Annotated in this window: 47 protein-coding genes, 1 tRNA gene and 1 pseudogene (1 of these 49 only partly in view); 22 read left to right on the top strand and 27 right to left on the bottom strand. The window is 60.3% G+C overall.

The annotated features are described in order from the left end of the window. Nucleotides 1–139: 139 nt before the first annotated feature. Nucleotides 140–2,101, bottom strand: coding sequence for a choline transporter BetT (gene betT, locus AC6CIA_RS24025; protein WP_498315619.1), 1,962 nt, complete (start codon nucleotides 2,099–2,101; stop codon nucleotides 140–142). A 367-nt stretch (nucleotides 2,102–2,468) separates the two neighbouring features. Here betT and AC6CIA_RS24020 point away from each other — a divergent pair, with 367 nt between their 5' ends. The 13 genes and pseudogenes from AC6CIA_RS24020 (at nucleotide 2,469) to AC6CIA_RS23960 (ending at nucleotide 14,851) form a co-directional block, all read left to right on the top strand. Then, a complete protein-coding gene (locus AC6CIA_RS24020; protein WP_498315617.1) occupies nucleotides 2,469–3,461 on the top strand; it encodes a D-cysteine desulfhydrase in 993 nt (330 codons plus the stop codon). A gap of 183 nt (nucleotides 3,462–3,644) precedes the next feature. Then, entirely contained in the window at nucleotides 3,645–4,439 is a 795-nt protein-coding gene (tcyJ, locus tag AC6CIA_RS24015) for a cystine ABC transporter substrate-binding protein (RefSeq protein ID WP_498315616.1), read from the top strand. After that, a complete protein-coding gene (gene tcyL / locus AC6CIA_RS24010) occupies nucleotides 4,439–5,104 on the top strand; it encodes a cystine ABC transporter permease (RefSeq protein WP_498315615.1) in 666 nt (221 codons plus the stop codon). The genes tcyJ and tcyL overlap by 1 nt, the downstream gene beginning before the upstream one ends. Before the next feature lie 3 nt (nucleotides 5,105–5,107). Beyond that, complete coding sequence (tcyN, locus tag AC6CIA_RS24005; RefSeq protein ID WP_498315614.1) at nucleotides 5,108–5,854, top strand: L-cystine ABC transporter ATP-binding protein TcyN; 747 nt, start codon at nucleotides 5,108–5,110, stop codon at nucleotides 5,852–5,854. A 312-nt stretch (nucleotides 5,855–6,166) separates the two neighbouring features. Beyond that, complete coding sequence (locus AC6CIA_RS24000) at nucleotides 6,167–6,868, top strand: hypothetical protein (protein WP_498315613.1); 702 nt, start codon at nucleotides 6,167–6,169, stop codon at nucleotides 6,866–6,868. A gap of 309 nt (nucleotides 6,869–7,177) precedes the next feature. After that, nucleotides 7,178–8,419: an SfnB family sulfur acquisition oxidoreductase gene (locus tag AC6CIA_RS23995; RefSeq protein WP_498315612.1), complete on the top strand. Its 1,242-nt coding sequence runs from the start codon at nucleotides 7,178–7,180 to the stop codon at nucleotides 8,417–8,419. A 24-nt stretch (nucleotides 8,420–8,443) separates the two neighbouring features. Then, nucleotides 8,444–9,637, top strand: a complete 1,194-nt coding sequence (locus AC6CIA_RS23990; RefSeq protein WP_498315611.1) for an SfnB family sulfur acquisition oxidoreductase — start codon at nucleotides 8,444–8,446, stop codon at nucleotides 9,635–9,637. Further along, nucleotides 9,637–11,007, top strand: a complete 1,371-nt coding sequence (locus tag AC6CIA_RS23985) for an LLM class flavin-dependent oxidoreductase (protein ID WP_498315610.1) — start codon at nucleotides 9,637–9,639, stop codon at nucleotides 11,005–11,007. The genes AC6CIA_RS23990 and AC6CIA_RS23985 overlap by 1 nt, the downstream gene beginning before the upstream one ends. A gap of 13 nt (nucleotides 11,008–11,020) precedes the next feature. Next, nucleotides 11,021–11,830, top strand: a complete 810-nt coding sequence (locus AC6CIA_RS23980; RefSeq protein ID WP_498315618.1) for a MetQ/NlpA family ABC transporter substrate-binding protein — start codon at nucleotides 11,021–11,023, stop codon at nucleotides 11,828–11,830. Between the two features lie 2 nt (nucleotides 11,831–11,832). Then, nucleotides 11,833–12,948, top strand: a complete 1,116-nt coding sequence (locus tag AC6CIA_RS23975; RefSeq protein ID WP_339529294.1) for a methionine ABC transporter ATP-binding protein — start codon at nucleotides 11,833–11,835, stop codon at nucleotides 12,946–12,948. Then, a complete protein-coding gene (locus AC6CIA_RS23970) occupies nucleotides 12,938–13,582 on the top strand; it encodes a methionine ABC transporter permease (protein WP_498315609.1) in 645 nt (214 codons plus the stop codon). Before AC6CIA_RS23975 ends, AC6CIA_RS23970 begins: the two co-directional genes overlap by 11 nt. Nucleotides 13,583–13,765: 183 nt before the next feature. Beyond that, nucleotides 13,766–13,963, top strand: a pseudogene (locus AC6CIA_RS23965) (ABC transporter permease); the annotation flags it as partial. Nucleotides 13,964–14,215: 252 nt separating this feature from the next. Beyond that, nucleotides 14,216–14,851, top strand: a complete 636-nt coding sequence (locus AC6CIA_RS23960; protein ID WP_498315608.1) for a class I SAM-dependent methyltransferase — start codon at nucleotides 14,216–14,218, stop codon at nucleotides 14,849–14,851. An 18-nt stretch (nucleotides 14,852–14,869) separates the two neighbouring features. On the opposite strand, the gene AC6CIA_RS23955 is transcribed toward AC6CIA_RS23960, so the two are convergent. From AC6CIA_RS23955 to AC6CIA_RS23945, 3 genes are read right to left on the bottom strand one after another with little or no spacing between them, the layout of a single operon-like run. Then, nucleotides 14,870–17,920 (bottom strand): efflux RND transporter permease subunit, encoded by a 3,051-nt coding sequence (locus AC6CIA_RS23955; RefSeq protein ID WP_498315607.1) that lies wholly within the window; start codon nucleotides 17,918–17,920, stop codon nucleotides 14,870–14,872. Then, nucleotides 17,917–18,987, bottom strand: a complete 1,071-nt coding sequence (locus tag AC6CIA_RS23950) for an efflux RND transporter periplasmic adaptor subunit (protein WP_498315606.1) — start codon at nucleotides 18,985–18,987, stop codon at nucleotides 17,917–17,919. The genes AC6CIA_RS23955 and AC6CIA_RS23950 overlap by 4 nt, the downstream gene beginning before the upstream one ends. After that, nucleotides 18,984–20,093 (bottom strand): efflux RND transporter periplasmic adaptor subunit, encoded by a 1,110-nt coding sequence (locus AC6CIA_RS23945; protein ID WP_498315605.1) that lies wholly within the window; start codon nucleotides 20,091–20,093, stop codon nucleotides 18,984–18,986. The genes AC6CIA_RS23950 and AC6CIA_RS23945 overlap by 4 nt, the downstream gene beginning before the upstream one ends. Nucleotides 20,094–20,215: 122 nt before the next feature. Between AC6CIA_RS23945 and AC6CIA_RS23940 the strand changes: the two genes are divergently transcribed. Beyond that, nucleotides 20,216–21,376: an AAA family ATPase gene (locus AC6CIA_RS23940; protein ID WP_498315604.1), complete on the top strand. Its 1,161-nt coding sequence runs from the start codon at nucleotides 20,216–20,218 to the stop codon at nucleotides 21,374–21,376. Nucleotides 21,377–21,474: 98 nt separating this feature from the next. Here AC6CIA_RS23940 and AC6CIA_RS23935 read toward each other — a convergent pair whose 3' ends face one another. The 4 genes from AC6CIA_RS23935 to AC6CIA_RS23920 all read right to left on the bottom strand — a co-directional run bounded on the left by AC6CIA_RS23935 (nucleotide 21,475) and on the right by AC6CIA_RS23920 (nucleotide 25,961). Beyond that, nucleotides 21,475–22,257 (bottom strand): MetQ/NlpA family ABC transporter substrate-binding protein, encoded by a 783-nt coding sequence (locus tag AC6CIA_RS23935; RefSeq protein ID WP_498315603.1) that lies wholly within the window; start codon nucleotides 22,255–22,257, stop codon nucleotides 21,475–21,477. Nucleotides 22,258–22,407: 150 nt separating this feature from the next. Then, on the bottom strand, nucleotides 22,408–23,334 hold the full coding sequence (locus AC6CIA_RS23930) for a sigma 54-interacting transcriptional regulator (RefSeq protein WP_498315602.1): 927 nt from the start codon (nucleotides 23,332–23,334) through the stop codon (nucleotides 22,408–22,410). Between the two features lie 43 nt (nucleotides 23,335–23,377). Beyond that, nucleotides 23,378–23,959 (bottom strand): alpha/beta hydrolase, encoded by a 582-nt coding sequence (locus AC6CIA_RS23925; protein ID WP_498315601.1) that lies wholly within the window; start codon nucleotides 23,957–23,959, stop codon nucleotides 23,378–23,380. Between the two features lie 1,150 nt (nucleotides 23,960–25,109). Beyond that, a complete protein-coding gene (locus tag AC6CIA_RS23920) occupies nucleotides 25,110–25,961 on the bottom strand; it encodes a LysR family transcriptional regulator (RefSeq protein ID WP_498315600.1) in 852 nt (283 codons plus the stop codon). Between the two features lie 240 nt (nucleotides 25,962–26,201). Here AC6CIA_RS23920 and AC6CIA_RS23915 point away from each other — a divergent pair, with 240 nt between their 5' ends. Next, on the top strand, nucleotides 26,202–27,386 hold the full coding sequence (locus AC6CIA_RS23915; RefSeq protein WP_498315599.1) for a CynX/NimT family MFS transporter: 1,185 nt from the start codon (nucleotides 26,202–26,204) through the stop codon (nucleotides 27,384–27,386). A gap of 7 nt (nucleotides 27,387–27,393) precedes the next feature. Here the strand turns inward: AC6CIA_RS23915 and AC6CIA_RS23910 are convergent, their stop codons facing one another. Next, on the bottom strand, nucleotides 27,394–28,476 hold the full coding sequence (locus tag AC6CIA_RS23910) for a fatty acid desaturase (RefSeq protein WP_498315598.1): 1,083 nt from the start codon (nucleotides 28,474–28,476) through the stop codon (nucleotides 27,394–27,396). 101 nt (nucleotides 28,477–28,577) lie between these two features. On the opposite strand from AC6CIA_RS23910, the gene AC6CIA_RS23905 reads away from it, so the two are divergent. Beyond that, a complete protein-coding gene (locus AC6CIA_RS23905; RefSeq protein WP_339529281.1) occupies nucleotides 28,578–29,582 on the top strand; it encodes an AraC family transcriptional regulator in 1,005 nt (334 codons plus the stop codon). Between the two features lie 15 nt (nucleotides 29,583–29,597). Here AC6CIA_RS23905 and AC6CIA_RS23900 read toward each other — a convergent pair whose 3' ends face one another. Both AC6CIA_RS23900 and AC6CIA_RS23895 read right to left on the bottom strand, forming a co-directional pair. Further along, nucleotides 29,598–29,963 (bottom strand): response regulator transcription factor, encoded by a 366-nt coding sequence (locus AC6CIA_RS23900; protein ID WP_498315597.1) that lies wholly within the window; start codon nucleotides 29,961–29,963, stop codon nucleotides 29,598–29,600. A gap of 36 nt (nucleotides 29,964–29,999) precedes the next feature. Next, the gene (locus AC6CIA_RS23895; RefSeq protein ID WP_498315596.1) at nucleotides 30,000–30,731 is read right to left on the bottom strand and encodes a Crp/Fnr family transcriptional regulator; all 732 of its coding nucleotides are present in this window, start codon (nucleotides 30,729–30,731) and stop codon (nucleotides 30,000–30,002) included. A gap of 83 nt (nucleotides 30,732–30,814) precedes the next feature. Here AC6CIA_RS23895 and AC6CIA_RS23890 point away from each other — a divergent pair, with 83 nt between their 5' ends. Further along, a complete protein-coding gene (locus tag AC6CIA_RS23890) occupies nucleotides 30,815–31,327 on the top strand; it encodes an Mpo1 family 2-hydroxy fatty acid dioxygenase (RefSeq protein WP_498315595.1) in 513 nt (170 codons plus the stop codon). 381 nt (nucleotides 31,328–31,708) lie between these two features. Here AC6CIA_RS23890 and AC6CIA_RS23885 read toward each other — a convergent pair whose 3' ends face one another. The 6 genes from AC6CIA_RS23885 to dibA form a co-directional block, all read right to left on the bottom strand. Continuing rightward, complete coding sequence (locus AC6CIA_RS23885) at nucleotides 31,709–32,689, bottom strand: sulfate/molybdate ABC transporter ATP-binding protein (protein WP_498315594.1); 981 nt, start codon at nucleotides 32,687–32,689, stop codon at nucleotides 31,709–31,711. Nucleotides 32,690–32,692: 3 nt separating this feature from the next. After that, the gene (gene cysW, locus AC6CIA_RS23880; protein WP_084381920.1) at nucleotides 32,693–33,565 is read right to left on the bottom strand and encodes a sulfate ABC transporter permease subunit CysW; all 873 of its coding nucleotides are present in this window, start codon (nucleotides 33,563–33,565) and stop codon (nucleotides 32,693–32,695) included. Nucleotides 33,566–33,578: 13 nt separating this feature from the next. After that, nucleotides 33,579–34,397: a sulfate ABC transporter permease subunit CysT gene (gene cysT, locus AC6CIA_RS23875; protein ID WP_339529276.1), complete on the bottom strand. Its 819-nt coding sequence runs from the start codon at nucleotides 34,395–34,397 to the stop codon at nucleotides 33,579–33,581. Between the two features lie 167 nt (nucleotides 34,398–34,564). Beyond that, complete coding sequence (locus AC6CIA_RS23870; protein WP_498315593.1) at nucleotides 34,565–35,575, bottom strand: sulfate ABC transporter substrate-binding protein; 1,011 nt, start codon at nucleotides 35,573–35,575, stop codon at nucleotides 34,565–34,567. 75 nt (nucleotides 35,576–35,650) lie between these two features. After that, nucleotides 35,651–35,833, bottom strand: a complete 183-nt coding sequence (oscA, locus tag AC6CIA_RS23865; protein ID WP_084381923.1) for a sulfur starvation response protein OscA — start codon at nucleotides 35,831–35,833, stop codon at nucleotides 35,651–35,653. Nucleotides 35,834–36,396: 563 nt separating this feature from the next. After that, nucleotides 36,397–38,307 (bottom strand): phosphodiesterase DibA, encoded by a 1,911-nt coding sequence (dibA, locus tag AC6CIA_RS23860; RefSeq protein WP_498315592.1) that lies wholly within the window; start codon nucleotides 38,305–38,307, stop codon nucleotides 36,397–36,399. A gap of 166 nt (nucleotides 38,308–38,473) precedes the next feature. Between dibA and desA the strand changes: the two genes are divergently transcribed. Both desA and AC6CIA_RS23850 read left to right on the top strand, forming a co-directional pair. Further along, nucleotides 38,474–39,652: a delta-9 fatty acid desaturase DesA gene (desA, locus tag AC6CIA_RS23855; protein WP_498315591.1), complete on the top strand. Its 1,179-nt coding sequence runs from the start codon at nucleotides 38,474–38,476 to the stop codon at nucleotides 39,650–39,652. A gap of 312 nt (nucleotides 39,653–39,964) precedes the next feature. Next, entirely contained in the window at nucleotides 39,965–40,975 is a 1,011-nt protein-coding gene (locus AC6CIA_RS23850) for a GGDEF domain-containing protein (protein WP_498315590.1), read from the top strand. A gap of 180 nt (nucleotides 40,976–41,155) precedes the next feature. On the opposite strand, the gene gabT is transcribed toward AC6CIA_RS23850, so the two are convergent. The 10 genes from gabT to AC6CIA_RS23800 form a co-directional block, all read right to left on the bottom strand. After that, nucleotides 41,156–42,436, bottom strand: a complete 1,281-nt coding sequence (gene gabT, locus AC6CIA_RS23845) for a 4-aminobutyrate--2-oxoglutarate transaminase (RefSeq protein WP_498315589.1) — start codon at nucleotides 42,434–42,436, stop codon at nucleotides 41,156–41,158. 183 nt (nucleotides 42,437–42,619) lie between these two features. Beyond that, nucleotides 42,620–44,062: an NADP-dependent succinate-semialdehyde dehydrogenase gene (gene gabD, locus AC6CIA_RS23840; RefSeq protein WP_498315588.1), complete on the bottom strand. Its 1,443-nt coding sequence runs from the start codon at nucleotides 44,060–44,062 to the stop codon at nucleotides 42,620–42,622. A gap of 293 nt (nucleotides 44,063–44,355) precedes the next feature. Next, on the bottom strand, nucleotides 44,356–44,670 hold the full coding sequence (locus AC6CIA_RS23835) for a RebB family R body protein (protein WP_084381392.1): 315 nt from the start codon (nucleotides 44,668–44,670) through the stop codon (nucleotides 44,356–44,358). A 54-nt stretch (nucleotides 44,671–44,724) separates the two neighbouring features. Then, complete coding sequence (locus AC6CIA_RS23830) at nucleotides 44,725–45,039, bottom strand: RebB family R body protein (protein ID WP_339529270.1); 315 nt, start codon at nucleotides 45,037–45,039, stop codon at nucleotides 44,725–44,727. A gap of 82 nt (nucleotides 45,040–45,121) precedes the next feature. Next, nucleotides 45,122–45,592: a hypothetical protein gene (locus AC6CIA_RS23825; protein WP_498315587.1), complete on the bottom strand. Its 471-nt coding sequence runs from the start codon at nucleotides 45,590–45,592 to the stop codon at nucleotides 45,122–45,124. Between the two features lie 28 nt (nucleotides 45,593–45,620). Beyond that, a complete protein-coding gene (locus AC6CIA_RS23820; protein ID WP_498315586.1) occupies nucleotides 45,621–46,256 on the bottom strand; it encodes a C40 family peptidase in 636 nt (211 codons plus the stop codon). Between the two features lie 82 nt (nucleotides 46,257–46,338). Beyond that, entirely contained in the window at nucleotides 46,339–46,917 is a 579-nt protein-coding gene (locus tag AC6CIA_RS23815) for a hypothetical protein (protein WP_084381396.1), read from the bottom strand. A gap of 18 nt (nucleotides 46,918–46,935) precedes the next feature. Next, a complete protein-coding gene (locus AC6CIA_RS23810) occupies nucleotides 46,936–47,163 on the bottom strand; it encodes a RebB family R body protein (RefSeq protein ID WP_084381397.1) in 228 nt (75 codons plus the stop codon). Between the two features lie 109 nt (nucleotides 47,164–47,272). Then, a complete protein-coding gene (locus AC6CIA_RS23805; RefSeq protein ID WP_498315585.1) occupies nucleotides 47,273–47,812 on the bottom strand; it encodes an RNA polymerase sigma factor in 540 nt (179 codons plus the stop codon). Nucleotides 47,813–47,899: 87 nt separating this feature from the next. Next, complete coding sequence (locus AC6CIA_RS23800) at nucleotides 47,900–48,616, bottom strand: Crp/Fnr family transcriptional regulator (protein WP_498315584.1); 717 nt, start codon at nucleotides 48,614–48,616, stop codon at nucleotides 47,900–47,902. A gap of 201 nt (nucleotides 48,617–48,817) precedes the next feature. Here AC6CIA_RS23800 and AC6CIA_RS23795 point away from each other — a divergent pair. From AC6CIA_RS23795 to AC6CIA_RS23785, 3 genes are all read left to right on the top strand, one after another. Next, a tRNA-Arg gene (locus AC6CIA_RS23795) sits at nucleotides 48,818–48,894 on the top strand. Nucleotides 48,895–50,120: 1,226 nt separating this feature from the next. Then, entirely contained in the window at nucleotides 50,121–50,591 is a 471-nt protein-coding gene (locus tag AC6CIA_RS23790; RefSeq protein ID WP_498315583.1) for a hypothetical protein, read from the top strand. Between the two features lie 98 nt (nucleotides 50,592–50,689). Continuing rightward, on the top strand, nucleotides 50,690–51,989 hold the 5' portion of the coding sequence (locus AC6CIA_RS23785) for an ATP-binding protein (RefSeq protein WP_498315582.1). 938 nt of this gene lie beyond the right edge of the window; 1,300 of the gene's 2,238 nt are visible here — the first part of the coding sequence; its start codon is at nucleotides 50,690–50,692; its stop codon lies off the right edge, out of view.

The following is a 51,989-nucleotide window of genomic DNA, read 5'->3' as shown; positions in this document are numbered from 1 at the left end:
CCGTTCGTCCAGTCAACCGGGTGGCAGGTTTTAGGGCTGCTGCGCAGCCCAACGGGGGACAAGCCCCCTCGCCACAGGAGATTTTCAGCCTTGAATGAACGGCGTTTCGGCGAGCCCCTCGCCAAAAAAACCGCCGCTTCTAGCGAACCAAATGCAGGAACTGCAAGTGCCGTTCGTACTGGTCAAGGATGTCGTTGATGATCTGCTCCTTGGTGTAGCCCACCAGGTCATAGTCCTGGCTGCCCTCGCTCAAGTGCACTTCCGCCCGGTAGTAGCGACGGTTGTTGATCTCTTTTGAGCCCATTCCGCCACGGGCGAAGGACGGCGTGAAGTAGCCGCGCATCTGCACCTGGTAGACGAACGGACGCTCCTCACCATGACCGATCTCCAGACTGACACTGTCATTGGACGGGTCAGGTTGGGTAACGACGTTAAGGCCTTTCTCGACAAACACTGCTGTCACTTCTTCAATCGCCGGACGCACCGTGGTTTCGAGGAATCGGTACACCTCATCCCGCGACGGGAAATGCACGGCCTGGCTCAGGCGCTGACGCCAGCCGCCGCGGCCACGGCGCGAAGCGGAGACCGGTGCCAACGAATGCAACTGGGCGATCTGCTTCTGGGATTCGAGGTAGAAGGCCTTGTGCAGCCCCCACATCATCAACAACAAGATCATCGAGAACGGCAGCGAGGTCAGCACCACCGCCGACTTGAGCGAGTCGATGCTGCCGGCAAACAGCAAGGCACTGGTCACCAGCGCGGTCATCGCCCCCCAGAACACCCGCAGCCACTTCGGCCCGTCTTCATCCGCATTGCCGCCCTTGGACGACAGGGTGGAAAGCACTACGGTGCCGGAATCGGCCGAGGTGACAAAGAACACGAAGCTGATAAACACCGTGACCGCAATCACAGTCTTGCTCCACGGGTAGGTTTCCAGCAGCAGGTAGAGGCTCATCGACGGATCGTCGATGGCCGATTGACCCAACGCGAGCATGCCGTGGTTGAGCACCTGGTCGATGGCACTGTTGCCGAAGATCGACATCCAGGCCAGGGTGAAACCCAGCGGGATCAACAGCACACCGAAGACGAATTCACGGATGGTCCGGCCACGGGAAATGCGCGCAATGAACAGGCCCACGAACGGCGACCAGGCGATCCACCAGGCCCAATAGAACACGGTCCAGCCACCGAGCCAATCGCTGGGCTCATTGTAGGCGTAGACGTCGAAACTCTTGGTCGGCAAGGCGCCGAGGTAATCGCCGATGTTCTGGATCAGGGTGTTGAGCAAGTGCTGGGTCGGCCCGGCGAACAATACGAACAGCAACAGCGCGCAGGCCAGCAGCATGTTGATATCGGACATCACCCGCACACCCTTGTCGACGCCTGCGACAGCGACGAGGATCGCGGCGCCCATCATCAACGTGATCAGGCCAACCTGGACCCATTGGGTGTGGGCAATGCCAAACAGGTAATCCAGGCCCGAGTTGAGGTGCAGCACCCCAAACCCCATGTCCGCGCCCAGGCCGAACACCGTGGCGATGATGCCGAAGCCATCCACCGCATAGCCGATGGGGCCATTGATGCGCTTGCCGATCAGCGGGTACAGCGCCGAACGCAACGCCAGCGGCAGGTTGTGCCGATAGGCGAAATACGCCAGGGCCATGCCGACAAACGCAAACACCCCCCAGCCGTGCAGGCCCCAGTGCAGAAACAGGATCTGCATGGCCTGGCGCGCCGCCTCGGCATTCAGCGCTTCGCCTTGGGGCGGTTGCACCAGGTGGGTCAAAGGCTCAGAGACGCAGAAGAAGAACAGCGTGATGCTGATCCCGGCGGCGAACAACATGCCGGCCCAGGACAGATAACTGAATTCGGGCTCGTCGTGGTCGGCACCGAGTTTGATCTTGCCGTAGCCAGACAACGCGGTGACCACCACGAAGACCAGATACAGGGTCATCGCCAGCATGTAGTACCAGCCGACCGTGTTGGCCGCCCAGTTTTGCGCCGCCAGCAACCAGGCGCCGGCCTGCTCCGGGATCGCGATGACCGTAAGGCCGAACAGCAGGATGAAACTTGCGGCGAAGTAAAACACCGGCGCATTCATGCGCACTAGGCCGCTGGAAGGAGTAGACGATGCACTCATGAAAAGCGCACCTCGGATGTGGCTGTAAAAAAAGGAATCAGCAAAGATAAGCCTCCTGTTGTGACCGGGCAGCGAACCACCGATTTAACTTGAACGAACGATCAAGTTAAACATGAATGGGCAGTCTGGGACTAATCTCAGGGCCGAGCGGTAGGTCATTCCTACACTAGCTCAAGGACAGGTATGACGTGCGCGGGTGACAAACGTTCAGTGGTCGATACACAGGCCCGGGGCGATCTGTGCCGCGGGTGAAGGTCCGAATTGACGGTTGCCCGCTGAAAAACGCCTGCCTATAGTCCGCTTATCTCTTAAACACCCGTGCGTAGCCATGATCAAACAACAGCTCGACCGCTTTAATCGTCTGGAACTGCTGGGCGGTGCCACCGCCCTGGAAAAACTCGAACGACTGTCGACCTGGCTGGGGCGCGATATCTACATCAAGCGCGACGACACTACGCCGCTGGCCATGGGCGGTAACAAGTTGCGCAAACTCGAATACCTCGCCGCCGACGCCCTCGCCCAAGGGGCCGACACCTTGATCACCGCCGGTGCTATCCAGTCCAACCACGTACGCCAGACGGCCGCCCTCGCCGCCAGGCTAGGCCTGGGCTGCGTTGCACTGCTGGAAAACCCCACCGGTACTGAAGACGCCAATTACCTGAGCAACGGCAATCGACTGCTGGTGGAGTTGTTCGACGCCAAGGTCGAATTGGTCGAGAACCTGGACAACGCCGACGAGCAACTCAACGCCCTGGCCGAGCGCTTGCGCAACAACGGCAAACATCCCTATCTGGTACCGATCGGCGGCTCCAACGCGCTCGGCGCCCTGGGTTACGTCCGCGCGGGCCTGGAGTTGGCCGCGCAGATCGAAAGCAGCGGCGTTCAGTTCGCCGCCGTGGTCCTGGCTTCGGGCAGCGCCGGCACCCACAGCGGCCTGGCGCTGGCATTAAGTGAGGTGCTGCCGGACTTGCCAGTGATCGGCGTCACCGTATCGCGCACCGACGAAGCCCAGCGTCCCAAAGTACAAGGCCTGGCCGAGCGCACGGCCGAGTTGTTGGGCGTGCAGGTGCCCGACGCGTTCAAGGTCATCTTGTGGGACGAGTACTTCGCCCCGCGTTATGGCGAGCCCAACGCCGGCACCCTGGCCGCCATCAAACTGCTGGCGAGCCAGGAAGGCCTGTTGCTGGACCCGGTCTATACCGGCAAGGCCATGGCCGGATTGCTCGACGGCATCGGGCGCCAGGCGTTTGACGACGGTCCGATCATCTTCCTGCACACCGGCGGAGCGCCGGCATTGTTTGCCTACGACTCAGTATTCTGATGCACCCGTCACCCACCCTAAAACCATCGCATATTCAGATAAGAAATATAAAACTGCCTTTATATTATTTTTAAGACTTTAGCCTTCGCCCTATAGTCGCGCTCCCACAGACCGCGGTTTTAGGGCAGGATACGACCACTGCGTTACCTGCTTCGCTCAACATAAAAAACACAGGGGCTTGTCATGACTATTTCTGCACTGCGTCGCACGTTACTGGTTGGCACATTGGGGCTGGCCCTCGGGGCCGGTTTGCTGGGCCAGGCGGTTGCCGGCGAGCAACTGGACAACATCAAGAAAGCCGGCGTGATCAAGGTCGGCCTGGAAGGCACCTATCCACCGTTCAGCTTCGTGGATGAAAGCGGCAAGCTCAGCGGCTTTGAGGTCGAGCTGTCCGAAGCCCTGGCCAAGGAGCTGGGCGTCAAGGTCAAGCTACAAGCCACGCCGTGGGACGGCATCCTCGCAGCGCTGGAATCCAAGCGTCTGGACGCGGTGGTCAACCAGGTAACCATCTCTGAGGAGCGCAAGAAGAAGTATGACTTCTCCCAGCCTTACACCGTTTCCGGGATCCAGGCGCTGACCCTGGAGAAAAACGTCGACAGCATCAAGACCGCCGACGATCTGGCGGGCAAGAAAGTCGGGGTCGGCCTGGGCACCAACTACGAACAATGGCTCAAGGACAACGCACCGAAAGCCATCATCAAGACCTACAACGATGACCCCACCAAATTCCAGGACCTGCGCATCGGCCGCATCGACGCCATTCTGATCGACCGCCTGGCGGCGCTGGAATACGCCAAGAAAGCCAAGGACACCGCCGCCGCCGGCGAGCCGTTCTCACGTCAGGAAGCCGGTGTGGCCTTGCGCAAGGGCGAGCCTGAATTGCTCGACGCGGTGAACAAGGCCCTCGACACACTGCGCGCCGACGGCACCTTGAAGAAGTTGTCCGAAAAATACTTCAACGCTGACGTCACTCAATAATGGAAGCAGGTTTCCAACTCGCGCTCGACTCCGCGCCCTTTCTGCTCAAGGGCGCGTACTACACAGTGATTCTTAGCCTCGGCGGGATGTTTTTCGGCTCGCTGCTGGGCTTTGGCCTGGCCTTGATGCGCCTGTCGCGCTTCAAGTTGCTGAGTTGGATCGCGCGGGTCTATGTGTCGTTCTTTCGTGGCACGCCGTTGCTGGTGCAACTGTTCCTGATCTACTACGGCTTGCCGCAAGTCGGCATCGAACTGGATCCGATACCGGCAGCGATGATCGGCTTTTCGCTGAACATGGCCGCCTACGCCTGTGAAATCCTGCGTGCCGCCATCGGTTCGATCGAGCGCGGCCAGTGGGAAGCCGCCGCCAGTATCGGCATGACCCGCGCGCAGACCCTGCGCCGGGCCATCCTGCCACAGGCCATGCGCACCGCCTTGCCGCCGTTGGGCAACAGCTTTATTTCGCTGGTCAAGGACACCGCGTTGGCCGCCACTATCCAGGTGCCCGAGCTGTTCCGCCAGGCGCAATTGGTGTCGGCCCGAACCTTCGAAATTTTCACCATGTATCTGTCCGCCGCGCTGATTTACTGGGTGCTCGCCAGCGTCCTCGCGCACTTGCAGAACCGGCTGGAAGCACGGGTCAATCGCCATGACCAGGAGTCTTGAAGCATGATCGTGGTTGAAAAACTGACCAAGCAATTCAAGGGTCAGGTGGTCCTCAACGGGATTGATCTGGAAGTGAAGGAAGGCGAAGTCGTCGCCATCATCGGCCCCAGCGGTTCCGGCAAGACCACTTTCCTGCGTTGCCTGAACTTCCTCGAAGAACCCACCAGCGGCCGGATCAAGGTCGGGGATATCGAGATCGACGGCAGCCGTCCTCTCAGCCAGCAACAAAGCCTGGTACGGCGCCTGCGCCAGCATGTGGGTTTTGTGTTCCAGAGTTTTAACCTGTTCCCCCATCGCACCGCGTTGGAGAACGTCATCGAAGGCCCGCTGGTGGTCAAAAAGATGCCCCGCGACAGCGCCGTGGCACTGGGCCGTTCATTGCTGGCCAAGGTCGGTCTCGCGGGCAAGGAAGACGCCTACCCGAGACGCCTTTCCGGTGGGCAGCAGCAACGGGTCGCGATTGCTCGCGCCCTGGCGATGGAACCGGAAGTGATTCTGTTCGACGAACCCACCTCGGCCCTCGATCCGGAGCTGGTGGGCGAAGTGCTGGCGACCATTCGCAGCCTGGCTGAAGAAAATCGCACCATGGTCATCGTTACCCACGAGATGGGGTTTGCGCGGGACGTGGCCAACCGGGTGATTTTCTTCGACAAGGGCGTGATCGTCGAGCAAGGTGAAGCCAAAGCGTTGTTTGCCAACCCCAAGGAAGAACGCACGCGGCAGTTCCTGAGCAAGTTCCTTACCCATTAAAGGCTCCATCCTCGTCCCCTGTAGGCAGCATGCGTCACTCACGCGCCTACAGGGGCCGACCTCATCCGCTGAGTAAAACGCCCCACCCACCCCGCCTTTCAAGCCCTCGCCCAGTAAGACCTTTCTGAATAATCCGAAACCCGCCGTTTAGCCTTTTGCCGCCATTGACGCTCCCTGGCCAACCCTCTTATCTAACGTCCTGAGGATTGGATCCTATTCCGGCTTTTCACAAAAATCGTGCTTGCGAACAGCTGCGCCTGACGTGCCTGCGGTTCGGAACGATTGCTGCTGGTTGCATCAAGGAGATTATTTATGACGCGCATTTCAACCCCGGCGATGCTTGCCGCACCCACCCTGCCCCAGGCCCATCGGCACGGCATCAATGCCTTTGCCGCCAGTCGCCTGCTGGTCGATATCGCGCCTTACCCGGACATGGGCCAAGGCGATCTGATCGAGTTGTTCTGGAACAACTGCTTTGCCGCCTCCAGATGCCTGCAGGCCACGGATATCGGTCTTTCCAGTCACCTGCGGGTACCGCAGAGCTTTGTCCAGAATGGCACCGCGCGCCTGCATTACCGAGTCATGCAAGTGGGTCGTGGAGCGGCGCGGTCGGCCATTACCCGGGTGCAGGTCAAGACCGATTATCCCGGTGGCCAGCCGTCAGCCCTGTGCGGCGAAGAAAACCAGAACCTGGCGCCCGTCGTCCTCCCCGACATGATCCGTCGTCACGGCGTCAACAGCCGACAGATTCGTCGTGGCGTGCCCTTGGTCATCGAGCCTTACCTGAACATGGCCGCGGGTGACGACATCACCCTGCGCTGGGGCGACTCTCGCCTGGACCTGCCGAGGATCCAGGCCCGCGATGTCGGTCATCGGGTGCACGTCTGGGTGCCGCCCACGCTGATTCAAGAGGCCGGGGCTGATCACCGGCTGGACATCACCTACTGCATTCTCGATCGGGTCGGTAACAACTCACGCTGGGCGCCCGGGCTCACCCTCATGCTGTTCAGTTAGGTTTTTGTAGGAACGAGGACGAGCGGGCTTGCCCCAATGCCACTCAGCTAAGGTTTTTGTAGGAGCCCCCCTCGTTCCTACACTGAACGCTATTTGCTTGCCCAGGCTCACCCGGTAACCCTGGATAACAGACCTTCTATGCATATTCCCAAAAGTTAGTTTATTTATAAAATAAACATCATTAAGGTATATAAACCGGACCACCGGACATTCCTGATTTCAGCGTTTCAACGAATGTGAGGTAGGTATGGTCAGCGTTATCCCGGTGTTTCAAGCCAGGGCATCCAGTGCAGCCAAGGAGCAGCATTGATGTCCAATCTGACAAAGCCTCCCTTCCAGAGTGATCTGGACATCGCCCCGCCATTGTTGCCCGCCCAGGTGCTGCGCAACGACGCCCAGGCCCTCGACGCCGCCCACGCGCTTGCCAAGGCCGCTCGCCTGCAAGCCGGGCTGCGCGACCAGCAACGCCGATTACCCTGGGCCGAAATCGAGCAGTTCACCCGCAGCGGCCTGGGCAGTATTTCCATCCCCCGCGAGTACGGCGGCCCGCAAGTGTCGTTCGTGACCCTGGCCGAAGTGTTCGCCATTATCAGCGCGGCCGACCCGGCCCTGGGGCAAATCCCGCAGAACCACTTCGGCATCCTGCACGGGCTGCAAAGCGCCGCCAGCGAAGCGCAGAAGAAGGTGCTGTTTCAACGTGTCCTGGACGGCTGGCGCATCGGCAATGCCGGCCCGGAGCGCGGAACCAAAAACACTCTGGAATTGAAAGCGCGGATCACCCGCGACGGTGACGACTTCATCCTCAACGGCCAGAAGTTCTATTCCACCGGTGCGCTGTTTGCACATTGGGTAGCGGTCAAGGCCTTGAACGATGACGGTCGGCAAGTCATGGCATTTGTACACCGTGGCAGCCACGGGCTGCGTATTGTCGATGACTGGTCGGGCTTTGGCCAACGCACCACCGCCAGCGGCACCGTGCTGCTGAACAATGTCCCGGTGGCTGCCGACCTGGTCGTGGAAAACTGGCGCCTGGGCCAGACCCCGAACATTCAGGGCGCGGTATCGCAATTGATCCAGGCCGCGATCGACCTGGGCATCGCCCGGGGGGCGCTCGACGATACCCAGCGTTTTGTACGCGAACACTCGCGACCGTGGATCGATGCCAAGGTCGAACGCGCCAGCGATGATCCCTACGTGATCGCCGACATCGGCAAACTGCACATCGAGTTGCACGCCGCGCAAGCGCTACTGCGCAAAGCCGGCCAGGTTCTGGATCACATCAGTGCCGCGCCCCTCACCGAACAGTCAGCCGCACGCGCCTCGATTGCCGTCGCGCAGGCCAAGGTGCTGAGCACCGAGGTCTCGTTGCTGGTCAGCGAAAAACTCTTCGAACTGGCCGGCAGCCGCGCCACCCTCGCCGAATTCAATTTCGATCGACACTGGCGCAACGCACGTGTCCACACCCTGCATGACCCGGTGCGCTGGAAGTATCACGCCATCGGCGCCTGGCACCTCAACGGCAAGTTGCCGGCACGGCATTCCTGGATCTGACGAACCGCCCCCCTGGAGAACAACATGACATGCTCTCAAGCCGTCGCGGTCATCACCAGCGATGAACAAGCCTTGATAGTCGCCAGCGACCTGGCTGAAGACCTGCGGCGCGACAGCGCCTTGCGCGACCGAGAACGTCGCCTGCCGCTGCCGGAGCTGGAGGTATTTTCCCGCTCCGGCCTGTGGGGCATCAGCGTGCCCAAGGCCTACGGCGGCGCGGGTGTATCGAATGTCACCCTGGCCAAGGTCATTGCGCTGATCGCTCAAGCCGATGCGTCACTGGGACAGATACCGCAAAACCATTTCTATGCCCTGGAAGTACTGCGGGTGAATGGCAGCCCGGCGCAACAGCAACGCCTGTACGCCGAAGTACTGGCCGGCCAACGCTTCGGCAACGCCCTGGCGGAACTGGGCACCCGGACCGCCCACGAGCGCATCACCCAGCTGACCCGCGACGGTGACGGATTTCGCATCAGCGGCCGCAAGTTCTACGCCACCGGCGCGCTCTACGCGCAGCGGATCCCGACCTCGGTGGTGGATGAACACGGCGTACAGCAACTGGCCTTCGTCCCGCGCGAAAGCCTGGGCCTGACGGTGATCGATGACTGGAGCGGCTTCGGCCAACGCACCACCGGCAGCGGTTCGGTAGTGTTCGACAACGTGTGGGTCGCGGCCTCTGACGTGATCCCGTTTCAAAGCGCGTTTGAACGCCCGACGCCGGTCGGCCCGCTGGCACAAATACTTCATGCGGCCATCGACACCGGTATCGCTCGCGCGGCCTTCGAGGACGCCTTGCATTTTGTGCGCACCAAGACCCGGCCCTGGATCGATGCGGGCAGCGACACGGCCAGCGAAGATCCGCTGACCCTGAAAAGCTTTGGTCACCTGAGCATCCGCCTGCACGCCAGCGAAGCCCTGCTGGAGCGTGCCGGTGAATACCTCGACCGCGCCCAGGCCGATCCCCATGCCGCATCCGTTGCCGCCGCGTCCATCGCCGTGGCCGAGGCCCGCGCCCTGAGCACCGAAATATCCCTGGCCGCCGGCAGCACCTTGTTTGAACTCGCCGGCAGCCAGGCAACCCTCGCCGAACACGGCCTGGATCGGCACTGGCGCAACGCACGGGTGCACACCCTGCACGACCCGGTGCGCTGGAAGTACCACGCGGTGGGCAATTACTACCTCAACGATGAAAACCCGCCACTGCGAGGGACGATTTGATGCGCCAGGCTGTGCCCCCCAGGAAGAAAATCCTGCTCAATGCCTTCAACATGAACTGCATCGGGCACATCAACCATGGACTGTGGACGCATCCACGCGACACCTCGACCCAGTACAAGAACCTCGAATACTGGGTCGAACTGGCGCAGTTGCTGGAGCGCGGGCTGTTCGACGGGTTGTTTATCGCCGATATCGTCGGTGTATACGACGTCTACCAGAATGCTGTCGACGTGCCGCTCAGGGAGTCAATCCAGCTGCCGGTCAACGACCCGCTGCTACTGGTCTCGGCCATGGCCGCCGCCACCCGCAACCTTGGTTTCGGCCTGACCGCCAACCTCAGCTATGAACCGCCGTATCTGTTCGCCCGGCGCATGTCGACCCTCGATCACCTGAGTCGTGGCCGGGTGGGTTGGAACATCGTCACCGGCTACCTGGACAGTGCGGCCAAGGCCATGGGTTTGCGCGAGCAAGTCGAACATGACCGACGCTATGACCAGGCCGACGAGTACCTGCAGGTGCTGTACAAACTGTGGGAAGGCAGTTGGGAGAACGACGCGGTGCTCAACGATCCGCAAGCGCGGGTCTACGCGCAGCCGAACAAAGTCCACAAGATCGAGCATCGGGGTGAGTTCTATCAGGTCGAGGGCTATCACCTCTGCGAACCGTCGCCACAACGCACGCCCGTGCTGTTCCAGGCCGGCAGCTCGGAGCGCGGCCTGCGGTTCGCCGGCCGGCATGCCGAGTGCGTGTTTATCAGTGGACAGAACAAAGCCGCAACCAAGCTTCAGGTCGACAAGGTCCGCGCCAGCGCGCTGCAAGACGGCCGCAACGCGGACGACATCAAGGTATTCATGGGCCTCAACGTGATCGTCGGCGCTACCGAAGAACTGGCCTGGGCCAAGCACGCCGAGTACCTGAGCTACGCCAGCGCCGAGGCCGGCGTGGCGCATTTCAGTGCGTCGACCGGGATTGATTTTTTCCAATACGAACTGGACGAACCCATCCAGTACGTGAAGAGCAACGCCATCCAGTCAGCCACCAAGACCCTGCAGGAAAACCACTGGACGCGCCGCAAGTTGCTTGAACAACACGCCCTTGGTGGTCGCTACATCACCCTGGTCGGCTCGCCCGAGCAGGTGGCCGACGAACTGGAATCCTGGATCAGCGAAACCGGGCTGGATGGCTTCAACCTGACGCGCATGGTGACCCCGGAAAGCTATGTGGATTTTATCGACTGGGTGATTCCCGAGTTGCAGCGGCGAGGCTCCTACAAGACCGCGTATGCAGCCGGGACTCTGCGCGAAAAAATCTTTACGCGTGATGCGCATTTACCCCAACAACACACCGGCTCCACCTACCGCCACCCTTGACTGGACATTCATGATGAAAAAAACCTCGCTCGCCCTCCCAGTCAAGGCTCTGGCCCTGACCCTAGGTCTGTACTGCCCGACGCTGTTTGCCGCCGACGCGCCGCTGAAAGTCGGCACCACCGCGGCCTTCGCGATTCCCCTGGAAGCCGCCGTCGAAGAAGCCGACAAACAAGGCTTGAAAGTCGAGCTGGTGGAGTTCACCGATTGGATCGCGCCGAATGTCAGCCTGGCCGCCGGCGATATCGATGTGAACTACTTCCAACACATTCCTTTCCTGGAAAACGCCAAGGCGGCGGCCGGCTTTGACCTGGTGCCGTTCGCACCCGGCATCATCAACAACGTCGGCCTGTACTCGAAAAAATACAAACGTTTCGCCGAACTGCCCGAGGGTGCCAGCGTGGCGATTGCCAACGACCCGATCAACAGCGGTCGCGGCTTGCAACTGCTGGCCAAGGCCGGCCTGATCAGTCTCAAGCCAGGCGTGGGCTACAAGGCTACCGAAGAGGACATCACCGCCAACCCCAGGCACCTCAAAATCCTGCAAGTGGAAGCGGTGCAACTGGTGCGGGCCTATGACGACGCCGATCTGGTGCAGGGTTACCCGGCGTATATCCGCCTGTCCAAAACCTTCGATGCCGAGTCGGCGCTGCTGTTCGATGGCATCGATCACAAGGAATACGTGATCCAGTTCGTGATCCAGCCCACCCGCAAGACCGACCCCAGGCTGATCAAGTTCGTCGACATTTATCAGCATTCGCCGGTGGTGCGCGCGGCCCTGGATAAATCCCTCGGCAAACTCTACCAAGTCGGCTGGGAAGGTTGAACATGAGTGCTGCCAACGCCCGATTGCGCGACCTCGGCACACCGCCTTGGGAGGCGCAGCAGACCGCGCTTCATCCCGAGCTGAACGGCGCCCATGTGCGCTTTATCAACCTCGGCAAAACCTATGACGGCACGGTCCATGCCCTGCAAGGCATCGACCTGGCGATCCAGCACGGTGAAGTGTTCGGCATCATCGGCCGCAGCGGCGCCGGCAAGTCATCGCTGATCCGTACCATTAACCGTCTGGAGCGACCCAGCAGTGGCCGGGTGCTGATCGATCAAGTGGATATCGGCGACTTCGATGAAGACCGCCTGGTGGCGCTGCGTCGGCGCATTGGCATGATCTTCCAGCACTTCAACCTGATGTCGGCCAAGACCGTATGGCAGAACGTCGAGTTGCCCCTCAAGGTCGCCGGCGTCCCCAAGGCGCAGCGTCAGCAAAAGGTCCGCGAGTTGCTGCAACTGGTGGGACTGCAGAACAAGCACCAGACCTATCCCGCGCAGTTGTCCGGTGGGCAAAAGCAACGCGTCGGCATCGCCCGTGCATTGGTCCACGACCCGCAGATCCTGCTGTGCGACGAAGCCACTTCGGCGCTCGACCCGCAAACCACGCAATCGATCCTCGGCTTGCTGCGTGAGATCAACCAGCGCCTGGGCCTGACCATTGTGCTGATCACCCACGAGATGGCGGTCATCCGCGAGATTTGCCACCGCGTGGTAGTTCTGGAGCACGGACGGATTGTCGAGCAAGGCCCAGTCTGGGAAGTATTTGGCAACCCCCGGCATGCAGTCAGTAAAACCCTGTTGGCACCGCTGCAACATGGCTTGCCGGAGGAGCTGCAAGGTCGCTTGCAACCCACGCCAAGCGGGGCGGATGCGGCCGTGGTGCTGCGCCTGCAGTTCACCGGCAGCAGCGAAGACGAACCGGACCTGGGTGCGTTGATCGGCGCCCTCGACGGGCGCGTACGGTTACTGCAAGGCGGGGTCGAGCGCATCCAGGGCCACGCCTTGGGGCAACTGCTGCTGGCAGTCAGCGGCTCGTCCCTGGGCGCCGAAGCACTGCGCGCCCGTGCGTTGCGTTGGGCACAACAGGTCGAGGTACTGGGTTATGTGGTTTGAGCGTTTAGTGCAGGGCCTCATCGACACCTTGTTGATGGTCGGCGTGTCGTCAGTGATCGCCCTGTGGGTGGGCGTTCCGCTGGCGGTATTGCTGGTCACCAGCGACAAGGGCGGGATCTTCCAGGCGCCCACGCTGAATCGGGCGCTGGGGGCATTCGTCAATCTGTTCCGCTCGATTCCCTTTCTGATTCTGATGGTCGCGTTGATCCCCTTCACCCGGTTGATCGTCGGTACCACCTACGGTGTGTGGGCCGCCGTGGTGCCGCTGACTATCGCCGCCACGCCGTTCTTTGCGCGGATCGCCGAGGTCAGCCTGCGGGAAGTCGACCACGGCTTGATCGAGGCCGCGCAAGCCATGGGCTGCCGACGCTGGCACATCGTCTGGCACGTGCTGCTGCCCGAAGCGCTGCCGGGGATTGTCGGCGGGTTCACCATTACCCTGGTGACCCTGATCAACTCCTCGGCGATGGCCGGCGCGATTGGCGCCGGCGGCCTGGGGGATATTGCCTACCGCTATGGTTACCAGCGTTTTGACAGCCAGGTCATGCTGAGCGTGATTGTGGTGCTGGTGATCCTGGTGGCGGCGATTCAGTTGGGCGGGGATCGGTTGACGCGGGTACTGAACAAACGCTGAAAGGCCGGAAGCACCCTTGTGGCGAGCGGGCTTGCCCCGCGTTGGGCTGCGCAGCAGCCCTCAAACCTGCCATACCGGTTTGACTGGATCAACCGGGAGGCTTTTTTGGGGCTGCTGCGCAACCCAACGGGGGACAAGCCCCCTCGCCACAGGACAAGCCTCGCCACAGGAGGGTGTTTGTGGCACGTGCTGCTGCCCGACGAGCGGCCAGGGATTGTCGGCGCGATTGGCGCCGGCGGCCTGGGGGATCTTGCCTACCGCTATGGTTACCAGCGTTTTGACAGCCAGGTCATGCTGAGCGTGATTGTGGTGCTGGTGATCCTGGTGGCGGCGATTCAGTTGGGCGGGGATCGGTTGACGCGGGTACTGAACAAACGCTGAAAGGCCGGAGGCACCTCTTGTGGCGAGCGGGCTTGCCCCGCGTTGGGCTGCGCAGCAGCCCTCAAACCTGCCATCCCGGTTTGACTGGATAAACCGGGAGGCTTTTTTGGGGCTGCTGCGCAGCCCAACGCGGGACAAGCCCCCTCGCCACAGGACAAGCCCCTAGCCACGGGACAAGCCTCGCCACAGGAGGGTGCTTGGTACGTTCGCCACAGGGTATATTCGGTTATTTCCACGCTTGGTATTGCCCGGATGACTCTGCGACCCGACGACCTCGATCGAATCACCGCCACGACGCTCGGCCATTACAACCAGGTGGCCGAGGTTTTTCGGGCCGGCACCCGTGATCACGATGTGAGCCAGAATATCGACGCGCTGTTGCGGCATATCCAGGGCTCGGCGCCTTTTACCGTGCTGGATTTCGGTTGTGGGCCGGGGCGGGATTTGCAGACCTTCACCCGTCTGGGGCATATCGCGGTGGGGCTGGACGGCTCCGAGCGTTTCGCGCAGATGGCGCGCGAAGACAGTGGCTGCGAGGTGTTGCAACAAGACTTCCTGAAGCTCGACCTGCCCGTCGAACGCTTCGATGGCATCTTCGCCAACGCGGTGCTGTTTCATATTCCCGGGCAGGAATTGCCGCGCGTTCTCAAACAGCTTTACGCGGCACTGAAACCCGGTGGCGTGTTGTTCAGTTCCAACCCCAGGGGCGAGAACCAGGAAGGCTGGAATGGGCCCCGGTATGGTGCCTACCATGACCTGCAGGCCTGGCAGGCGCTACTCACCGCCGCCGGGTTCGACGAACTGGAACACTATTATCGACCCGCCGGCTTGCCACGGGAACAGCAGCCTTGGCTGGCCAGTGTCTGGCGCAGACCAAAGACCGCATGATCCCGTGGCAGGCGTGAATCAGTCGGCGTTCCGCGGCTCCCGAATCTTGTACCAGGCCACATACAGCGCGGGCAAAAACAACAATGTCAGCAGGGTGGCGATAATGATCCCGCCGATCATCGCGTAGGCCATCGGCCCCCAGAAGACTTCCCGGGCGATGGGGATCATGCCCAGGCTGGCCGCCGCCGCGGTCAGCAGAATCGGTCGGCGGCGGTGCTCGGTGGCTTGCACCACCGCATCCCACGGCGCATAGCCATCCTGTTCGTAAGCATCGATCTGCGTCACCAGGATCACCGAGTTGCGGATGATGATGCCGATCAGCGCGAGAATCCCGAGGATCGCCACAAAGCCCATGGGCGTACCCGTGGGAATCAACGCCAGCACCACGCCGATCAGTCCCAGCGGCGCAACACTGGCCACCAGGAACATCTTCTGCACGCTGTGCAACTGGATCATCAGAAAGGTCGCCATCAAAAACAGCATCAACGGCACTACGCGGGCAATCGGACCCTGGGCCTTGCCGCTTTCTTCCACGGTGCCGCCGGTGGCGACTTCGTAGCCCACCGGCAGGCCAGCGCTGAACTTGTCGATCGCGGGCTTGAGTTGCTTGACCAGATCCGTCGGCTGCATGTCATCGCGCACGGCGGCCTTGATGGTGATGGTCGGTTTGCGATCGCGCCGCCATACCAATGGCTGTTCCAGCTCATAACCCACGGTGGCGAACGCCAGCAGCGGAATCGAGGTCCCGCTCGGGGTAACGATCTGCAAGTTCTGCAGGGTTTCCGGGGTGCCGCGCTCGGCATCTTCGGCACGCCCCACCACGTTGATCAGGTAGATATCGTCGTTGACCTGGGTCACCGCCGCACCGCTGACCACGCTGTTCAGCAACTGCGCCACGTCTTCGGAGGACAGCCCCAGCTGTCGCGCCTTGTCTTGGGCGATATCGATCCGCAGGACTTTGCCCGGCTCATTCCAGTCGTAGATGATCTCCCCCAGGTGGCTGTTGTTATCCAGCAAGGTCGCCAGCTCAATCGCGTGTCTACGCACTTGGTTGATGTCCTTGCCAGACACCCGGTACTGGATCGGGCGTCCCACCGGCGGGCCCATTTCCAGCGGCTGGACAAAACTGCCCACCCCGACGAAGTCATCCCGCAGACGCTTTTGCAGGCGCTCGATCAGCGCCCCGCGCTCTTCCAGGCCTTTGCTGACAATCACCAACTGCGCGTAGTACGGGTTCTCCAGTTGCTGATCCAGCGGCAGGTAGAAACGAATCGCGCCCTGGCCGATATAGGTGCTCCAACGGGCAATGTCCGGATCATCCTTGATGATCGCTTCAAGACGATCCACCGCCTTGCGGGTTTCATTGATCGAAGCGTTTTGCGGCAGGTTGAGATCGACGAGGATCTCCGGGCGGTCCGAAGACGGGAAAAACTGGTTCTGCACAAACTGCATGGAAAACACCGACGCCACAAACAGCAATACAGTGATGCCAATTGCCCACCAACGGTTGCGCATGGCCCACAACATCCCGCCGTTAAAGGCCCGACCAACGCGTCCCGGTTCCTCGTCGTGGGGTTTGACCTTGCTGCTGAGGATGTGCACGCCAATCACCGGCGCAAACAACACCGCCACCACCCACGACACCAGCATCGCCACGGCAATCACCGCGAACAGGGTGAAGGTGTACTCGCCCGCCGAGCTGGCGTTCAAGCCGATAGGCACGAAACCAGCCACTGTCACCAGCGTACCGGTCAACATCGGGAACGCGGTGGACGTGTAGGCGTAGGTCGCCGCCTGCTCCTTGGTTTCACCTTTTTCCAGGCGCGTGATCATCATTTCCACGGTGATCATCGCGTCGTCCACCAGCAGGCCCAAGGCGATGATCAAGGCGCCCAGCGATACCCGCTGCATGGTGATGCCGCTGTATTCCATAAACACAAATACCAGCGCCAGCACCAACGGAATGGAACACGCCACCACCAATCCGGCACGCAGGCCGAGGCTGATAAAACTCACCACCAAGACGATGATGACCGCTTCGAACAGCGCGCTGGTAAAGCCACCGACGGCTTCTTCCACCACCTCCGCCTGATCGGAGACCTTATGCACGCCGACGCCCACCGGCAGATCGGCGGTCAGGTCGTCCATGCGCTGGTGCAGCGCCTGGCCGAACTCCTGGATGTTGCCGCCCTTTTGCATGGCGATGGCCAGGCCAATCGCCTGTTTGCCATTGAAGCGAAACATCGGCCGCGCCGGATCGACATAGCCCCGCGTGATATCGGCGATATCCGCCAGGCGGTAGAAGCGGTCATTGAGCCGCAGGTTGACGTTGGCCAGGTCTTTTTCCGAAGCGAACTGCCCGGAGGTGCGCACGGAAATCCGCTCCGGCCCGGCCTCGATCACCCCGGCCGGAGTCACCGCGTTTTGCGCTTGCAGGCTCTGTACCACTTGCCGCTGGTCAATGCCCAGGGCCGCCAGTTTGCGCGTGGAGAAATTCAGGTAAATCACTTCGTCCTGCTGGCCGATCATCTCGACCTTGCCCAACCCCGGCACCGCCCGAATCTCGGCCCGCACCTGCTCCACATAGTCGCGCAGCTGGCGCATCGACAGACCGTCGGCGGTAAAGGCGTACACCGAGCCGAACACGTCACCGAACTCATCGTTGAACGCCGGTCCCTGCAACCCTTGGGGGAAGCTGCCGCGGATGTCATCGATCTTCTTGCGCACCTGGTACCAGATCCCGGGAATGTCCTTGGCGCTGGTGGTGTCGCGCAGGAACACGAACACCGTGGACTCACCGGGTCGGGTGTAGCTTTTCACGTAGTCGAGGGAGTCGAGTTCTTCGAGTTTTTTCTCGATGCGGTCGGTGACTTGCTTGAGGGTTTCCTCCTGGGTCGCGCCAGGCCAGCGCGTCTGGATCACCATGGTCTTGATGGTGAAGGAAGGATCTTCCTCGCGCCCCAGATTCATGTAGGAGAACACGCCCATCAGCAGCGCGACGAACATCAGGAACCAGACGAAGGACTGATGCTTGAGGGCCCAGTCGGATAAGTTGAAACTCCCTTTCATCGCGGGCTGTCCTCATCGATTTTGACTTTTTGCCCGGGCTTCAGGCTGTTGACGCCAGCACTGACCACGCGCTCGCCGGGCTGGACACCGCCCTCCAGCAAGACATGCTGTTCATGGCGGCTGACCAGGCTGACATCGCGGGGCTGTACGGTCTGGTTCTGCAGATCAATCACCCAGATGCGGGTCTTGCCGTCGACTTCCTGTATCGCACCGAGGGGCAACTCGATACGCGGCGCGATGGCCGAACTCAAGGTCACGCTGATCGCCGTGCCCAGGCGAAAGGCCGCAGGAGGCTCGGCCAGGGTCAGGCGGGCGCGACGGGTACGCGTGGCGCTTTGGGCCTGGGGTTCGATTTCGCGCACGATGGCGGTGGTGTTGGCCCCGGGATCCAACTGCGCGGCCACGTGAAACACCACGTCCGGCGGCAAGCGCTCGGCGAGGCCAGCGGGCAGATCAATCACCGCCTCCTTGATGTCCGGACGCGCCAGCGTCACCACTTGCTGGCCGGCGCTGACCACTTGGCCAGCCTCGGCATTCCAGGCCGTGACAATGCCGGCATGGTCGGTGTGCAATTCGGCGTAATTGAGCTGGTCCCTGGCCTGATCGACGGCGGCCTTGGCTTGATCGAGGGAGGCCTGGGTAGTTTTCAGGTCGGTCTGGGCCAGATCCAGTTGCGCCTGGGCCCCGACGCCACGGTTGAACAGCGCTTGCTGGCGCCGCGCATTGGCCTGGGCATTGATCCATTGGGCCTGGACACGGGCCAGGTCGCCCTGGGCCGCACGCAGCTGGTTCTGTTGGTCAGTGGGGTCGAGCACCGCCAGCAAGGCGCCCTTTTCCACTTCGGCGCCCACGTCCACGGCGCGCCGAGCGATACGGCCCGGCACGCGGAACCCCAGGTTGCTTTCGTAGCGCGCCTGGATGGTGCCGGCGAAACGCCCGAGGTTTTCCTGATCTTCTGACTTCACTTCAATCGAGAGCACCGGGCGCACCGGCTCCGGGGCCGGTTCTTCCTTGGAACAGGCGATCAGCGTCAGGCTGGTGGCAAGTATCAGCGTCAGGTGCTTCATGGCTGCACTCCCTTGGCCTGGGCGGGGTCCGGTGGTTGGGCGATTTCCACCTGCATGCCGGGGTGCAGCAATTGCCCACCGGCCACCACGACTTTTTCGCCGCCCTTGAGGCCGTCACTGATGATCACCTTGCCGGTCAGGTAACGGCCAACGGTGACTCTGTGCAATTGAGCCTTGCCGTCGTCGTCCACCAGCCACACGGCAGGCTTTGGCTCCTTGAGGTCCTTGGTAAGGGCCGCCCAGGGCAACTCAATGCTGCGTTTGGCCGGCCCGTTGGCCGTGGCGCTGACCACCGAGCCCAGTTGCATGCCCTTGGGCAAATCGTCCAGCGCGATCTTTACCTGCACCGTGCCGCTGTTGGCGGCCACCGCCGGGGTGACTTCGCGGACCCGGCCCAGGGTCTTGACGGTCGGGTTATCCAGCAGGCTGACGGTGATCGGCGTGTCGGCCGGCGGCTCCATCAATAACGCTTCATAGACGTTGAACACCGCGTCACGCGCACCATCGCGAGCCAGGCTGAAAATCGGCACGGTGGCCTGCACCACTTGGCCGACTTCCGCCTGGCGCGCGGTAATCACGCCCGGCGCGTCCGCGACCAAGGCGGTGTAGCTCAATTGCTCGCGAGCATTGGCCAGTTGCGCCTGGGCGGCCGCCAGCGCGCTTTGGCTGCTGCGCAATGCGGCTTGGGCCGAGTCGTACTCGCTGCGACTGGTGTAGCCCTTGGGCAAGAGTTTTTCCTGGCGCACAAAAGCGGCGGCGGTCTGTTTGACCCGCGCCTGTTCCGCCACCACTTGAGCCTGGGCGGAATTGACGTTGGTCTGCAAATCCTTGGGATCGAGCTTGGCCAGCACCTGATTGGCCGTCACGCGGTCGCCGACATCAACCATGCGCTGGACGATTTTGCCACCGACACGAAACGACAGATCGGTCTGCACACGCGCCTGAATATCCCCGGTGAGGGTCACGGCGGCGGCAAAGTCACCCAGCTGCACCGTTTGCACAAATACCCTGGAGTGCTCCTTGGGTGCAGATTTTTCCTGTCCGCAGCCGCTGAGCAATGTCAGTAGGGCAAGACCACATATCAATGTCGAGGTTAGACCGCCCATGCAGGCTCCTTTTGCGTGATGCTGACGTGCCAGTGTCTATGCGACTCTGAGCTTAGTTCAGGGTTCCTTATCCGCAGGGAGGATCCCATACTTACGCTCGTTCTCAGTCAGATACGACGCTCATGCTCAAGACTTTAGCGGTGGCCAACTACCGCTCGATCAATAAACTGGTGGTGCCACTGGATCGGCTGAACCTGATCACCGGGCCCAATGGCAGCGGTAAATCCAACCTGTATCGCGCCTTGCGCCTGCTGGCAGAGACCGCGCAGGGCGGCGTGATCAACGCCTTGGCCCGTGAAGGCGGGCTGGATTCGACCTTCTGGGCCGGGCCCGAAACCATCAGTCGCCGCATGCTCAATGGCGAAGTCGCGGTGCAGGCAACCGTGCGCCAGGGCGTCAAGCGTTTGCGCCTGGGGTTTGCCGGGGAAGATTTCAGCTACGCGATTTCCTTGGGCCTGCCAGAACCCAGCACGTCTTATTTCTGTCTCGACCCCGAGATCAAGAAAGAATGCATCTGGGCCGGCCACCTGTACCGCCCGGCGAGCCTGCTGGTGCAACGCTCCGGACCATTGGTCCGCGCCCGCGAGGGTCGCGCCTGGGATGTGCTGGCGCAACACACGCCGGACTATCACAGCCTGTTCGATCAAGTCGGCAGCCTGCGAGGCTCGCCGGAAGTATTGATGCTGCGCGAAAGCATTCGCGGCTGGCGCTTTTACGATCATTTTCGCAGCGACGCCGACGCACCGGTGCGCCTGCCGCAACTGGGAACGCGCACGCCGGTGCTGCACCACGATGGCCGCGATCTGGCGGCGGCGTTGCAGACCATCCGGGAAATCGGCGACCCCGAGGCGTTGCAGCGGGCGATCAGCGATGCGTTTCCCGGCGCCCGCTTGAATATCGAACCGTTGCAGGGCGGGCGCTTCGCCATTGAGTTTTATCAGGAAGGCTTGCTGCGCCCGTTGTCAGCGGCGGAGCTGTCGGATGGAACCTTGCGCTATTTGTTGCTGGTCGCCGCGCTGCTGACGCCACGCCCACCGACGATGATGGTGCTGAACGAACCGGAAACCAGTCTGCACCCGGACCTGCTGCCAGCGCTGGCACGCTTGATTATCCAGGCCTCACAACGCTGCCAGGTGTGGGTGGTGTCCCATGCCAGCCGCCTGATTGCCGCATTGCAGCAGGATGAGCAGTGCAATTCGATTGTGCTGGAGAAGGTGATGGGACAGACGCAGATTGTCGGGCAACGGGTGTTGGATGAGCCGGCGTGGCATTGGCCGAGCTGAATACAGAGGGCCTGGAACCGGCCGCCTACGCCAGGCCTAAAAAAACGCCGACGCTGTCTTAGCCGTCGGCGTTAAAACCTTGAAGCGGGTTTAGCGAATCAGAACGCCGGCACGACAGCGCCGTTGTACTTCTTCTCGATGAAAGCCTTGACTTCAGGGCTGGTCAGGGCCTTGGAGAGTTTCTGGATAGCCTCGCTGTCCTTGTTGTCCGGGCGGGCGACCAGGAAGTTCACGTAGGGCGAATCGGACGACTCAATGACCAATGCATCCTTGGCCGGATTCAGGCCGGCTTCCAGCGCGTAGTTGGTGTTGATCATGTCCAGGTCGACCTGGTCCAGAACCCGTGGCAACAGGGCTGATTCCAGCTCCTTGAACTTCAGGTTCTTCGGGTTGCTCACGATATCCTTGGGTGTGGACAGTGCGTTTTTCGGGTCTTTCAGGGTGATCAGGCCAGCCTTTTGCAGCAGCAACAGGGCACGGCCGCTGTTGGAACCTTCGTTGGGAATTGCCACGGTGGCGCCGTCCTCAAGGTCGTCGAGCTTGGTGACTTTCCTGGAATAACCACCGAACGGTTCAACGTGAACACCGACGACGGTGACCAGGTTGGTACCCTTGCCTTTGTTGAAGTTTTCCAGGTACGGCAGAGTCTGGAAGTAGTTGGCGTCCAGACGCTTCTCGGCCACTTGAACGTTCGGCTGCACGTAGTCGGTGAACACCTTGATTTCCAGGTCCACGCCTTCTTTGGCCAGGGTCGGCTTGATCAGCTCGAGGATTTCGGCGTGGGGCACCGGAGTGGCGGCGATGACCAGTTTTTCGTTGGCCTGGGCCAGGCCGGTGGTCAAGGCAGCCGCCAGTGCGGTGAACAACAGAAACTTTTTCATGCAGTGTCCTTAATCGAAAATCCAGGGCGTCGGTGACGACCATTTCTTATATGCGGTGCCAGCGAAGTGCTATCGCGGCATGCAACGGACAATACCGGTATTTTTTATTCCCGAACAATACCTTTTATTCACTTTGATATTCCATTTCACTCATACGGAACTCAGGTTGCCGAGCAAACGCTTCAACGCCGCACGCTCGCCTTCGCTGCCGCCGCTGAGGATCTGCCGTGCTTGCTGCTCAATCTGCGTCACGGAGGGCACGGGCAAATTCAAATGCTCCGGCAAAATCTCAGCGCCATGGCTGACCAGCAGCGCAAAGTGAATCACGTTCTCCAATTCCCGGGTGTTACCCGGCCAACTGTGCTGCTCGAGCAGCCGTTGCGCGGCATCGCTGATCAGCGGCACCGGCAACTCCAGGCGCTGGCTGTAGATGCCGAGAAAGTACTCGGCCAGGGCCGCAATGTCGCCCACGCGCTCACGCAGTGCCGGCAGTTCAAGTTGGCCTTCACCGAGGTAATGGAACAGGCGTTCGTGAAACTTTCCAGCGGCCACGGCCTGCGCCAGGTCGATACTGGTGGCGGCAACCAGGCGCACATCCACCGGGCTGGGCTGCCGGGCCCCGACCCGGGTGACTTCGTGATTTTCCAGGGCGGCCAGCAATTTGCTCTGGATCGGCAACGGCAAGTCGCCGATTTCATCCAGATACAACGTGCCGCCATTGGCTGAACCAAACCAGCCGGCGCGACTGCTGGCTGAACCGCCGTGGCTGCCGGCGGCATAGCCGAACAGTTCGGCATCGGCGTAGGTCGGGCTGATGGCGCCGCAGTTGACCGAGACAAACAAGCCACCGCGATCACTGCCGCGATGGATATGCCGCGCCAGCAATTCCTTGCCGGTGCCGGTTTCGCCGCGAATCAACACCGGCAAGGCGCGAGGGGCAAGGTTTTCGAGGTCTTCACGCAACTGACGAGAACGCGGATCGACGAACACCAGCGCCTTGGCGCGGATGCTCAAAGGGCTTTTTTCCGCGTCGGGGAAGGTCAGCAATGACTGACCATAAATTTCATGCAGACTCATGGCAAACTCCCGCCCCGCGTTCAGGACGGGGCGTTGAACAGGTTCAGGCGCGGCGCCGGGCGTGGTGCTCCAGACGATTCTGCAGGCGATAGAGGTAGGCAAAACCCTGCTCCCAGCGCCGGTGGCCGGATTTCACGTTGATATGACCGGCGCCCGCCAGGATCCCGGCTTCGGCCCCCCAGTGACGCGCCATTTCCAGGGCCCTGGGGGCGCTGACAGCGCTGTCGTTATCGGAACTGACCAGTTGACTGGGAAATGGCAATAAGCCTGTCGGAATCGGCGCAAAGTTGCGCAACGCCGGTGCGCAGGCAGGCCGCTCGACATCCGCCGGCGCCACCAGCAAGGCCCCGCGTACCAGGCGCAAAGACTGCAACGGCGCGGTCGCGGCCCAGTGGGCGACGGTGATGCAGCCCAGGCTGTGGGCAATCAGAATGACCGGCGTACTGTCGGCAGCAATCGCCTCGGCCAGGGCCGCCACCCAATCCTCGCGGCGCGGCGTCAACCAGTCGGCCTGCTCCACGCGGGCGCTGTTGGGCAAACTGTTCTGCCAGTGGCTTTGCCAATGCTCTTCTGGCGATCCTTGCCAGCCCGGCACGATCAGGTAACGAATCGACTCGCTGTGCATGGGTGTGCCCTCCTGCAGCGCTTAACAATGCGGGTCAGTATAGGGACGCCATATATATTCGTTAAGGAATAAGAAGCTATTTATTAATAACCACAAGTGATTTTCAAGGTCGTTTGAAAGGGTTTTGAAAAGCAGGCGTATTGGGATCGCGATGAAAGGCTGGCGATGAAATGGGGTACGCGGTGTCCGGGTTAAAAATGCTGTGGCGGCCGGGCGATAGGCGGCAGGCTGGAGATCCGCCCCTCACCCTAACCCTCTCCCCAAAGGGGAGAGGGGACTGATCGGGGGATTTTGGCACTCTAGGGCAACCTGGAAGAGCAGCTTTGAATCCAAAATCAAAACGATTTCTCAGGTCGCCAAGTTTCTCCGCCCACTTCAGTCAGTCCCCTCGCCCCTCTGGGGAGAGGGGACTGAGCGGGGGATTTTGGCAATCTAGGGCAACCTGGAAGAGCAGCTTTGAACCCAAAATCAAAACGGTTTCTCAGGTCGCCAAGTTTCTCCGCCCACTTCAGTCAGTCCCCTCGCCCCTCTGGAGAGAGGGGACTGAGCGGGGGATTTTGGCAATCTAGGGCAACCTGGAAGAGCAGGTTTGAATCCAAAATCAAAACGATTTCTCAGGTCGCCAATTTTCTCCGCCCACTTCAGTCAGTCCCCTCGCCCCTCTGGGGAGAGGGGACTGAGCGGGGGATTTTGGCAATCTAGGGCAACCTGGAAGAGCAGCTTTGAACCCAAAATCAAAACGGTTTCTCAGGTCGCCAAGTTTCTCCGCCCACTTCAGTCAGTCCCCTCGCCCCTCTGGAGAGAGGGGACTGAGCGGGGGATTTTGGCAATCTAGGGCAACCTGGAAGAGCAGGTTTGAATCCAAAATCAAAACGATTTCTCAGGTCGCCAATTTTCTCCGCCCACTTCGGCCAGTCCCCTCGCCTCTGGGGAGCGGGGACTGATCGGGGGATTTTGGCAATCTAGGGCAACCTGGAAGAGCAGCTTTGAATCCAAAATCAAAACGGTTTTTCAGGTCGCCAATTTTCTCGGCCCACTTCGGTCAGTCCCCTCGCCCCTCTGGGGAGAGGGTTAGGGTGAGGGGCAGGTCTCAAGCCAACCACAACCCCCCCCTCCACCTCAGATCCAGGCTGCTTCAGACGGCCACCACTCAGCGCGGGTTGGCGTCACATAAGTCCCGCAACTGCTGCTGCAACGTCTGCCCCGCCGTGCCCGGACCACTGCGTCCATACAACGCCAATCGCACGCCTTGCACCGCCGGCAATCCGCTATCCGCTTCCAGCACGGCATGCCCGGGCAGCACCACTCGCTCCGGCAACAGGCTGATACCGAGCCCGGCCGCGACTGCCGAGCACACGCTCGCGAGGCTCGCGCTGGAATAGCCGATGCGCCAGCGCCAGCCACCGACTTCAAGGTGGTGGAGCATTTCATTGCGGTACAAACCACCCACCGGAAACGCCACCAACGGCAATGGGTCACGCCCCAGCGCCGGCGAGCGGCGACTATCGACCCAGCACAACGGCTCCGGCCATGACGCCAGGCAGTCGTCGCTGCTGCCCATCTGCTTGACCAGCAACACATCGAATTCACCCGCGCGGTATTGGCGCAGCAACTCCGGCCCCAGGCCGCTGGTGACTTCCAGGCGTACCCGTGGATAGGCCACGACAAATGCCGAAAGCAACGGCATCAAGCGTTCCGCAGCAAAATCCTCCGGTACGCCAAGGCGCAACACGCCGTCGCTGCGCTGGTTGATCAGCACGTCGGCGGCTTCCTCGTGCAGCGTCAGGATCCTGCGCGCATAGGCCAGCAGGCGCTCGCCCTCGGCGGTCGCCACGACCCGCCGCTGATCGCGGTCCAGCAGTTGGCAACCCACACTGTCTTCCAGGCGGCGAATCTGCTGGCTGACGGTGGATTGGGTCAGGTGCAGGCGCTCGGCGGCGCGCGTGAAGTTGGCGCACTCGATAACGGCGATGAAACTGCGCAACAACACGGGATCGAACATACGCTTCACCATCGTGAGTGCCACTGATTGGCATGGTTATATTTAATTTCAGAATACCTGAGTGCCTGTTCATACTTCACGCCGGATCGTCGCCCGCACCTGGGTCAAATCCCGTAGCAGCTGTCGAGTCGTGGCGAGGCTGGGCTCGACAGCTACTACGACGGTTCGGCTTGCGTTTGCGCGATAGCGTTCGAGAATCGTGCTCACGAGGTACTTTATGACTGATCAAGCAGGCCCCGCATGACATTGAATAACTCATTGGCCAGCAGACTCGCCGGCTGGGGCCTGCTGGTAGCACTGGGCCTCAACCTGCGGCCCATCCTCAGTTCCATCAGCCCGTTACTGGGAGAGATTCGCCACGCCACCGGCCTGGGTTTCCAGAGCAGCGCATTGCTCACCAGCCTGCCGGTGGTGTGCATGGGCCTGGTGGCGCTGGTCGGCATTCGGGTGGAAGCACAGTTGGGCGAAAGGCGTGGGATTGCCTTGGGCCTGATGATGATTCTGCTGGCCTGCGTGGCGCGCTGGCTGCTGGATCAGGCACCGGCACTGCTGATCACGGCGTTGTTCGGCGGCGCCGGCGTGGCGCTGGTCCAGGCGCTGGTGCCGGGCATGATCAAGCGCCAGTTCCATCACCGGGTGCCGCTGGCGATGGGGGTCTACTCCGCGTCGTTGATGGGCGGCGGTGGCTTGGCGGCGCTGCTCAGTCCGCTGGTCGCCAGCCACTTTCAGCATTGGCAGGCCGGGCTCGGTATCTGGTTGCTGCCAGCGCTCGGCGCGTTGCTGCTGTGGGCGTGGCTGCCGTTGGGCGCGGCGAAAAATCATCAGCCAACGGCGCCCTTCCAAGGCCTGCGCAACCGCCGTGCGTGGTTGCTGGCGCTGTATTTCGGCTTGGTCAATTGCGGTTACATGAGCATGGTGGCGTGGCTGCCGGCTTACTACCAGCAACTGGGCTGGGAGGTGCTGCCCAGCGGTTCACTGTTGGCCTTCATGACGATTTTCCAGGTCTGCGCCGCGCTGCTGATGCCGGCGCTGGCCCAACGCGGTATCGACCGCCGCCCCTTGCTGACCATCAGCCTGCTGGCGCAGACCGTGGGCTATCTGGGCTTGTGGCTGGCGCCGCTGCAACAACCCCATCTGTGGGTGGCGCTGATCGGTTTCGGCCTGGGCGCCTGTTTTGCCCTGAGCCTGTTGCTGACCCTCGACCACCGCCGCGACCCGCGTGAAGCCGGGCAACTGGCGGCGTTCGTGCAAGGCGTGGGCTTTTTGATCAACGCCGTCTCGCCATGGATGACCGGCTGGCTGCGGGAGTTGACTGGCAGCTTCACCAGCGCCTGGCTGGTGCTGACCTTCTCGGTGCTGGCAATGCTGGTGGTAACGCGGGTGTTCAGCCCCGCGACTTACCGCAGCCTCGCCGTCCCCGGCTAGCGAGTGCTCAGCGCGTCAGGGTTTGCGCCGGGCGGATCGGGTCCAGGGATGGGTTCGCGTTGCGTTCAAAACGATTGGCCCGGGTAAAGGTGCCGAAATCATTGAAGCGTACGCCCATCTCGGCCATCACCTTATGCGCCACCCTCGCCGTCATCTGCCGAATGTAGAACGGTTCCTTGACCACGAAGTGGTGAATGCCATGGGTGCTGCCGAAGTTGAAGCAGAACGCCTGCAACGGCCATAGCCACCAAGGGTTGAGGACCTGGGTTTGCTGGATCACGTTGCCCGGTTCGACATCGCCGTAGTAGTGCATGTTGGAGCTGACAAAGTGCAGGCAGAACGTGCGCAGCACATTGGGGCCGATAATCACCACGACGGCAATATCGATCACATGCATCGTCGACAGGGTGCCGGCCGACCAGTCAATCGGTGCGCCCAGCAGGCTGGCGACACCATTGGCGGCGTGAAAGCCGAGGAACACGTACCAGGCGCCCCAATGCAGGAGTGCCAGCGGCGCATACACCAGCAGCGACCGCTTGAGAATGCTCAGCTTGTGCTTCCAGGTCGCGGCTCGCAGGATGCGGATCAGCGCCGACATGATGTTGTCGCCGACCATCAGCAACCGCGCGATGCCCCAAGGCTCGCCATTGGTGATGGCGCGTTCTTCGATGTCGGCCTCGGTGCCGGAAACCTTGTGGTGATTCAGGTGCAGGTGGCGCCGTATCCACGGATTGATGGTACTTGGGCGCGCCAGCCAGACCAGGCCCATCATCAGGTTGTGGGGCAGGCGCTGCTTGCGAAAATACATGCTGTGGATCAGGTCATGCTCCAGTTCATGGGTCAGTGACGCCAGGAACGCGTTAAGCAACAGGCACGCCCACCCTGCCATATGCCCGGTGATGTACAGCGCCGCCGAACCGAGCATGCCCGCCAAGGCAAAGGCCAGGATGCCCGCGCCCAACGCATCCTGATGCCGTAGCCACGGGTGGCACCGGCGCAAACGCATGCCTTCGGCCAGCACCACTTCACGGATATGCGCCGCACGCTGTTGCGCGTTCATCTGTCGGGGACTTGCAGAAGTACCGTCCATGCTTCCATCCTCTTGCTTATTGATGCCTGTATCCTGCCTCAAGACTTTTGGCGGGACGCTAGCCCCGCACGCCAACCTGTTGACCGCAAGCGCCAATTGCCATGCCTGAAGCCACTTCCCTCGCCAGCTGGACCCGCGCCTTGCGCAAGCAACTCGACGCCCTCGGCCTCGACAGCGCGGCGCTGTGCGCCGAAGCCGGCCTTGATCCGCAGCACATGGACGACCCCAATGCACGCTACCCGTTATCCGCCACCACGCGCCTGTGGGAACTGGCGGTGCAGGCCAGTGGCGATCCGGCCATCGGTCTGCGGGTATCGCGGTTTGTCAGCCCTACCACCTTCCATGCGCTGGGCTATGCCTTGGTGGCCAGTGGCAGCCTGCGCGAGGTGTTCGAACGCATCGTGCGCTATCACCAGGTGGTCAGCGACGCGCTGTGCCTGGAGCTGAAACATGAAGGTGAGCGCTATTGTTTTCGCTTGCTGCGTGCAGAGGGTCGTCCGGCACCGGCCTTCGAGGCCATTGATGCGTTCGTGGCGATTTATGTGCGCACCTGTCGCAACCGCCTGGGACGTGACTATGCGCCGCTGGCGGTGTACCTGCGGCGCCCGGCGCCGGCCGACCCGGAGCCCTGGCACAAGGTGTTTCGCGCCCCTGTGTTTTTCGCCGCCGAGGAGGACCGCCTGGAATTCGCCCAGGCTGATTTCGACAGTCACCTGGACGACGCCAACCCGGAATTGGCCGAGCATAACGAAACGGTGCTCAAGCGTACGTTGGCGCAACTGCAACCGCTGACCTGGGAGCGCAAAGTGCGATCGGCGATTGAGGCCCAATTGCCGGACGGCGAACCCGGCGCCGAGCGCATTGCCCAGGCCTTGCACTTGAGCCTGCGCAGCTTGCAACGGCATTTGGCCGATGAAGGGTGTCGGTTCGATGCCCTGCTCAATGAGTGTCGGGAAAACCTTGCGCTGCAGCATTTGCGTGACCCGGATTGCTCGTTGGCCGAGATCAGTCATTTGCTCGGGTTTGCAGACACCAGCAGTTTCAACCGGGCGTTCAAGCGCTGGACCGGAATGACGCCGGGGCAGTTTCGGGAGGGGTTGCGGTAGCGCTGATCAACGCAGTCAACGCCCTCGGTCACGGCGCAACAACTTCCTCACGCGCGCGACCAACGCCTTGGGTTCAAAGGGCTTGAGCAGATAGTCATCCTCATGCAGCTCCAGCCCGCGCAGGCGGTCTTCAATCCCGTGCTCAGTGGTGAGAAACAGCAAAGGCGTCTGGCCTTTCTGGCGGATAGCCTGCTGCAATTGCCAGGCATTCAGGCCCGGCAACATCACATCCAGGATCACCAGAGCGTATTCAGTACTCTCGACAAACCGCTGGGCCGCCATGCCATTGGCCGCCACTTCCACCCCGTAGCCGGCTTCTTCCAGCCCCTGGGCCATACGTCGCGCCAGTTGGGGCTGGTCTTCCACTAACAGCACCTGCATGCCTTACCTCGTCATGGTTGATTAAAAACCTGTCATTCAAGGGTGCGGCGTTTGCCCATGTGGCAGGGGCAACGTAGCCGCGTCGATGCCTGCGGCCAGCCGCAGACGTGGCAGGTCGAGTATCTCGATCGCACCATAACTCAGTCCGACGATACCTTGTTGCTGCAACGTCCTGAGCAGAGCATTGGTGGTCTGGCGCGACAGGCTCAGCATCGCCGCCAGATCCTCCTGGGGCAATTGCAACAGCCGCCGCGCATGCTCTATTTCACCGTAGCCTTCGGCAATCATCAGCAACCGGTGAGCCAGCCGCGACAAGGCCGGCATCAGGCTCATCTGTTCGATATTGATCAACGACAAGCGCAACTTGTGGCTCATCAGCAGGGCCATGTCACGCCAATACGCCGGCTGGTTATCAAGGAGCTTGAGCATGCTCGCTTGCGGTACCTGCAACAGCGTACAGGGTCCGACGGCCAAGGCATCGTGCGTGCGCGGCAAACCATCGAACAGGCAAATCTCGCCAAACCAATAGGGCGTCTCCACCAGGCTAAGCACCGCTTCCTTGCCTTGGGCATTGACCGCGCTGACTCGTACGGCCCCTTCCAGCACCGCATACACCCCACAGGGCGGATCGCCGCGCTTGAACAGGGACTGGCCCGCCGTCAGCAACCGCAACCGGGCCGCGGCCAGCAAGCTATTCTGTAGATCAGCGGGCAGGTGGCTGTACCAGTGACCGGTGATCAGTCGTTGGTGCCATTTCTCTGCATCCATGAACACTCCGAAGATTGTCGGCCAGTTGACAGTTGGTCCGTGCCTGACAGGGCATGATCCAGCATCCTACAGGAGGAATAACAATGAAAAGCCTCGTCGACCATCTCAGTCAATACGCCGCCTACCACCGTGATCCGCGCAATATCGCCAGCCATTTCATCGGCATCCCCATGATCGTGGTGGCGGTCGCCGTGCTGCTGTCACGCCCGGAATGGTCGCTGGCCGGCCTTTGGCTGTCGCCAGCGGTACTGCTGGCGCTGTTTTCGGCAGGGTTCTATCTGCGTCTGGAGCTGGCTTTAGGCGTGTTGATGAGCGTGTTGATGGGCCTGTCAGTCTGGGCGGGTCATGTGCTGGCCGAGCAAAGCACATTTGTGTGGCTCGGCAGCGGCATTGGCCTGTTTGTGGTGGGCTGGGTGATCCAGTTTGTCGGCCATTACTACGAAGGCCGCAAGCCAGCATTTGTCGATGACGTGTCCGGGTTGATCGTCGGGCCTTTGTTCGTGGTGGCGGAGATGGCGTTTTTGCTGGGGCTGCGGCAGGACCTCAAACAGCAGATCGAGGCGCGTTCAGGACCGGTTCTGTTGCGCGCGATCTGAATTTCGCCATAGCGCTGTTGCGTTTTTTTGTGTTTGCCTTGAGACCCACCCCCTCACCCTAACCCTCTCCCCAAGGGGGAGAGGGAACTGAATGGGGGATATTTCAGATATTTTCAGACCTGAAAGGACGACGTTGAATTTGCCATCAAATCGATCTTTCAGGTTGCCCATTTTCTCAGCACACTTTGGTCAGTCCCCTCTCCCCAAGGGGAGAGGGACGAATGGGGGATATTTCAGATATTTTTAGACCTGAAAAGACGACGTTGTATTTGCCATCAAATCGATCTTTCAGGTCGCCCATTTTCTCAGCACACTTTGGTCAGTCCCCTCGCCCCTTTGGGGAGAGGGGTAGCTCTCATTTACCTCGTGTGTTGCTCGGGTCTAGGCTTTCTGCCACACCTTGGGCTTGAAGAACAGGGTCTCGCCCCGGGCTAAACCGATGAGGCTGTCATGGTCTTTCACCACCTCGGCCTCGATCAGATCACTCTGGCCTTCGACCTTCAATGTCACCCGCGTGGTCGCCCCCAACGGGCGAATATCGCGGACTTCGGCCGCATGGTGATCTTCCAGCTCATGGCGCGACAGCGACACTTCGTGCGGACGAAACAACACATGCTGGTCCTCACCCAGGTGCAAGCGGTTGGAATCGCCGAGAAAGTGATAGACGAAATCGCTGGCCGGATTTTCGTAAACCTCGCCCGGTGAGCCGATCTGTTCGATCACGCCCTTGTTCATCACCACGATACGGTCGGCGACTTCCATGGCTTCTTCCTGATCGTGGGTGACGAACACCGACGTCAGGTTGATGTCTTCGTGCAGACGCGCCAGCCAGCGACGCAGCTCCTTGCGGACCTTGGCATCAAGGGCGCCGAACGGCTCGTCCAGCAGCAGTACTTTCGGTTCCACCGCGAGGGCGCGGGCCAGGGCGATGCGCTGGCGCTGGCCACCAGAGAGTTGTTCCGGGTAACGGTCGGACAACCAGTCCAGTTGCACCATGTTCAGCAGCTCGTGCACCTTGGCCGCGATCTGGGTTTCGCTCGGACGCTGGTTTTTCGGTTTCATGCGCAGGCCGAAGGCGACGTTGTCGAACACCGTCATGTGGCGGAACAGCGCGTAGTGCTGGAACACGAACCCGACGTTGCGATCACGCACATCGTGGCCGGAGACGTCTTCGCCGTGGAACACGATATTGCCGGTATCGGGGGTTTCCAGACCGGCGATGATGCGCAGCAAGGTGGTCTTGCCGCAGCCTGAAGGGCCGAGCAGCGCGACCAGTTCACCGCTCTGGATGTCCAGGCTGATGCTGTCCAGGGCCTTGAAGGCGTTGAAGTGCTTACTGACGTTACGGACTTCGATCGACATGACTTATTCCTCACCGCTACTGGCGCGCAGGCGGTTGATACGGTTCTCGCTCCACTGCTTGAGCAGCAGGATGAAGAGCGCCAGGATCAGCAACAGGCTCGCCACCGCGAACGCGGCGACGTGGTTGTATTCGTTGTAGAGAATCTCGACGTGCAGCGGCAGGGTATTGGTGACGCCGCGAATATGCCCCGAGACCACCGACACCGCGCCGAACTCGCCCATGGCCCGGGCGGTACACAGCACCACGCCGTAGATCAGGCCCCATTTGATGTTCGGCACGGTGACGTGCCAGAACATCTGCCAGCCGTTGGCGCCCAACAGACGGGCGGCCTCTTCTTCCTGGGTGCCTTGTTCCTGCATCAGCGGGATCAGTTCACGGGCCACGAACGGCACGGTGACGAAGATCGTCGCCAGGACGATGCCCGGCAGGGCGAAGACGATCTGGATGTCGTGATCCTGCAGCCAGGGGCCAAAGAAACCCTGGGCGCCGAACATCAGCACATACACCAGGCCCGCGATCACCGGCGACACCGAGAACGGCAGGTCGATCAGCGTCACCAGCATGCTTTTGCCACGAAACGAGTACTTGCTCACACACCAGGCGGCGCTGACGCCGAAGACGAGGTTGAGCGGCACCGAAATCAGCACGGCAAACACCGTGAGCTTCAACGCCGACAGCGCGTCGGGTTCGAAGATCGCCGCAAAAAACGCGCCCAGGCCCAGCTTCAGGCCCTGGGACACCACGATAAACAATGGCAGCAACAGGAACAGGGCGAAAATCAACCAGCCGAGGCCAATCAGTATGCGTCGGGACACCGCGCTGCCACGCCGGGCAGCGTTGGCCGAGGACGCAGCGGAAATAGACGATTGGGACATGTTCCGCGCCTCCTTATGGGTGTTCGATGCGCCGCTGCAACAAGTTGATCAGCAGCAACAGGACAAAGGAAACCACCAGCATCAGCACGCCGATGGAGGTCGCGCCGGTGTAGTCGTATTGATCGAGCTTGACCATGATCAGCAACGGCAGGATCTCGGTTTTCATCGGCATGTTGCCGGCGATGAAGATCACCGAACCGTACTCACCCACGCCGCGGGCAAAGGCCAGTGCAAACCCGGTCAGCCAGGCTGGCAGCAACGCGGGTACGAGGATGTAGCGAAAGACCTGCAAAGGCTTGGCGCCAAGGCACGCGGCAGCTTCTTCGATTTCCCGGGGGATATCGGCGAGCACCGGTTGCACCGTGCGCACCACGAACGGCAGTGTGACGAAGGTCAGCGCCAGGGTGATGCCCAACGGGGTGTAGGCGATCTTGAAGCCCATGTCGGCGGCGAACTGGCCTACCAGGCCATTCGGCGCATACAAGGCGGTGAGCGCGATACCGGCCACGGCGGTGGGCAGCGCAAACGGCAGGTCGATCATCGCGTCGATGATCTTGCGCCCGGGGAAGGTGTAACGCACCAGCACCCAGGCCAGCAGCGTGCCGATCACGCCGTTGATCAACGCGGCATATAACGCGGTGCTGAAGCTCAACTTCAACGCCGCCCACACCCGCGGCGCCGAAATGATGGCCCAGAACTGATCCCAGGTGAGTTGAGCGGCGTGCACGAACATCGCCGCCAGCGGTATGAGCACAATCAGACTGAGGTACACCAAGGTGTAGCCCAGCGTCAGCCCGAAGCCGGGTATGACGGGGGAGATACGACGCGACATAAGAGTCCTTGGTTAACAGTGAGATACCACTGCAGGAATGAGCTTAAGTGGGAGCGGGCTTGCTCGCGATGGCGGTGTGTCAGCCACTAAATGTATTGACTGACACACCGCCATCGCGAGCAAGCCCGCTCCCACACAAGCCGCATGCCACAGGGAGGCCGTGTTGGTTATTGGGCCGTGTAAATCTGGTCGAACACGCCACCGTCATTGAAGAATTTCGGCTGAGCAGTTTTCCAGCCACCGAAGTCTTTGTCGATAGTCACCAGCTCCAGTTTCGGGAATTGCCCGGCGTACTTGGCGGCAACCGCCGCGTCCCGCGGACGGTAGAAGTTCTTCGCCGCAATCTCCTGGCCCGCCGGGCTGTACAGGTGCTTGAGGTAGGCGTTGGCGATTGCGGCGTTGCCCTTTTTCTCGGCGTTTTTATCGACCACGGCCACCGGTGGCTCGGCAAGGATCGACAGCGACGGCACGACAATCTCGAACTTGTCGGTGCCACCGTCTTCCTTCAGGGCCAGGAACGCTTCATTTTCCCAGGCCAGCAACACGTCACCCTGACCATTGTTGACGAAGGTGATGGTCGAGCCGCGAGCACCGGTGTCGAGGATCGGCACGCGCTTGAACAGTTCTGTTACGTATTCCCGGGCCTTGGCTTCGCTGCCACCGGCTTGCAGCCCGTAGGCCCAAGCGGCAAGGAAGTTCCAGCGCGCACCGCCGGAGGTTTTCGGGTTCGGCGTGATCACCGAGACATCGTTTTTGATCAGATCACCCCAGTCCTTGATGCCTTTGGGGTTGCCTTTGCGTACCAGGAACACAATGGTCGAGGTGTAGGGGGTGCTGGCTTCAGGCAAACGGCTTTGCCAGTTTTCCGGCAGGCTCTTGCCCAACTTGGCGATTTCGTCGATGTCACCGGCCAGGGCCAGCGTCACGACGTCCGCGCGCAGGCCGTCGATCACCGCCCGGCCTTGTTTCCCCGAACCGCCGTGGGATTGCTGGATCTTGACGTGGTCATCGGGGTGCGACTGCTGCCAGAAACGGCTGAACTCAGCATTATATTCCTGGTACAGCTCACGGGTCGGATCATATGAAACGTTGAGCAGTTCATAGTCCTTGGCAACGGCGGAACCGGCAAACACAGCGCTGGCCAGTGCAGCCAGGGCATAACGGCGAATCGACGACATAGCAAGCTCCTGAAGTTCTTGAGTGTTGGCTTTTTCTTATAGAGACGGGTCCAGCCATCGAATCGCCGAGCGTGCTCAACTCGGTTTGTTGCCCGGCTGCTGTAAACGGAATTTCTCTTTGCGTTCGATCTGCACCACTTGGGCGTTGTGTACGGTGATCTCCACCGCACCAAAGCGCAGATCGCGCAAGGCGCTCTGGATTTCACGCAAGATGGCTGCTTCGTCCTGCCCGTCAACGCTGCGTAGCGATGCGCTCATGATCGTGCTCCTGAAATGAGAAATACCGCGCAATGACGGCACCGCGCGTGGCATGGGAGCGATAGTAGATAAGCGCAGTTATTCTTAAAAATACTATTTAAGAATTTTTATATAACCATTTAATCTTTAATCGATATGCACGACCGGCGCCGCCCCAGGAAGCTGGTTCCGCAGGGAGAGGACCAACCCGTCTTTCCTGTGCCGAGGGGGCTTGTTCTGTGGCGAGGGGGCTCGTTTGTGGCGAGGGGGCTCGTCCCCCGTTGGGCTGCGCAGCAGCCCCGAGCCTGCTGCAGATGTTCTCCTGAAAGACCGTGCTGATTTTTAGGGCTATTTGTAGGAGCGAGCTTGCTCGCGAAGCACTCATAGGCGCCGCGTTCATTCAGGAAACACGCGTTATCGTTGGAGTTTTTCGCGAGCAAGGGCTAGGCGCCCCCCTCTCTCCTACAGTGGACGCTATGCGCTTAACTGAACGGTATTAGGACGAGCCCCCCGCCACAGGGCCCGGGGTTGCTCTTGCCATAGGACGAGCCCCTCAGTACAGAGGAGGCCATTTCCCGTAGGCGCTAGCCGATCGAGGGCGCCCGGCGCCAGTCAATCTCGGTGGCTGGCATCGGCCGTCCAAACCAGTAGCCTTGACCAAGGTCGCACCGGTGATCGAGGAGGAAGTGCGCCTGTTCCGCCTGTTCGATGCCTTCGGCATGGACCTGCATGCCCATGCTCTGCGCCAGGGCGATGACCATTCGCGCAATCGCCGCATCGTCTTCATCCCACGGCAATCCTGCGACAAAACCCTGGTCGATCTTCAGCTTCTGCACCGGCAGGCGCTTAAGACGCAGCAGCGACGAATAACCGGTGCCAAAATCATCGATAGCCAGGCGCAAGCCCAGTTCGCGCAGGCGATGCAGTTGCTCAAGAGCCTCTTCCGGATCGTCCATCACTGCGCTTTCGGTGACTTCCAGCTCCAGCTTCGCCGGGTCCAGGCCGGTGTCATGGAGCACCTTGGCCACCTGTTCATAAAGTTCGTGTCGGGCAAACAAACGACTGGAAATATTCACCGCGAGGAACGACAGCTGTTTGCCCTCCGCCAACCACTGACACATCTGGCGACAGGCTTGATCCAGGACCCAGGCATCAATATCGCCAATCAGCCCAGTGCGTTCGGCAATCGGAATAAAGTCCGTGGGCGGTACCAGGCCGCGCTCAGGGTGCTGCCAGCGGACCAAGGCTTCAACGCCGACCAGATGGCAGGTCTGCAGATCGTGCACTGGCTGGTAATAGACGCGCAGCTCATGCTGATCCAGGGCGCGGCGCAGCTCATTGGCGATCTCGATCCGGTTCTGGGCGTGGGCCGTGAGTTCCTCGGTATACAAGGCGTAGCCTTCGCGACCGGCGCTCTTGGCCTTGAACAGTGCGGAATCGGCGTTGCGCAGCAGTTGTTCAGCACTCAAGGCATCACCGGGGAACAGGCTGATGCCGAGGCTGGCGCTGATAAACAGTGGCTGACCGTCGAATACAAACGGCTCTTTCAAGCTGTCGATAATCTGCTGGGCCATGGCGGCGGCCTGGACCACCTGTGGACAATTCTCCGCCAACACCGCGAACTCATCGCCGCCCAGGCGCGCCAGCGTCACACCGTGGCCGAACAGGCCTTGCAGCCGCTCGCCCACCGCCTTGAGCATCTGGTCACCGACGGTGTGGCCGAGACTGTCATTGATGATCTTGAAGTGATCCAGGTCCAACAGCAGCAGCGCACAACCGCGCTTGTTGAGCTGCGCCGAAGCCAGCGCCTGCTCGGCACGGTCCGTGAACAACAGGCGATTGGGCAGGTCGGTGAGCGGGTCATGGTGCGCCAGCCGCGTCAGCTCGTGCTCGGAATGCTTGATCGCGCTGATGTCGGAGAACACCGCAACGTAGTGAGTGACGTGGCCCTGATCATCCTCGATGACCCGAATGGTCTGCCACTGTGGATAAATGTCCCCGCTCTTGCGCCGATTCCAGATTTCCCCACTCCATTCGCCGCACCGTGCCAGACTCTCGAACATGTGCTGATAGAAGCTGGCCGAGTGGCGACCCGACTTGAACATATTGGGTCCACGCCCCAGGACGTCTTCGCGTCGGTAGCCGGTAATGTCGATAAAGGCGCGATTGACGTGAACAATCCGCCCTTGAACATCGGTTACCAGCACCCCTTCACGGGTGCAGTCGAACACCGCAGCCGCCTGGCGCAGGCGTTCACGGCTTTCCTGCAACGGCTGCTGTATCGAGTTCGCGCGGGCAAAACGGGCACACAAAAGAAAAATCATCAAGGCAGTCAGGCAGACCCAGATGTAACCACGCACCACCTGCCAATGGCTCAGTGCCATTGGTTCATCGAAAAAATTGATCAACAGTTGCTGGCTGAGCTGGATCCACAAAATGGACGCCAGCAGGTACACCAGCCCCGCACGCAGGGCACTTCGGTATGAAAACAACATATCGCTAGCAATCCTTACTAAAAAAACCGATCCACCCTACAAAGATTGCGGATTATAGAATAAGAAACATCCAGCCACTCTTATCTGCACAGGCGACTGGTTTTATCTGTGCGCTTAGTGATAATGCGTAAGCTGCTTTTTTATTTATCTGAGGGCCATACAGCCTATGTGGTACAACGGTTTTCTTGACTTGTCGGCCTGGCAACTGGTTGCAGTCACCCTGTTGATGACCCACGTGACCATTGTCGGGGTCACGGTCTATCTGCACCGCTATTCAGCCCACCGCTCCCTGGAGCTCAATGCTGGCCTGAAGCACTTCTTCCGGTTCTGGCTGTGGTTGACCACCGCCCAGAACACGCGCGAGTGGACTGCCATCCACCGTAAACACCATGCCAAGTGCGAAACCGTCGACGACCCGCACAGCCCGGTCATCAAAGGCCTGTCCACGGTCCTGCGCAAAGGCGCCGAGCTGTATCGGGCCGAAGCGGAAAACCCCGAGACATTGCGCATCTACGGCAAGAACTGCCCGGACGACTGGATCGAGCGCAAGGTCTACACCCGTTATCCGCTGCTCGGCGTGGCGCTGATGGGCGTCATCGATGTGCTGTTGTTCGGCACCATCGGCATCACCATCTGGGCGATCCAGATGATGTGGATCCCGTTCTGGGCCGCCGGCGTGATCAACGGACTGGGGCATGCCATTGGCTACCGCAACTTCGAGTGCCGTGACGCCGCAACCAACCTGGTGCCCTGGGGCATCATCGTCGGTGGCGAAGAATTGCATAACAACCACCATACCTATCCCAACTCCGCCAAGCTGTCGGTGAAGAAATGGGAGTTCGACCTGGGCTGGGCCTGGATCCAGGTGTTCAGCTTCCTGCGCCTGGCCAAGGTCCAGCGGGTCGCGCCTATCGCCCACCGGGTCGAAGGCAAGGGCCACCTCGACATGGATACCGCCATGGCGATCCTCAACAACCGCTTCCAGATCATGGCCCAGTACCGCAAGCTGGTGATCGCACCGCTGGTCAAGCAGGAGCTGGAAAAGGTCGATCATTCGGTCCGCCACCAGTTCCACCGCGCCAAACGCTTGTTGTCACGGGAAACCAGCCTGCTGGATGACCGTCATCATCTGCGTATCCAAAACATGCTGGAACACAGCCACGCCCTGAAGGTGATCTACGAAAAACGCCTGGCGTTGCAACAGATCTGGCTCAAGACCAGCACCAACGGCCATGACATGCTGGCTGCGATCAAGGAATGGGTGCACGAAGCCGAAGCCAGCGGGATCCAGTCCCTGCGCGACTTTGCCCACCAGTTGAAAACCTACTCGTTGCGACCTGCATAAACCTCCCCCCGGTAGCCGCTGTCGAGCCCCAGCGAGGCTGCGCCAGCTGCACTGCCGTCATCGTGCCAGGCGAAGTCACGCGTTGTCCCCAACGCAGCCTCGCTGGGGCTCGACAGCGGCTACGGCGGGTGTGACAACCCCCGCCAGCAGTTTTCTGGCGCCATTCCACAGTCACCGAAGATTGCCCGTCAATCGCCCCCGATAACGGAACTTCGCTGAAATTAACCTCTCTCAAACAACACTTCGCCATCCCGGCGAACCGAGTTGTGAGCGCTGTCCGATCCTGCGGCATGCCCAAAGAGAATTGTGCCGATGGTCCACCAAAAGGGCTCCCAGTCACCCTCATCTGCGTCCGCCACGCTGGATGCGTCGCAATCGACGGTTGCTGCCACGCTACTGGAACTGATGCACGCCCAAGGGGAAGTGGAGCGCCTGAGCGAGCGCGAGCAGTTGTTGAGTTCGTTACTGGTCAGCGTCAACGCCGTGCTATGGGCCATCGAATGGGAGACGCGTCGCGTGCTCTACGTCAGTCCGGCCTATGAGCGCATTTTTGGCCGCTCGGCGAGCCTGCTGCTGGCCGACCACAACGAATGGCGCAACAGCATTCACCCGGAAGACTCGGACTACGCCGAACGCAGCCTGACCCAAGTGCTGGAGCTGAAGGCGGTAGAGGATCGGCAATACCGCATCATCACCGCCGACGGGCAGATTCGCTGGCTGAGCGACAAGTGCTTTATCAATCAGCACGCCACTCCCGACCAACCGGTAATCGTAGTCGGCATCGCCGAGGACATCACCGAAAAAAAGCAGCTTGAACTTGAGCTGCAGCGCCTGGCCACCACCGACGTGCTGACCCGCAGCAGCAACCGCCGACACTTCTTCGAATGCGCCCACCGCGAATATGAGCGCGCCCGTACCCAGGGCTTGCCGCTGGCGTTCCTGCTGCTGGATATCGATGACTTCAAGACCATCAACGACACCTACGGTCACCTGGACGGCGATCAGGTGCTGTTGCGTATCGCCGAGATCGGTCGCGGGGTTTTACGTCGCGGTGACCTGTTTGGACGCATCGGCGGCGAAGAGTTCGCCGCCGTGCTGCCCGGTTGCGCGCCGGAGACGGCCATGCAGGTCGCACAACGCCTGGGGCAGGAGATCCAGCAACTGAGTTTCAGCCATGAAGACCAGGCCTACGGGGTGACCGTCAGTCAGGGCCTGACCAGCCTCACCGCCGAGGACACGACGCTGGACAACTTGTTCGCCCGGGCCGACGCCGCGATGTATGAAGCCAAGCGCCAGGGCAAGAACCGGGTAGTGCTGGGATGAGCCCGCAACTCTAGACCATAGAACCGCTGGCAAGCAGCGAAACCTGTGGGAAGGGGGCTTGCTCCCGATGGCGGTGTATCAGTCGATGAGTCTGGTGACTGATACACCGCCATCGGGAGCAAGCCCCCTCCCACCAAGCCGCACCCACCAAGCCCTCTCCACATTGGGCCGACCAGCCTGTTACAGCTCGGCGAAGCACTCTTCGATGATCGCCAGGCCTTTGTCCAACTGCTCGTCCGGCGAAGTCAGCGGGACCAGTACGCGCAACACGTTGCCGTAGGTGCCGCAGGACAGCAGGATCAGGCCCTTGTCACGCGCCTTGGCGACCACCGAGGCAACCGCAGCGGCGTTTGGCTTGTGGCTGTCGCCGTCTTCGAACAACTCGACCGCGATCATCGCGCCCAGCGCACGCACTTCGCCGATCACCGGGTACTTGGCCTGGATTGCTTTCAGACGCGTGACCAGGCGCTCGCCGACGGCCTTGCAGCGCTCCAGCAGGTGCTCTTCCTCAAATACTTCCATCACCGCCAATGCAGCGGCGCAGGCGATCGGGCTACCGGCGTAGGTACCGCCGAGGCCGCCCGGTGCGATGGCATCCATGTATTCAGCCTTGCCACACACACCGGCCAGCGGGAAACCGCCCGCAATGGACTTGGCGAAGGTGGTCAGGTCGGCGGCCACGCCCATCTGCTCCATGGCGAAGAAGGTGCCAGTACGGCCAGCGCCGGTTTGCACTTCGTCGGCGATCAGCAGGATGCCGTGCTGGTCGCACAGGTCGCGCAGGCGCTTCATGAACGCCTTGGGCGCGACGTAGAAGCCGCCTTCGCCCTGGACCGGCTCGATGATGATGGCGGCGATGTCACGCGGCTCGGCATCGTTCTTGAAAATGCGTTCGATGCTGGCGATCGAGTCGTCGATGCTCACGCCATGCAGTTCGTTCGGGTACAGCGCACGGAACACACCGCCGGGCATCAGGCCCATACCGGCCGAGTAAGGCACGACTTTACCGGTCAGGCCCAGGGTCATCATGGTGCGGCCGTGGTAAGCGCCGGTGAAGGCGATCACGCCGGCACGGCCCGTCGCGGCGCGGGCGATCTTCACGGCGTTTTCAACGGCTTCGGAACCGGTGGTGACCAGCAGGGTTTTCTTCGCGAAATCACCCGGGACCTTGACGTTGATTTTCTCGCACAGTTCCACATAAGGCTCGTAGGCCAGCACCTGGAAGCAGGTGTGAGTCAGTTTGTTCAGTTGCTCGGTCACGGCCGCGATGATTTTCGGGTGTACGTGGCCGGTATTGAGCACGGCGATACCGCCGGCGAAGTCGATGAACTCGCGACCTTCAACGTCGGTCACGGTGGCGTTTTTCGCCGACTCGGCGAAGATCGGGTGGATCTGGCCAACACCGCGTGGCACAGCGGCTTCGCGGCGTTTCATCAGGGAAGCGTTGGTCTTGTTGCTCATAAAGTCCTCATTCGCCGCTCATCGGGCGGCGTGGTTCAAGGATTAGGTGGCGGGGAGGCAACTGCGACAGCATGCGATGATCGACTGCCACAGCTTTCCCGGCCACTGCGAATAACGGGGTGAATCACGCAAAGGGACAGCGCTCTCGTGCCCTTTGCGTTTGCAGCAATGCCTTGCCGGGCCTTAGATGCCCAGGCAGAGGTATTTGATTTCCAGGTAATCCTCGATCCCGTACTTGGAACCCTCACGGCCCAGGCCCGAGGCCTTGATACCGCCGAACGGCGCGACTTCGTTGGAGATCAACCCAGTGTTGACGCCGACCATGCCGTACTCCAGGGCTTCCGCCACACGGAATACACGGCCGAGGTCACGGGCATAGAAGTACGAGGCCAGGCCGAACTCGGTGTCGTTGGACATGGCGATCACTTCGGCTTCGTCTTTGAAGCGGAACAACGGTGCCAATGGGCCAAAGGTTTCTTCCTTGGCCACCGCCGCGTTTTTCGGCACGTTGGTCAGGATAGTCGGCTCGAAGAAATTGCCTTGCATGACCTTGCCGCCCGCCAGCAGGGTGGCGCCTTTGCTCAAGGCATCGGCGATATGTTCCTGCACCTTGGCCACGGCTTTTTCGTCGATCAACGGACCGGTGGTGGTGCCCTCTTCCAGACCGTTGCCGATCTTCAGTTTGGCCACCGCTACTTTCAACTTCTCGGCGAATGCGTCGTACACCGAGTCCTGGATGTACAGGCGGTTGGCGCAGACGCAGGTCTGGCCGTTGTTGCGGTACTTGGAGATGATCGCGCCCTCGACGGCCTTATCCAGGTCAGCGTCGTCGAACACGATAAACGGTGCGTTACCGCCCAGTTCCAGGGAGACTTTCTTGATGTCCTTGGCGCATTCAGCCATCAGTTGGCGACCGATTTCGGTCGAGCCGGTGAATGACAGCTTGCGTACGGTCGGGTTGCTGGTCAGCTCGCCGCCGATGTCGCCAGCGCTGCCGGTGACCACGCTCAGCACGCCTTTCGGGATGCCGGCACGGTGCGCCAGTTCAACCAGGGCCAGGGCCGAGAATGGGGTTTGCGAAGCCGGCTTGATGACCATGGTGCAACCAGCGGCCAGGGCCGGGCCGGCCTTGCGGGTGATCATCGCCGCCGGGAAGTTCCACGGTGTGATCGCGGCGGTCACGCCGATCGGCTGCTTGATCACGATCAGGCGCTTGTCGGGCTGGTGGCCGGGAATCACGTCACCGTAGATGCGCTTGGCTTCTTCGGCGAACCATTCGATGAAGGAAGCGGCGTAGACGATTTCGCCCTTGGCTTCGGCCAACGGCTTGCCTTGTTCAAGGGTCATCAGGCGACCGAGGTCGTCCTGGTTCTCGATCAGCAGTTCAAACCAGCGGCGCAGCTTGTTGGCGCGCTCCTTGGCGGTCAATGCGCGCCAGGCTGGCAGGGCCTTGTCGGCGGCTTCGATGGCGCGGCGGGTTTCGGCGGCGCCCATTTTCGGCACAGTGCCGAGGATTTCGCCTGTCGCCGGGTTGTTGACCTTGATGGTCTGACCGTTGTCGGCATCGACCCAAGCACCATCAATGAAGGCTTGCTGGCGGAACAACTGGGTGTCTTTAAGCTGCATGTCGGCTTTCCTTAACAGCACCGCGCGCACGCGGGGCAAATTAGAGTTTTTGAAAGGCGCCCTTGAGGGGCTGCCGTCAGGAAAATCAGTCACTGGGCGCGAGCAAGTGATTGCCGCACGGGAGACAGGTCGTTTGAAATCTCAAACGAATCCTAGGATCAATGGGGGTAAAGGACAATAGTATGTTCGAAAAAAAGAACGAGAACGCCGCCACTTTTGGTTTTTTCCGATCAGCGCCGACAAAAAAGCCCCCGCAGCCCTGAGGGCGGCGGAGGCTGCGTTGGCCGACCGGATTAAGACTGGAACGACTTGAGCACGGTCAACAGGCTGGTGAGGTTATCCGACACACCACCTTGGGCGACCTTCTCGGTGGCGGCGGCGCCAGCGGTAGTGTCGACGCTGTAGATCTGCATCACGCCCTGGTTGGTGGCCGCCTGGGCCAGGGTGTTTTGCTGTTGTTGGGCGGAAACCGAATTCTGGAACAGAATCGCGGTGGCCTGGCCCATGGATTGATAAATGGTGCCCATGGCCATTGCGGGCGCTTCAGCGACCACCTTGACGTTGGACTGGGTGACGGCATCGGTGATTTGCGGACTGACTGTACTCATGGTTGGAACTCCTGGTTTTCTGAAAAGAAACAACATCCGTCAACGCTCAGCCAATCAAGGCTGGAACGACTTCAGCACGCTCAACAGGCTGGTGAGGTTATCCGCCACTCCGCCCTGGGCGACCTTCTCGGTGGCGGCGGCGCCTGCGGTGGTGTCGACGCTGTAGATCTGCATCACGCCCTGGTTGGTGGCCGCCTGGGCCAGGGTGTTTTGCTGCTGTTGGGCCGAGACAGCGTTCTGGAACAGAATCGCCGTGGCCTGGGCCATGGATTGATAGATGGTGCTCATCGCCATCGCTGGCGATTCGGCGACCACTTTGACGTTGGTCTGGGTGACCGCGTCGGTAATTTGCTCGTTGACTAGTGGCATGATCAATTTCCTTATTTAAGACACGGAGCATTCCGTGTTAATCAATGAACGTCGCAAAACAGCGAGTGTGAACAGCTCGACATCAACCGTTCGGCCCCTTGTCATTAGCGCCGCCCAACTGCCCCAGAGCACCTTCGATCTGCACGATCAGACTTTCAAGCTGCTTATCGATGGCGGCTTTCACTTCCTGCTGGATCAGTGCCTTCAACCCAGCATCGGCCGGCTTTTCCGCGCCCGATGAGGGTTGTGGCTGCTGCGCCTTGAGCCATTGCTGGATCAACGCTTCCCGTTGCTCGGCGGTCTGGCGCAGCGCTTGCTCACTGGCTTTGGCCTGATCGAGGATCTCGCCGGCACGGGCCCGTTCGGCATCGATCAATTGGCGGGTCTGCGACCGGGCCTGTTCGATGACCGCTTCGGTGGTGCCGTCGAGGGTCTGAGGCGTGCTGCGCAGCAGGGCCTCCAGCACGTGCCGGTCGCCGGGAGACAGCGGCAGGTTGAGGGCTTCGGCCAGGCGGTAGATGTCGGCCACGGGGTCTTTTGGGGATTGCGTCATGTCAGCCTCCTGCACCGCGCCCGGCCCGCTAAAGCCGCACCTCGGTGTTGTCTTGCCAGAAGCCGGCGAAGTAGAAGTCTTTGTCATTGTCGCAACTGACGGCCAACTCCCACGGCGTCATGACAGTCGGCCGCGTGTCGAAAATCGGCGCCGGCAGCGGCATGTTGGCATTGCTGTACAGGTTGCCGACCTCGTAGGTGTTGGCGACAAACTGCGAACAGAACGCCGCATCGCCGATCGACACCGATTCGTTGATACGGCTCATGATCCCGGGCTCATACGCGGATCGCTTGAAGATCGACAGCATCGCGTTCCACTTGCTGTAGCGCCCGCTGATGTCCTTGCTGACCACGTCACCGTAGAACTGACCGGCCGCATAAGCCGCCGCGCGGGCCAGATCGGGCTTGGTGCAGCTGAACACCATCGCCCCGCGCGGCGGGGTTTCGGTGGTCAGGTCGGTCAATTGGATACCGTCGCCGACGCTTTCGATCACCCGGTTGGCATCCACCGCAATGGCCGCATGCACCACCGGCACGTTCGGATCGCCGGTGCCGAAGACCTTGGCCTTGAGCCATTGCCCCGCCCGAATAAACGCACGGGGAATACTGGTGGGCAGTTTGTCGTCCACTTGTGCCACTGAAAAAACAATATCTCCAGGCTGCATGATGTTGCTCCTCATTCAAGAAAAGTTGCTTGCAGGTTGCGGTTGCACCGTTCCAGAAGGGTTCTGGAACGCCGTGCTCGATTCAGGCCGCTGGCGCGGCCCGATTGGCCAAGGTGTCGGCGTACTTGGCGATGCTCTGGTCGATCTTGTCGATGGCCACGCTGGCAGCCTCGGCTTCCATCGCACCGGCGGCGGCGGCCACGGCAGCGGCAGCGCCCACTAGCAAATCGGTGGCCAGCGCGCCCAACGCATCCTCGGCGGCGGCCGGAAGGTTGTCCTTGACGATGTTTTCGGTCATTTGCTGGAGCAGCACGGCCTGGGCCGCCAGGGCAATTTTGCTGACCCCGTCGAAATACCCCGCGGCTGACTGCGCGACCAACCCGGCGGCCTGGCTGATCATCATGTCGGCCGGCACTGCGATTTGGGCCGGCGCATAGGCGAAGTTCTGTGAGTTGGTGAACTGCACGGCCTGGACAATCTGGCTGTTGAGTGCCGCCGTGCTGTCCGCGGAGGGCGTGCTCGCCTGGTTGAGCAGATGCTCGTTCATGCGTTCCATGATGGAGCGCGAGGCTTTCGCCGCCGGTGCAGGTGCAGGTGCAGGTGCATCAGCCGCGGGCGGTGCTTCAGGAGTGGCGGCTTTCTTTCTGCTGAACCACGACATAATCAGTCCCCCCAGGGCTCAGCCCTTCTCGCCAATCTGCATGATCAACGCGACGGCCTTGGAGATAACCGCATTGGAAATCTGGTTCATGGCCTGCTGGCTGTTGACCGCGTTTTGCAACGACAAACCGGCCGAACTGCTCGCCACCTGATACAGCGACGCAATGGCCTGGGCCGGCGCCTCCGCAACCACCTTGACGTTGGTTTGGGTGACAGCATCGGTAATCTGGCTGTTGACCTCTGTCATACATCTCTCCTTGATGGAATCGATCCGGCGAATGTGCCGGTGGTTATCGCGTGAGGCGAAACGTGCTCATTGAACTAGAACGCCGCATCTCGTCGGCTGTGAAAAAGCATCAGCGCAAGACCGCTCGCAGCAGTTGCACGCGTTTGCGCACCAGAGGCATGGCGATGTGCAGTTCCGCGGCGATTTGCGGGTACGGCAGATCATCGACAAAGCGCAACTCGAACAGCCGCCGCTGCAGCGGCGGCAGGTGCGCCACCTGTGCCTTCACCTGCTCCAGGCGCTCGACACGTTCCACCTGCTCGGTGACCGACGCACAAGGCGCGGCAAGCAACGCCTGGTGATCGTGTTGAAGGTCGATCGAATAATCGAACAAGCGGCCTTCGCGCTTGCTGCGGCGCAGGCTGTCGAGAAACACGTGGTCCAGCACCAGAAACAGAAACCCCTGAGGATCGCGAATCCGCTCCGGCGAGCGCCGGAAGAACACCAGCGCCTTGATCGCTGTGGCCGCCAACCACTCTTGCCCCAAGTCCTGGTTACCCCGTGCGCGGCGGATGGCCCTGCGCCTGAGCTCATCCTGTACCGCCCGCCAACTGGCCTCGAATAACCGGTCATCCGCGCTCACTTGATCCTTGTGAATGGTCGCTCCCATCGCCTGCACTCCCTGTGACTGTTTGATGAGAGCCCAGTCTGTGGTGGCGCGACAGGAGACGCTGTTACCTGGGTAACAGGCCGACGATTAATTCATCACATAGGCCTTGCGGCGCAGATGGTCGAGATCGTTGATGACCATCTGCTCGAGTTTTCCACTGATCAGCCCGCTGCGGCGCCACAGCTGCAATTGCACATTGAGCTTGGGACGACTGGTGTTGAGCATCGCGGCCAGCAGCCCCTGATTGGCTGGCAATGACACGCAAGGCATGACCATGGTCAGGTCGATTTCATCCATGTTGGCCAACAAAAAACGCGCCAGGCGCGACTCCAGACGATGCAGGCAAACCAACTCCAACAGCTCGATCACCTTGAGCAGACGCGCCATGCTGAGCATCAGCAAACGCCTTAGAAACAGCGGTTCTTCATACAACGGAGCGAAATGCCGGCGCCCCAGTTGCAGTATCCGCGTGGCGCCGCTGGCAAAGGTAGAAGCCTCGCGGCCCGCCAACTCGACCATCGCCGCCTCCCCCACCACCTGGCCCGCGCCGACACTGCCGATAATCTGTTCGCGCCCCTCCGGGCCATGGATCACCGAATAGATCCGACCCTCCACCACCAGCGCGACAAATTCGAGGGGATCATCCTTGAAATACAACAACTCGCGGTCACTGAGAGTACGTTCCACCATATGGCCAGCGATTTGATGCAACAGCGGCTCGGGCAAGCCTCGGAACAAATCGGAACGGGCCAACAGTGTTTGTCGCGACGAGCGATCGAGCATCACGGTTCCTTTGGAATGCATGCGTTCACCTGATCTGACGGGAGATACTGCGCACACGACGCAGACGGGGCTTAAGCCAACAGAGCAAAGCAAACAAAGGGACGTCCGACCCGGACAGTTGTGAATGCAGACTGCGGATGAACCCGCAACAGCCAGTAATCGCCACGCACGAAACCGGCATGGACGCCCAAGGCCGACATGGGTATGATGTCGCCCGCACAAGCATCCGTAGCTCAGCTGGATAGAGTACTGCCCTCCGAAGGCAGGGGTCGTGGGTTCGAATCCCGCCGGGTGCACCAGATACTAGTTTCTGGCTGTCGCAGACAGTCTACGAAACACCCCAAGAAGCCCGCCTTGTGCGGGCTTTCTTGTTTCTGGCTATTCGTCCCCGTCTGCCCCTATAACTTCACGCCGTGTATGCCCACGTGTGTGCTTTGAGGTTCCTATAAGTGGAGGCGTACAGGCGTGCAGCGCAACGGAAATCAAACGCCTTAGCAGACAAACAAAGGTTCAAGAGCCGCCGCTCAAACAGGTCCAGCAAACGGAGCGCGATTCCGCGTATCGGTAGAAACGGCTTGGGGATGCGTAAAGAGCTGATGAGTCGTAGTGTTACGACTTAGCTGGATGAATTCTGCAGCGCGCGGTCCAGGTGAAGCTGACAAGCTCGAATGAGCTGCACTACTGTAAATAAATCTGTCCCCTTTTCACCCCCTTTTCACCTCGATCACAGCAAGCCGTACCTAACTTTTGACATCGAGGCTATCCGTCGCGCTTTCAAGCTTGCACTGGCATAGTGATATCGGTAACTCTTTCCGCTAGTCAGTATTGATATGGAAAAAAACGACCGCTACCCCCAAGCCCAGCCTTAAAACGTTGGGCTAAGCCAGTAGAAGCGTACCCGGAGCTACATTGGTAAGGCGTTCAAAGGGCATCTGTTGACGATGGAAAGTTGGAGAAAACCTTGATAAGAGCAATCAAGCTGGTAGCGTTAGCCATTTCACTAGTATCTGCTACTGGTTGCGGAAACGCCCAAAATGAACTTGAAAAGACGGTGCTGTTTCATGATGCGCTTTTTCCAGGCATAGGCGACGTCAAAACGTTGAGGGTCAGCAATCTTTCAGCATCGAAGTCCGTGAGCCTAGAGATGATCTGTGGCACCGCATTCTACGACTTGGGGAGCGGTAAAAGGCAATCACCGAGCCGATTCCTCATGTACGTGTCACCAATCAAATCGGTAGTAATGGAGGACGACTATCTGACTGGTCACAACACAGCCTTCGGCCCAACTTGGAAGAGGAACTGTGAAGGTTGAAGAACAACTGGTTTGTTAGAGGAAAAATCGATGACAAACACAAGCCGTATCGACGCGCTGCCAGAAGGAGCGCGATTCGACTCGTTAGCTCTGCTGACTGCTCTCGACGACGGCGAATTGTCCCCCATGCGTGTAGCCCGCTCTGAGCTTCATCGTGTTACCCGTGTCTGTATTTGCGAAGCGAGTGGCGTAGGCCAGTAGGAAGGAAAAAGCATGGAAGCAACCGATGAGGTTTACCAGATCCTTCAAGACGCGAAGGTGCTAGCCAGGCGCTATTACCACCTCACTAACAAACCGCTGGGTGTTACTGGCGAGGTCGCAGAATATGAAGCAGCTCGGATTCTCGATCTCGAATTGGAGTTTGCCAGGCAGGCGGGGTATGACGCGACGGAGGTAAAAAACGGATCAACCATCAGGATTCAAATCAAAGGGCGGTACTTCTCCAATCCTCAAATGCGAGGGGGGCGGGTTGGATCAATTGATTTGAAGCAGACCTTCGATACAGTTCTCCTGGTGCTGCTTGACGCCGATTACAACGCGTTCCAGATCTATGAAGCAACTAGGCCTGCGGTTGAGGCGTTACTGACTAGGCCTGGATCAAAAGCTAGGAATGAGCGTGGGTCGGTCGGTATTAGCCAATTCAAAGCAATCAGCGCGCTTCGCTGGGAGCGGGCAGGATCATAGGAAACATCGACCAAGTACACCAAAAGCCCCGCCGTTAAACGCAGGGTCGAGGACGTAGAAGCGCCGGAGTGGTGAAATGCCAGCCCACGGACAAGATGGTGACCGTCCTGGCCGCGATGGCAGGAAAAACCAGCTTTAAAATCGAAAAAATTTCGGGTCTTCCCGATTCTTACTACAGTTTTATTCATGTGTGCTCGTTAGCGCATGTAAGGAGAAGCAGATTGGCTGATCTTAAAATGCGGGTGCAGTCTCATGTGCTCAAACTCTTGGGTGACCAACTGATTGGCCACGATAGGTTGGCCGTTTTTGAGTTGGTTAAAAACTCATACGACGCAGACGCGGAGCGAGTTGACGTTACTCTAGACCTCGAATGCGATGAGCCCTATATCTCTATCAAAGATGATGGCTGTGGCATGAGCATGGACGACATCGAGTCTAAATGGCTGGAGGTCGGGACGGACTCTAAACGGGGTATAAAAGGAAAAATTCCTTCAAAAAGATTTAATCGCCTACCTCTGGGCGAAAAAGGGGTGGGGCGTCTTGCAATACAAAAACTAGGCGGTTCTGTTCAGCTTGTAACACGAATAGCTAAAGAGCCAGAGCTAGAGTTTAAGATTGTCTGGGATGACTTAATTGGTGGGGGTAAATACCTTGATCAAGGCTTATCTGTTTCAGTCAAAAGGAATTTAGTCCCAAAGGTTTTCAAAGCAGGTGGCGGTACCCTTCTGAAAATTACGGATCTCTCCAGGCCTGAATGGAGCAAGAGAGAGGTGCGAGACCTTTATCGGCTTATCACCTCCCTAAGTAATCCAATTAATAAAATTGGATCCTTTGATGTTGAGTTGCACTTGCCTGGGAGGGGGGAAGACATTGAGGATCTGCCTTCTGCCCAAGATATGCTTAATGCGGCTATCTGGAGTTTTGACTTCACTGTCTCTGAGACTGGGAAGTTTTCATGGGAATATAAATTCACGCCGCCAGCCTATAAGGGTCTTAAACATGACGAAGATGCTAATCCATCCGACAAGTTAGAGTTAGTTAAGGTGGTCGCTGAGGACGATGATGGTAAGCCGCCAGCTATCTTCCTTGATCCTGCTATGTTGGCTGGCATTGGGCCTATCAAAGGAAAAATCTACGCCTACCACCGCAGAACTGAAATTCTCAAGGAAAGTGGATCTGCCAAACTGATCACTGACTGGATTCGGTCTCAGTCAGGTGTGCGCGTATATCGGGATCAGGTGCGTGTTTTTAACTACGGTGAGCCTGGTGACGACTGGCTTGGACTTAACGTTCGAAGAATTAATCGACCGGCAGGAAAATTGGGCACTGATAGCTTAATAGGTTACATTGACCTTAAGCTCGCAAAGAGCCCAGGTTTAAAAGAGAAAACAAACCGTG

This window comes from Pseudomonas sp. GQ91, from assembly GCF_059758795.1.
The sequence above is the reverse complement of the archived record's forward strand: the minus strand, read 5'-3'. Positions and strand labels throughout refer to the sequence as shown.

Excerpts from the sequence above, each read along its gene's own strand:
- betT (WP_498315619.1), bottom strand. The coding sequence starts at position 2,101 with ATGAATGCGCCGGTGTTTTACTTCGCCGCAAGTTTCATCCTGCTGTTC.
- AC6CIA_RS24020 (WP_498315617.1), top strand. The coding sequence starts at position 2,469 with ATGATCAAACAACAGCTCGACCGCTTTAATCGTCTGGAACTGCTGGGC.
- tcyJ (WP_498315616.1), top strand. The coding sequence starts at position 3,645 with ATGACTATTTCTGCACTGCGTCGCACGTTACTGGTTGGCACATTGGGG.
- tcyL (WP_498315615.1), top strand. The coding sequence starts at position 4,439 with ATGGAAGCAGGTTTCCAACTCGCGCTCGACTCCGCGCCCTTTCTGCTC.
- tcyN (WP_498315614.1), top strand. The coding sequence starts at position 5,108 with ATGATCGTGGTTGAAAAACTGACCAAGCAATTCAAGGGTCAGGTGGTC.
- AC6CIA_RS24000 (WP_498315613.1), top strand. The coding sequence starts at position 6,167 with ATGACGCGCATTTCAACCCCGGCGATGCTTGCCGCACCCACCCTGCCC.
- AC6CIA_RS23995 (WP_498315612.1), top strand. The coding sequence starts at position 7,178 with ATGTCCAATCTGACAAAGCCTCCCTTCCAGAGTGATCTGGACATCGCC.
- AC6CIA_RS23990 (WP_498315611.1), top strand. The coding sequence starts at position 8,444 with ATGACATGCTCTCAAGCCGTCGCGGTCATCACCAGCGATGAACAAGCC.
- AC6CIA_RS23985 (WP_498315610.1), top strand. The coding sequence starts at position 9,637 with ATGCGCCAGGCTGTGCCCCCCAGGAAGAAAATCCTGCTCAATGCCTTC.
- AC6CIA_RS23980 (WP_498315618.1), top strand. The coding sequence starts at position 11,021 with ATGAAAAAAACCTCGCTCGCCCTCCCAGTCAAGGCTCTGGCCCTGACC.
- AC6CIA_RS23975 (WP_339529294.1), top strand. The coding sequence starts at position 11,833 with ATGAGTGCTGCCAACGCCCGATTGCGCGACCTCGGCACACCGCCTTGG.
- AC6CIA_RS23970 (WP_498315609.1), top strand. The coding sequence starts at position 12,938 with ATGTGGTTTGAGCGTTTAGTGCAGGGCCTCATCGACACCTTGTTGATG.
- AC6CIA_RS23960 (WP_498315608.1), top strand. The coding sequence starts at position 14,216 with ATGACTCTGCGACCCGACGACCTCGATCGAATCACCGCCACGACGCTC.
- AC6CIA_RS23955 (WP_498315607.1), bottom strand. The coding sequence starts at position 17,920 with ATGAAAGGGAGTTTCAACTTATCCGACTGGGCCCTCAAGCATCAGTCC.
- AC6CIA_RS23950 (WP_498315606.1), bottom strand. The coding sequence starts at position 18,987 with ATGAAGCACCTGACGCTGATACTTGCCACCAGCCTGACGCTGATCGCC.
- AC6CIA_RS23945 (WP_498315605.1), bottom strand. The coding sequence starts at position 20,093 with ATGGGCGGTCTAACCTCGACATTGATATGTGGTCTTGCCCTACTGACA.
- AC6CIA_RS23940 (WP_498315604.1), top strand. The coding sequence starts at position 20,216 with ATGCTCAAGACTTTAGCGGTGGCCAACTACCGCTCGATCAATAAACTG.
- AC6CIA_RS23935 (WP_498315603.1), bottom strand. The coding sequence starts at position 22,257 with ATGAAAAAGTTTCTGTTGTTCACCGCACTGGCGGCTGCCTTGACCACC.
- AC6CIA_RS23930 (WP_498315602.1), bottom strand. The coding sequence starts at position 23,334 with ATGAGTCTGCATGAAATTTATGGTCAGTCATTGCTGACCTTCCCCGAC.
- AC6CIA_RS23925 (WP_498315601.1), bottom strand. The coding sequence starts at position 23,959 with ATGCACAGCGAGTCGATTCGTTACCTGATCGTGCCGGGCTGGCAAGGA.
- AC6CIA_RS23920 (WP_498315600.1), bottom strand. The coding sequence starts at position 25,961 with ATGTTCGATCCCGTGTTGTTGCGCAGTTTCATCGCCGTTATCGAGTGC.
- AC6CIA_RS23915 (WP_498315599.1), top strand. The coding sequence starts at position 26,202 with ATGACATTGAATAACTCATTGGCCAGCAGACTCGCCGGCTGGGGCCTG.
- AC6CIA_RS23910 (WP_498315598.1), bottom strand. The coding sequence starts at position 28,476 with ATGGACGGTACTTCTGCAAGTCCCCGACAGATGAACGCGCAACAGCGT.
- AC6CIA_RS23905 (WP_339529281.1), top strand. The coding sequence starts at position 28,578 with ATGCCTGAAGCCACTTCCCTCGCCAGCTGGACCCGCGCCTTGCGCAAG.
- AC6CIA_RS23900 (WP_498315597.1), bottom strand. The coding sequence starts at position 29,963 with ATGCAGGTGCTGTTAGTGGAAGACCAGCCCCAACTGGCGCGACGTATG.
- AC6CIA_RS23895 (WP_498315596.1), bottom strand. The coding sequence starts at position 30,731 with ATGGATGCAGAGAAATGGCACCAACGACTGATCACCGGTCACTGGTAC.
- AC6CIA_RS23890 (WP_498315595.1), top strand. The coding sequence starts at position 30,815 with ATGAAAAGCCTCGTCGACCATCTCAGTCAATACGCCGCCTACCACCGT.
- AC6CIA_RS23885 (WP_498315594.1), bottom strand. The coding sequence starts at position 32,689 with ATGTCGATCGAAGTCCGTAACGTCAGTAAGCACTTCAACGCCTTCAAG.
- cysW (WP_084381920.1), bottom strand. The coding sequence starts at position 33,565 with ATGTCCCAATCGTCTATTTCCGCTGCGTCCTCGGCCAACGCTGCCCGG.
- cysT (WP_339529276.1), bottom strand. The coding sequence starts at position 34,397 with ATGTCGCGTCGTATCTCCCCCGTCATACCCGGCTTCGGGCTGACGCTG.
- AC6CIA_RS23870 (WP_498315593.1), bottom strand. The coding sequence starts at position 35,575 with ATGTCGTCGATTCGCCGTTATGCCCTGGCTGCACTGGCCAGCGCTGTG.
- oscA (WP_084381923.1), bottom strand. The coding sequence starts at position 35,833 with ATGAGCGCATCGCTACGCAGCGTTGACGGGCAGGACGAAGCAGCCATC.
- dibA (WP_498315592.1), bottom strand. The coding sequence starts at position 38,307 with ATGTTGTTTTCATACCGAAGTGCCCTGCGTGCGGGGCTGGTGTACCTG.
- desA (WP_498315591.1), top strand. The coding sequence starts at position 38,474 with ATGTGGTACAACGGTTTTCTTGACTTGTCGGCCTGGCAACTGGTTGCA.
- AC6CIA_RS23850 (WP_498315590.1), top strand. The coding sequence starts at position 39,965 with ATGGTCCACCAAAAGGGCTCCCAGTCACCCTCATCTGCGTCCGCCACG.
- gabT (WP_498315589.1), bottom strand. The coding sequence starts at position 42,436 with ATGAGCAACAAGACCAACGCTTCCCTGATGAAACGCCGCGAAGCCGCT.
- gabD (WP_498315588.1), bottom strand. The coding sequence starts at position 44,062 with ATGCAGCTTAAAGACACCCAGTTGTTCCGCCAGCAAGCCTTCATTGAT.
- AC6CIA_RS23835 (WP_084381392.1), bottom strand. The coding sequence starts at position 44,670 with ATGAGTACAGTCAGTCCGCAAATCACCGATGCCGTCACCCAGTCCAAC.
- AC6CIA_RS23830 (WP_339529270.1), bottom strand. The coding sequence starts at position 45,039 with ATGCCACTAGTCAACGAGCAAATTACCGACGCGGTCACCCAGACCAAC.
- AC6CIA_RS23825 (WP_498315587.1), bottom strand. The coding sequence starts at position 45,592 with ATGACGCAATCCCCAAAAGACCCCGTGGCCGACATCTACCGCCTGGCC.
- AC6CIA_RS23820 (WP_498315586.1), bottom strand. The coding sequence starts at position 46,256 with ATGCAGCCTGGAGATATTGTTTTTTCAGTGGCACAAGTGGACGACAAA.
- AC6CIA_RS23815 (WP_084381396.1), bottom strand. The coding sequence starts at position 46,917 with ATGTCGTGGTTCAGCAGAAAGAAAGCCGCCACTCCTGAAGCACCGCCC.
- AC6CIA_RS23810 (WP_084381397.1), bottom strand. The coding sequence starts at position 47,163 with ATGACAGAGGTCAACAGCCAGATTACCGATGCTGTCACCCAAACCAAC.
- AC6CIA_RS23805 (WP_498315585.1), bottom strand. The coding sequence starts at position 47,812 with ATGGGAGCGACCATTCACAAGGATCAAGTGAGCGCGGATGACCGGTTA.
- AC6CIA_RS23800 (WP_498315584.1), bottom strand. The coding sequence starts at position 48,616 with ATGCATTCCAAAGGAACCGTGATGCTCGATCGCTCGTCGCGACAAACA.
- AC6CIA_RS23790 (WP_498315583.1), top strand. The coding sequence starts at position 50,121 with ATGGAAGCAACCGATGAGGTTTACCAGATCCTTCAAGACGCGAAGGTG.